This is a genomic window from Sphaerotilus sp. (assembly GCF_031429695.1).
Lineage (GTDB): Bacteria > Pseudomonadota > Gammaproteobacteria > Burkholderiales > Burkholderiaceae_C > Sphaerotilus.
The window spans coordinates 1-57,182 of the sequence record NZ_JANPAB010000107.1; the positions used below are offsets into that span (position 1 = coordinate 1).

49 protein-coding genes, 5 tRNA genes and 1 pseudogene (1 of these 55 running past the window's edge) are annotated in these 57,182 nt (G+C 66.7%); 9 read left to right on the top strand and 46 right to left on the bottom strand.

The annotated features are described in order from the left end of the window. Window positions 1-26: 26 nt before the first annotated feature. From RMP06_RS19835 to cysS, 31 genes and pseudogenes are all read right to left on the bottom strand, one after another. Window positions 27-102, bottom strand: a tRNA-Ala gene (locus RMP06_RS19835). A gap of 6 nt (window positions 103-108) precedes the next feature. Then, window positions 109-185 (bottom strand) — tRNA-Asp (locus tag RMP06_RS19840). A gap of 4 nt (window positions 186-189) precedes the next feature. Further along, window positions 190-265: transfer RNA gene (locus RMP06_RS19845), tRNA-Glu, on the bottom strand. A 35-nt stretch (window positions 266-300) separates the two neighbouring features. After that, window positions 301-376, bottom strand: a tRNA-Ala gene (locus RMP06_RS19850). A 45-nt stretch (window positions 377-421) separates the two neighbouring features. Next, entirely contained in the window at window positions 422-1,816 is a 1,395-nt protein-coding gene (gltX, locus tag RMP06_RS19855; RefSeq protein WP_310463525.1) for a glutamate--tRNA ligase, read from the bottom strand. Beyond that, a complete protein-coding gene (locus RMP06_RS19860) occupies window positions 1,813-3,057 on the bottom strand; it encodes an O-succinylhomoserine sulfhydrylase (protein WP_310463526.1) in 1,245 nt (414 codons plus the stop codon). The genes gltX and RMP06_RS19860 overlap by 4 nt, the downstream gene beginning before the upstream one ends. Window positions 3,058-3,098: 41 nt before the next feature. Then, window positions 3,099-4,619, bottom strand: coding sequence for an amidophosphoribosyltransferase (purF, locus tag RMP06_RS19865; protein WP_310463527.1), 1,521 nt, complete (start codon window positions 4,617-4,619; stop codon window positions 3,099-3,101). Window positions 4,620-4,718: 99 nt separating this feature from the next. Continuing rightward, window positions 4,719-5,231, bottom strand: a complete 513-nt coding sequence (locus tag RMP06_RS19870; RefSeq protein ID WP_310463528.1) for a CvpA family protein — start codon at window positions 5,229-5,231, stop codon at window positions 4,719-4,721. A gap of 9 nt (window positions 5,232-5,240) precedes the next feature. Then, window positions 5,241-6,209 (bottom strand): SPOR domain-containing protein, encoded by a 969-nt coding sequence (locus RMP06_RS19875; protein WP_310463529.1) that lies wholly within the window; start codon window positions 6,207-6,209, stop codon window positions 5,241-5,243. A gap of 59 nt (window positions 6,210-6,268) precedes the next feature. After that, the gene (gene folC, locus RMP06_RS19880) at window positions 6,269-7,594 is read right to left on the bottom strand and encodes a bifunctional tetrahydrofolate synthase/dihydrofolate synthase (protein WP_310463530.1); all 1,326 of its coding nucleotides are present in this window, start codon (window positions 7,592-7,594) and stop codon (window positions 6,269-6,271) included. Between the two features lie 83 nt (window positions 7,595-7,677). Continuing rightward, window positions 7,678-8,550, bottom strand: a complete 873-nt coding sequence (gene accD, locus RMP06_RS19885; protein WP_293995296.1) for an acetyl-CoA carboxylase, carboxyltransferase subunit beta — start codon at window positions 8,548-8,550, stop codon at window positions 7,678-7,680. Continuing rightward, window positions 8,547-9,374: a tryptophan synthase subunit alpha gene (gene trpA, locus RMP06_RS19890; RefSeq protein WP_310463531.1), complete on the bottom strand. Its 828-nt coding sequence runs from the start codon at window positions 9,372-9,374 to the stop codon at window positions 8,547-8,549. The genes accD and trpA overlap by 4 nt, the downstream gene beginning before the upstream one ends. Then, the gene (gene trpB / locus RMP06_RS19895) at window positions 9,371-10,639 is read right to left on the bottom strand and encodes a tryptophan synthase subunit beta (protein WP_310463532.1); all 1,269 of its coding nucleotides are present in this window, start codon (window positions 10,637-10,639) and stop codon (window positions 9,371-9,373) included. The genes trpA and trpB overlap by 4 nt, the downstream gene beginning before the upstream one ends. A gap of 17 nt (window positions 10,640-10,656) precedes the next feature. Then, the gene (locus tag RMP06_RS19900) at window positions 10,657-11,343 is read right to left on the bottom strand and encodes a phosphoribosylanthranilate isomerase (RefSeq protein WP_310463533.1); all 687 of its coding nucleotides are present in this window, start codon (window positions 11,341-11,343) and stop codon (window positions 10,657-10,659) included. A gap of 67 nt (window positions 11,344-11,410) precedes the next feature. Further along, on the bottom strand, window positions 11,411-12,208 hold the full coding sequence (gene truA / locus RMP06_RS19905) for a tRNA pseudouridine(38-40) synthase TruA (protein ID WP_310463534.1): 798 nt from the start codon (window positions 12,206-12,208) through the stop codon (window positions 11,411-11,413). Between the two features lie 37 nt (window positions 12,209-12,245). Then, window positions 12,246-14,942, bottom strand: a complete 2,697-nt coding sequence (locus tag RMP06_RS19910) for a motility hub landmark protein FimV (RefSeq protein ID WP_473964761.1) — start codon at window positions 14,940-14,942, stop codon at window positions 12,246-12,248. Between the two features lie 199 nt (window positions 14,943-15,141). Next, a complete protein-coding gene (asd, locus tag RMP06_RS19915; RefSeq protein ID WP_310463536.1) occupies window positions 15,142-16,269 on the bottom strand; it encodes an aspartate-semialdehyde dehydrogenase in 1,128 nt (375 codons plus the stop codon). Window positions 16,270-16,354: 85 nt separating this feature from the next. Then, a complete protein-coding gene (gene leuB, locus RMP06_RS19920) occupies window positions 16,355-17,461 on the bottom strand; it encodes a 3-isopropylmalate dehydrogenase (protein ID WP_310463636.1) in 1,107 nt (368 codons plus the stop codon). A 46-nt stretch (window positions 17,462-17,507) separates the two neighbouring features. Beyond that, window positions 17,508-18,152, bottom strand: a pseudogene (leuD, locus tag RMP06_RS19925) (3-isopropylmalate dehydratase small subunit); the annotation flags it as partial. A 33-nt stretch (window positions 18,153-18,185) separates the two neighbouring features. Continuing rightward, window positions 18,186-19,610 (bottom strand): 3-isopropylmalate dehydratase large subunit, encoded by a 1,425-nt coding sequence (leuC, locus tag RMP06_RS19930; protein ID WP_310463537.1) that lies wholly within the window; start codon window positions 19,608-19,610, stop codon window positions 18,186-18,188. Next, complete coding sequence (locus tag RMP06_RS19935; protein WP_310463538.1) at window positions 19,607-20,509, bottom strand: LysR substrate-binding domain-containing protein; 903 nt, start codon at window positions 20,507-20,509, stop codon at window positions 19,607-19,609. The genes leuC and RMP06_RS19935 overlap by 4 nt, the downstream gene beginning before the upstream one ends. A 103-nt stretch (window positions 20,510-20,612) precedes the next feature. After that, on the bottom strand, window positions 20,613-21,503 hold the full coding sequence (locus RMP06_RS19940) for a dienelactone hydrolase family protein (protein ID WP_310463539.1): 891 nt from the start codon (window positions 21,501-21,503) through the stop codon (window positions 20,613-20,615). A gap of 126 nt (window positions 21,504-21,629) precedes the next feature. Then, window positions 21,630-21,720, bottom strand: a tRNA-Ser gene (locus tag RMP06_RS19945). A 60-nt stretch (window positions 21,721-21,780) separates the two neighbouring features. Next, window positions 21,781-22,605 (bottom strand): N-acetylmuramidase family protein, encoded by an 825-nt coding sequence (locus RMP06_RS19950; protein ID WP_310463540.1) that lies wholly within the window; start codon window positions 22,603-22,605, stop codon window positions 21,781-21,783. 45 nt (window positions 22,606-22,650) lie between these two features. Continuing rightward, entirely contained in the window at window positions 22,651-25,698 is a 3,048-nt protein-coding gene (locus tag RMP06_RS19955; protein ID WP_310463541.1) for an nSTAND1 domain-containing NTPase, read from the bottom strand. Next, window positions 25,695-28,973 carry a caspase family protein gene (locus tag RMP06_RS19960; RefSeq protein WP_310463542.1) on the bottom strand — a complete coding sequence of 1,093 codons (3,279 nt, stop codon included), beginning with the start codon at window positions 28,971-28,973 and terminating at the stop codon, window positions 25,695-25,697. The genes RMP06_RS19955 and RMP06_RS19960 overlap by 4 nt, the downstream gene beginning before the upstream one ends. Before the next feature lie 181 nt (window positions 28,974-29,154). Continuing rightward, window positions 29,155-30,423 (bottom strand): aspartate kinase, encoded by a 1,269-nt coding sequence (locus tag RMP06_RS19965; protein ID WP_310463543.1) that lies wholly within the window; start codon window positions 30,421-30,423, stop codon window positions 29,155-29,157. A 39-nt stretch (window positions 30,424-30,462) separates the two neighbouring features. Continuing rightward, complete coding sequence (gene tilS, locus RMP06_RS19970) at window positions 30,463-31,806, bottom strand: tRNA lysidine(34) synthetase TilS (RefSeq protein WP_310463544.1); 1,344 nt, start codon at window positions 31,804-31,806, stop codon at window positions 30,463-30,465. A gap of 19 nt (window positions 31,807-31,825) precedes the next feature. Further along, window positions 31,826-32,794, bottom strand: coding sequence for an acetyl-CoA carboxylase carboxyltransferase subunit alpha (locus RMP06_RS19975; RefSeq protein ID WP_310463545.1), 969 nt, complete (start codon window positions 32,792-32,794; stop codon window positions 31,826-31,828). 32 nt (window positions 32,795-32,826) lie between these two features. Beyond that, the gene (locus tag RMP06_RS19980) at window positions 32,827-33,498 is read right to left on the bottom strand and encodes a DNA-3-methyladenine glycosylase family protein (RefSeq protein WP_310463546.1); all 672 of its coding nucleotides are present in this window, start codon (window positions 33,496-33,498) and stop codon (window positions 32,827-32,829) included. Between the two features lie 23 nt (window positions 33,499-33,521). Next, window positions 33,522-34,910: a cysteine--tRNA ligase gene (gene cysS, locus RMP06_RS19985; protein WP_310463547.1), complete on the bottom strand. Its 1,389-nt coding sequence runs from the start codon at window positions 34,908-34,910 to the stop codon at window positions 33,522-33,524. Between the two features lie 129 nt (window positions 34,911-35,039). Here cysS and RMP06_RS19990 point away from each other — a divergent pair, with 129 nt between their 5' ends. Genes RMP06_RS19990 through RMP06_RS20010 form a run of 5 tightly spaced genes read left to right on the top strand, consistent with a single transcriptional unit; the run spans window position 35,040 to window position 39,444 of the window. Then, window positions 35,040-36,779 (top strand): L,D-transpeptidase family protein, encoded by a 1,740-nt coding sequence (locus RMP06_RS19990; protein ID WP_310463548.1) that lies wholly within the window; start codon window positions 35,040-35,042, stop codon window positions 36,777-36,779. After that, window positions 36,776-37,345 carry a peptidylprolyl isomerase gene (locus tag RMP06_RS19995; RefSeq protein ID WP_310463549.1) on the top strand — a complete coding sequence of 190 codons (570 nt, stop codon included), beginning with the start codon at window positions 36,776-36,778 and terminating at the stop codon, window positions 37,343-37,345. Before RMP06_RS19990 ends, RMP06_RS19995 begins: the two co-directional genes overlap by 4 nt. 13 nt (window positions 37,346-37,358) lie before the next feature. Beyond that, window positions 37,359-37,865: a peptidylprolyl isomerase gene (locus RMP06_RS20000; RefSeq protein ID WP_310463550.1), complete on the top strand. Its 507-nt coding sequence runs from the start codon at window positions 37,359-37,361 to the stop codon at window positions 37,863-37,865. A 50-nt stretch (window positions 37,866-37,915) separates the two neighbouring features. Beyond that, on the top strand, window positions 37,916-38,653 hold the full coding sequence (locus RMP06_RS20005) for a UDP-2,3-diacylglucosamine diphosphatase (protein WP_310463551.1): 738 nt from the start codon (window positions 37,916-37,918) through the stop codon (window positions 38,651-38,653). Next, window positions 38,647-39,444 (top strand): M90 family metallopeptidase, encoded by a 798-nt coding sequence (locus RMP06_RS20010; protein WP_310463552.1) that lies wholly within the window; start codon window positions 38,647-38,649, stop codon window positions 39,442-39,444. Before RMP06_RS20005 ends, RMP06_RS20010 begins: the two co-directional genes overlap by 7 nt. Before the next feature lie 45 nt (window positions 39,445-39,489). Here RMP06_RS20010 and clpA read toward each other — a convergent pair whose 3' ends face one another. Together clpA and clpS are read right to left on the bottom strand one after the other, a co-directional pair. Then, entirely contained in the window at window positions 39,490-41,802 is a 2,313-nt protein-coding gene (clpA, locus tag RMP06_RS20015) for an ATP-dependent Clp protease ATP-binding subunit ClpA (RefSeq protein ID WP_310463553.1), read from the bottom strand. Next, complete coding sequence (gene clpS, locus RMP06_RS20020; protein WP_310463554.1) at window positions 41,799-42,146, bottom strand: ATP-dependent Clp protease adapter ClpS; 348 nt, start codon at window positions 42,144-42,146, stop codon at window positions 41,799-41,801. Before clpS ends, clpA begins: the two co-directional genes overlap by 4 nt. 209 nt (window positions 42,147-42,355) lie before the next feature. Here clpS and RMP06_RS20025 point away from each other — a divergent pair, with 209 nt between their 5' ends. Next, complete coding sequence (locus tag RMP06_RS20025; protein ID WP_310463555.1) at window positions 42,356-42,613, top strand: cold-shock protein; 258 nt, start codon at window positions 42,356-42,358, stop codon at window positions 42,611-42,613. Window positions 42,614-42,690: 77 nt separating this feature from the next. Here RMP06_RS20025 and icd read toward each other — a convergent pair whose 3' ends face one another. From icd to hemN, 3 genes are all read right to left on the bottom strand, one after another. Continuing rightward, window positions 42,691-43,944 carry an NADP-dependent isocitrate dehydrogenase gene (gene icd / locus RMP06_RS20030; RefSeq protein WP_310463556.1) on the bottom strand — a complete coding sequence of 418 codons (1,254 nt, stop codon included), beginning with the start codon at window positions 43,942-43,944 and terminating at the stop codon, window positions 42,691-42,693. A 62-nt stretch (window positions 43,945-44,006) separates the two neighbouring features. After that, entirely contained in the window at window positions 44,007-44,729 is a 723-nt protein-coding gene (locus RMP06_RS20035; protein WP_310463557.1) for an urease accessory protein UreH domain-containing protein, read from the bottom strand. Window positions 44,730-44,757: 28 nt separating this feature from the next. Then, window positions 44,758-46,188: an oxygen-independent coproporphyrinogen III oxidase gene (gene hemN / locus RMP06_RS20040; RefSeq protein ID WP_310463558.1), complete on the bottom strand. Its 1,431-nt coding sequence runs from the start codon at window positions 46,186-46,188 to the stop codon at window positions 44,758-44,760. A gap of 106 nt (window positions 46,189-46,294) precedes the next feature. Between hemN and fnr the strand changes: the two genes are divergently transcribed. Next, window positions 46,295-47,032 carry a fumarate/nitrate reduction transcriptional regulator Fnr gene (gene fnr, locus RMP06_RS20045; protein ID WP_310463559.1) on the top strand — a complete coding sequence of 246 codons (738 nt, stop codon included), beginning with the start codon at window positions 46,295-46,297 and terminating at the stop codon, window positions 47,030-47,032. A 21-nt stretch (window positions 47,033-47,053) separates the two neighbouring features. On the opposite strand, the gene RMP06_RS20050 is transcribed toward fnr, so the two are convergent. The 9 genes from RMP06_RS20050 to RMP06_RS20090 are packed head-to-tail and all read right to left on the bottom strand — an operon-like array spanning window position 47,054 to window position 54,853. Then, window positions 47,054-47,398 (bottom strand): hypothetical protein, encoded by a 345-nt coding sequence (locus RMP06_RS20050; RefSeq protein ID WP_310463560.1) that lies wholly within the window; start codon window positions 47,396-47,398, stop codon window positions 47,054-47,056. A 2-nt stretch (window positions 47,399-47,400) separates the two neighbouring features. After that, a complete protein-coding gene (locus RMP06_RS20055; protein ID WP_310463561.1) occupies window positions 47,401-47,637 on the bottom strand; it encodes a hypothetical protein in 237 nt (78 codons plus the stop codon). 43 nt (window positions 47,638-47,680) lie between these two features. After that, a complete protein-coding gene (ccoG, locus tag RMP06_RS20060) occupies window positions 47,681-49,105 on the bottom strand; it encodes a cytochrome c oxidase accessory protein CcoG (RefSeq protein ID WP_310463562.1) in 1,425 nt (474 codons plus the stop codon). Continuing rightward, entirely contained in the window at window positions 49,102-50,010 is a 909-nt protein-coding gene (gene ccoP / locus RMP06_RS20065) for a cytochrome-c oxidase, cbb3-type subunit III (protein ID WP_310463563.1), read from the bottom strand. The genes ccoG and ccoP overlap by 4 nt, the downstream gene beginning before the upstream one ends. Next, a complete protein-coding gene (locus tag RMP06_RS20070; RefSeq protein WP_310463564.1) occupies window positions 50,003-50,176 on the bottom strand; it encodes a cbb3-type cytochrome oxidase subunit 3 in 174 nt (57 codons plus the stop codon). The genes ccoP and RMP06_RS20070 overlap by 8 nt, the downstream gene beginning before the upstream one ends. A gap of 12 nt (window positions 50,177-50,188) precedes the next feature. Next, on the bottom strand, window positions 50,189-50,830 hold the full coding sequence (ccoO, locus tag RMP06_RS20075) for a cytochrome-c oxidase, cbb3-type subunit II (protein ID WP_310463565.1): 642 nt from the start codon (window positions 50,828-50,830) through the stop codon (window positions 50,189-50,191). Between the two features lie 18 nt (window positions 50,831-50,848). Continuing rightward, window positions 50,849-52,294, bottom strand: a complete 1,446-nt coding sequence (gene ccoN / locus RMP06_RS20080) for a cytochrome-c oxidase, cbb3-type subunit I (RefSeq protein WP_310463566.1) — start codon at window positions 52,292-52,294, stop codon at window positions 50,849-50,851. Window positions 52,295-52,303: 9 nt separating this feature from the next. Next, the gene (gene ccoS / locus RMP06_RS20085; protein WP_310463567.1) at window positions 52,304-52,519 is read right to left on the bottom strand and encodes a cbb3-type cytochrome oxidase assembly protein CcoS; all 216 of its coding nucleotides are present in this window, start codon (window positions 52,517-52,519) and stop codon (window positions 52,304-52,306) included. A gap of 3 nt (window positions 52,520-52,522) precedes the next feature. Then, window positions 52,523-54,853 (bottom strand): heavy metal translocating P-type ATPase, encoded by a 2,331-nt coding sequence (locus RMP06_RS20090; protein WP_310463568.1) that lies wholly within the window; start codon window positions 54,851-54,853, stop codon window positions 52,523-52,525. A 38-nt stretch (window positions 54,854-54,891) separates the two neighbouring features. On the opposite strand from RMP06_RS20090, the gene RMP06_RS20095 reads away from it, so the two are divergent. Further along, window positions 54,892-55,377, top strand: a complete 486-nt coding sequence (locus RMP06_RS20095; protein WP_310463569.1) for a DUF192 domain-containing protein — start codon at window positions 54,892-54,894, stop codon at window positions 55,375-55,377. 13 nt (window positions 55,378-55,390) lie between these two features. Continuing rightward, a complete protein-coding gene (locus RMP06_RS20100; protein ID WP_310463570.1) occupies window positions 55,391-56,551 on the top strand; it encodes an MFS transporter in 1,161 nt (386 codons plus the stop codon). Window positions 56,552-56,558: 7 nt separating this feature from the next. Here the strand turns inward: RMP06_RS20100 and RMP06_RS20105 are convergent, their stop codons facing one another. Then, window positions 56,559-57,182, bottom strand: the 3' portion of a protein-coding gene (locus tag RMP06_RS20105) for a patatin-like phospholipase family protein (protein ID WP_310463637.1). Its footprint extends 294 nt past the window's final position; the window shows 624 of its 918 coding nt (coding positions 295-918); the start codon falls outside the window, past its right edge; it ends in the stop codon at window positions 56,559-56,561.

Genomic DNA, 57,182 nt, shown 5'->3' on the forward strand with positions numbered 1-57,182 from the left:
GTCAATCAAACCATCAAAAAGGAATTTGGTGGAGGTAAGCGGGATCGAACCGCTGACCTCTTGCATGCCATGCAAGCGCTCTCCCAGCTGAGCTATACCCCCAAATGGTGGCGGAGTGGACGGGACTCGAACCCGCGACCCCCGGCGTGACAGGCCGGTATTCTAACCAACTGAACTACCACTCCGCAGTGGCGACTCCTAGGGGATTCGAACCCCTGTAACGACCGTGAAAGGGTCGTGTCCTAGGCCTCTAGACGAAGGAGTCTTCAAACTTTTTCGATGAACCACGAAGCGCTTTGATGGTGGAGGTAAGCGGGATCGAACCGCTGACCTCTTGCATGCCATGCAAGCGCTCTCCCAGCTGAGCTATACCCCCTCGGGCGCTTCGTTGTTCAAGCGAGAACGCGATTATGAAAGGAATTCAGATACCTTGCAAGCGTTTGAGCACGGTATTTTTATCGAACAAGGCCAGCACGGCATCGACCGGTGGCGTCTGGGTCCGCGCGCACACCAGCACCCGCAGAGGGATCGCCAGTTGGGGCATCTTCACCTTCAGCTCGCCAATGGTCTGCTTGATGGCCTGGCTGATCGACGGCGCGTCCCAGCTCGGCAGCTCGGCGAGCCGATCGCGCAGCGCGATGAGCGCCGGGCGCGACACGTCGTTGACATGCTGCGCCAGATCCGCGTCGCTCGGCTGCACATCGACGAAGTAAACCGACAGCCAGTCGGCCAGCTCGACTGTCGTGCTGCAGCGGTCCTTGAACAAGGCGCACATCGCCGCCAGCCGTTCGTCGGCCACCACGGTCAGACCCCGGCTGGCGAATTGCGTGGCCACCAGATCCGCCAGCACCACGTTGCCGCAGATCTTCATGTGCTGCGCATTCACCCAGCGCAGTTTGGCCTCGTCGAACTGCGCGGCGCTCCGCCCGAGGTGGTCGAGGTTGAACCACTCGACCAGCTGCTCGCGGCTGAAGATCTCGTCGTCGCCATGGCTCCAGCCCAGCCGGGCAAGGTAGTTCACCACGCCGTCGGCCAGATAACCCTCGTCGCGGTACTGGGTCACCGGCTTGGCCCCGTGGCGCTTGCTCATCTTCTCGCCCTGCTCGTTCAGCACGGTCGGCAAGTGGGCATAGACCGGCGGCTCGACACCCAGGGCGCGGAAGACGTGGATCTGGCGCGGCGTGTTGTTGACGTGGTCGTCACCGCGGATCACGTGGGTGATCTGCATATCGATGTCGTCCACCACGACGCAGAAGTTGTAGGTCGGCGTCCCGTCCGGGCGGGCGATGACCAGATCGTCCAGCTCGTCGTTGCTGATCTCGATGCGGCCCTTGACCTTGTCGTCCCAGACCACCGAACCACCCTGCGGCGTCTTGAAGCGCAGCACTGGCTTCACACCTTCTGGCACCGGCGGCAGCACCTTCCCCGGCTCCGGCCGCCAGGTGCCGTCGTAGCGCGGCTTTTCCTTGTTGGCCATCTGCCGTTCGCGCAATGCGTCCAGCTCCGCCATGGCCATGTAGCAGGGATAGACCCAGCCCTCGGCCACCAGTTGCGCCAGCACCGCCTTGTAGCGGTCCATGCGCTGCATCTGGTAGAACGGCCCTTCGTCGTGGTCCAGGCCCAGCCACTTCATCCCCTCGACGATGACATCGACCGCGGCCTGCGAGGACCGCTCGACATCGGTGTCCTCGATGCGCAGCACGAAGACGCCGCCAGTGGCACGCGCCCAGGCCCACGGATACAGGGCCGAGCGGATATTGCCCAAGTGGATGAAGCCGGTGGGGGACGGCGCGAAACGGGTGCGGACTTGTGTCATATCAGGGCGAGGCCACGTGCGAGGTCGGTCTTCAGGTCTTCGACGTGCTCCAGCCCGACGGCGACGCGGATCATGCCCTGCGTGATGCCGGCGGCCAGGCGCTGCGCTTCGGTGAGGCGCCCGTGCGAGGTGCTCGACGGATGGGTGATGGTGGTCTTGGTGTCGCCGAGGTTGGACGTGATCGAACAGATCCGCGTCGCGTCGATCACCGCGAAGGCGTTGGCACGGGCCTGCTCTGGCGTGTCGCCGCGCGCGACGAAGCTGACCACCGCGCCGCCATTGCCGCTCTGCTGCGCCATGGCCAGGGCGTGTTGCGGGTGCGACGGCAGACCGGGGTAGAACACCCGCGCCACCTGCGGCTGAGCTTCCAGCCACTCCGCCAGTTTCAGCGCCCGCGCGCCCTGCGCCTCCATGCGGATCGACAGCGTTTCCAGCCCCTTCAGCACCACCCAGGCGTTGAATGGCGACAAGCACATCCCCGCCGAGCGCATCACCGCCATGAACGGCCCGTCGATCAGCGCCGCCGGCCCGCAGACCGCACCAGCGATGACGCGGCCCTGCCCGTCCAGGTACTTGGTGCCCGAATGGATGATGAGATCGGCGCCCAGATCGGCCGGCCGCTGCAGCGCCGGCGAGCAGAAGCAGTTGTCCACCGCCAGCAGCGCACCCGCGGCGTGCGCGATGTCGGCCAGCGCGCGGATGTCGCAGACCTCGGTCAGCGGGTTGCTCGGCGTCTCGGCGAAGAGCAGTTTGGTGTTCGGCTGGATCGCCGCCTGCCACTCGGCCGGGTCCGTCTGCGAAACGAACGTGGTCAACACGCCGAACTTGCCGAACTCGCCCTGCAGCAGCTTGATGGTCGAGCCGAACACGCTCTGCGAGCAGATGACGTGGTCGCCCGCCTTCAGCAGCCCCATGACCATCAGCAGGATCGCCGACATGCCGCTCGACGTGGCGATGCAGGCTTCAGTGCCTTCGAGCGCAGCCAGGCGGCGCTCCATCATCATGGTCGTCGGGTTGGTGAAGCGGCTGTAGACGAACGCCTCCTCCTCCTGGGCGAACCGGGCGGCCGCCGTAGCCGCGTCCGGATGCACGAAGCTGCTGGTCAGGAACAGCGCCTCGGAGTTTTCGCCCCAGGGCGTTGTCGGCAAGCCTTCGCGCACGGCCAGCGTGTCCAGCCGCGCATCCAAGGGCAGGTCCACGCGCGGCAGGCGCTTCGGGTCGGTATGGTCACGGCTGCGCATGGCAGGTCTCCAGAAGTCCAGAAGTCCAGAAGTCCAGAAGATCAGGTGCTCGGATTCGGCAGCGCCAGACGGCCACGGTCGCCCGCTTCCTCGTCCTGCGGCTGGGCGGCGCGCTGGGTTTTCATCGCCTCGAAATCGGCCGCGGTCACATCCCCGGTGATGTAGTGCCCGTCGAAGCAGGACGCCTCCAGCCCCGCCAGCGACGGATTCAGCGACGACACCGCGCGCTTCATCGCGTCCACGTCCTGGTAGATCAGCGCATCGCAGCCGATGTAGTCGCGGATCTCGTCCATCGTGCGGCCGTGGGCGATCAGCTCGGCCGAGGTCGGCATGTCGATGCCGTAGACGTTCGGGTAGCGCACCGGCGGCGCGGCCGAGGCCATGTAGACCTTGTTCGCACCGGCCTCGCGGGCCATCTGCACGATTTCGCGCGAGGTGGTGCCGCGCACGATCGAGTCGTCCACCAGCAGCACGTTGCGGCCCTTGAACTCCATGCCGATGGCGTTGAGCTTCTGGCGCACGCTCTTCTTGCGCGTGGCCTGGCCCGGCATGATGAAGGTGCGGCCGACATAGCGATTCTTGACGAAGCCTTCGCGGTAGGGCTTGCCCAGGCGCTGCGCAAGCTGCATCGCCGAGGGACGGCTCGACTCGGGAATCGGGATCACCACGTCGATGTCGGACGGCGGCATCGTGCTGATGACGCGCTGCGCCAGCGTCTCGCCCATGTTCAGGCGGGCGTGGTAGACCGAGATGCCGTCGATCACCGAGTCCGGGCGCGCCAGGTACACGAACTCGAACACGCACGGATGCAGCGACGGCGACACCGCGCACTGCTGGCTGTGCAGCTCGCCTTCGAGCGTGATGAACAGTGCCTCGCCAGGCGCCACGTCGCGCACGAGGTGGTAACCGTTGCCTTCGAGGGCGACGGACTCGCTGGCCACCATCCACTCGGTGCCCTGGCCGGAGGCTTCCGCCGAACCCAGGCACAGCGGGCGGATGCCATTCGGATCGCGAAACGCCACCAGCCCGTAGCCGGCGATCAGCGCCACCACGGCATAAGAGCCCTTGACGCGGCGGTGGACCGCACTGACCGCCTTGAACACTTCCACGGGCGTGAGGGGCAGGTCCTGTGCGGCCGCCTGCAACTCGTGGGCGAGGACATTGATCAGCACCTCGGTGTCGCTCTCGGTGTTGAGGTGGCGGCGGTCGATGTCGATCAGCTCCGTCTTCAGCGCGTGGGCGTTGGTGATGTTGCCGTTGTGGACCAGCACCACGCCGAATGGGGCGTTGACGTAGAAGGGCTGCGCTTCCTCCTCGCTGTAGGCGTTGCCAGCGGTCGGGTAGCGGACCTGGCCGAGGCCGAGCGTGCCGGGCAGCGCGCGCATGTTGCGGGTGCGGAAGACATCGCGCACCATGCCGCGGGCCTTGTGCATGAAGAACTTCGTGCCCACGGCCGTGACGATGCCGGCGGCATCCTGGCCGCGGTGCTGCAGCAGCAGCAGCGCGTCATAGATCAACTGGTTCACTGGTGACTTGGAAATCACACCGACGATGCCACACATCGCTCACTCCATCTGTTCAAGTAATTCCCAACGGACACCGGGCTGGACAGCGCGGTCATCCCCGTTTGTGCTGCGTGTATTGCGTGTATTCGTTGCGGCTCAGCCTGGTGCCGAGGGGCTCGGCAGTGGCCGCCAGTCGCCGGGCAGCCACGGTGCCAGCACGGCCTGCGCGGCCGTCAGCCAGCGCACACCGGCTGACACCTGCCAGGACGGCTGGCGCGCCATCGGCGTCAGGCCCAGCATCATCACGGCCACCAGCAAGATCAGCCCGCCGCGCAGCACGCCGAACGCCGCGCCCAGCAAGCGGTCGAGCGGCGCCAACGGCGTCGCGTGGATCACCTGCTGCAGCAGCCAGGTCAGCACGCGCCACGCGAGCAGCGTCGCGACGAACGTGATCACCAAACCGGACAGGCGGGCGATCTGCCCCCCCGGCTCGCCGATGTGCAGCGCCAGCGCCACATCCAGCGCCCAAGCCTGCGACAGCAGCCACGCCACCACCCAACCCGCCAGCGACATCACTTCGCTGACCAGCCCGCGCAACATCCCGGCGACCACCGACAAGGCCAGCACCGCCAGCATCGTCAGATCGATCCACCCGAGGTCGGCGAGCATGATCCGGCCTCAGAGCGGCAGCACCGCTGCGTTCAGGCCGGCGGCCTTGAGCTTCGCAGCAGCACGCAAGGCTTCTTCCTTGGAGTTGAACGGACCCAGGCGCACCCGCGTCCGGGCCGAACCGGCGGCGGTCTCGACATGCTGTTCATGCGAATCCAGCCCCAGCTTGCCGATGCGGCGACCCAGCTCACGTGCCGCCCCGGCTTCGGCGAAGGAGCCGGCCTGGATGACATAGCGGCGGGGCTTGTCGGCATCGCTGTCCGCCTTGGCGGCTTTGGCGGCCTTCGCCTCCTTGACATCCTTCGCCTTGCGGGCAGCCTCGCGGCGCGCCTCTGCAGCGTCGCGGGCGTCTTGCGCGTCCTTGGCTTCCTTGGCCTTCCTGGCAGCGCGGGCCAAGCGGGTTTTTTCCGCTTCGCGCGCCTGTTCGGCCTCACGCACCTTCTCGGCTTCGCGGGCCTTGTCCGCCTTCAGCCTGTCGGCCTTGATCTTCTCGCGGGCGATCCGGTCGGCACGCGCATCGGCTTCGGCTTTCGGGTCGGATTTCGGCTCGGTGATGATGGCTTCATCCGCGCGGGGTTTCTTGCCAGTGCCGGGCAGCATGCCAATCGCCGCCGTGCCTGCAGCGGTCGCCAGCGAGATGGTCGAACCGGCAGCACCCGACACCGAGGACGACGCCGACGCAGCAGCCACCGACTGCGGCGCCGTGCCAGGCGCAGCCGCCTTGACCGATACGGCCACCGCGCCGTCCGGTGCCGCCATGCGGACCTTGAAGGTCTGATCAGCCGGGCGCGGGGGCTTGTCGAACAGCGTAGGCAAGCCGACGACCGCCCCACCGACCAGCACAGCCGCCCCGATCAGACGCCGACGCGCACGGGTGCGCAGCGCCTCGACGGTGACGGGATCCTGGGGAGGTGGTGTGCGCTTGCGGGTCTCGGGTACCGGCGTTTTCTTGCGCTGGAGAAAGGAAAACAAACCCATCTGGTTCAGCCATCAGGCCGCGTTGGTCGGGGAGGTGAGCGGCGGTCAAGTCGGGCGTGTCAGCCGACGTGCGCGGCGCCCAGACGCGGCAATCCGTGTTGCAAGACACCGCCGACGGTATGGAAGGATCCGAAAACGACGATTCTATCAGTGGGGTCGGCGCCCTTGAGCGCAGCGTTCAGTGCTTGCTGCGGTCCTGTGTTGCAGTGCAACACCGCCGCCGGCAACGGCGCTGAGCCAGCGGGTCGCGACACACGCGCCGATTCGATGGCCACACGCAGCGCGTCGGCCGTGGCCGCACGGGGGGTCGGCAGACCACAGAGGTGCCAGACATCGACCAGCGGCAGCAACGGCCCGACAAGGCCCGCGATGTCCTTGTCCGCCATGGCGCCCAGCACGGCATGCGTGCGCGGAAAGTAGCCCATCTGGTCCAGGTTCTGCGCGAGCACGGCGGACGCATGCGGGTTGTGTGCGACATCGAGCACCAGCGTGGGCTGGCCCGGCACGACCTGGAAACGCCCCGGCAGCTCGACCAGCGCCAGTCCGTTGCGCACCGCCTGCGCCGGCACCGACAGGCGCGGCCGCAGCGCATCCAGTGCGGCGAGCACACCCGCGGCGTTGATCAGCTGGTTCGCACCACGCAGCGCCGGGTAGGCCATCGCGTTGTAGCGCCGCCCTCGCCCGCTCCAGCCCCACTGCTGGCGGTCGCCCGAATAGTTGAAGTCGCGGCCGAACAGCCACAGGTCCGCGCCCAAGGCTTCGGCGTGTTCGATGACACTGCGTGGCGGCACGGGGTCGGACACGACCACAGGCCGGCCGGCCCGCATGATGCCGGCCTTTTCACGGCCGATCGACTCGCGGTCCGGGCCGAGGTAGTCCATGTGGTCGAGGTCGATGCTGGTGATGATGGCGCAGTCGGCGTCGATGATGTTGACGGCGTCCAGCCGCCCGCCCAGACCGACTTCGAGAATCACCACGTCCAGCGGCTGCGCCGCCATGCAATGCAGGATGGCCAGCGTCGTGAACTCGAAATAGGTCAGCGACTCGCCCTGGCGCGCCGCCTCGACCGCAGCGAAATGCGGCAGCAGCACCTCGGCCTGCACCACGTCGCCGTTCAGGCGCAGTCGTTCCTCGAAATGCACCAGATGCGGTGAGCCGTAGACCGCCGTGCGGTAACCGCCCTGCAGCAGGATGGCTTCGAGCATGGCGCAGGTCGAGCCTTTGCCGTTGGTGCCCGCCACGGTGAACACGGGCACGTCGAACTGCAGGCCCATTCGCTCGCGCACGCGCTGCACCCGGTCCAGGCCGAGTTCGATGGTCACGGGGTGCAGACGCTCGCAGTGGGCGAGCCAGTCGGACAGGGTCTGGGGCGTGGCGGTCGGCATGGGGGTCTGCGGAGTGTTCTCGTCGAAAAACCGAAGGGGCGTCTCGCGACGCCCCCGGCAAACATGGCGGCTGGAAAGCGGACTCAGGACACCGCGTCGGCGCTCTGCCGCTGCAGCATGGCCAGCAGGCGGGCCACGGTCTGGCGCAGCTCGCGGCGGTCCACGATCATGTCCAGCGCACCCTTCTCGATCAGGAACTCCGAGCGCTGGAAGCCTTCAGGCAGCTTCTCGCGCACGGTGTTCTCGATCACGCGCGGGCCGGCAAAACCGATCAGCGCCTTGGGTTCGGCAATGACCACATCGCCCACGAAGGCGAACCCGGCCGAGACACCGCCCATGGTCGGGTCGGTCAGCACGCTGATGTAGGGCAGCTTCGCCTTGCCGAGGCGGGTCAGCGACGCATTGGTCTTGGCCATCTGCATCAGCGAGAGCAGCCCTTCCTGCATGCGCGCCCCACCCGTGGCGGTGAAGCAGACGAACGGCACCTTCTGCTCGATCGCCGTCTCGACACCGCGCACGAAACGCTCCCCGACCACCGAGCCCATCGAGCCGCCCATGAAGTCGAACTCGAAGGCCGCGACGACCAGCGGAATGCTCAGCACCGAGCCGCCCATGACCACCAGCGCATCGGTCTCCCCGGTGGACTCCATCGCTTCCTTGAGGCGCTCGGGGTATTTCTTGCTGTCCTTGAACTTCAGCGCATCGACCGGCAGGACTTCCTGCCCGATCTCGTAGCGGCCTTCGTCGTCCAGGAAGCCGTTGAGGCGGGCGCGGGCGTCGATGCGGTGGTGGTGGCCACACTTCGGACAGACATTGAGGTTGCCTTCGAGGTCGGTCTTGTAGAGCACCGTCTCGCAGGATGCACACTTGACCCACAGGCCTTCCGGCACCGTGCGGCGTTCGCTGGGTTTGGTCTGCTGGATCTTGGGGGGCAGCAGCTTGTCGAGCCAACTCATGCGCGTTCTCCTGGGGTTGTTCCTTGGAGCGTGTCCAACGCCGCACGGATCTCGCGGAGGAAACCGGCAGCCACCGGCACCACCCGCTCGCGCGGTTCATGTTCAATCAACTGGATGATACGGGAACCGATCACGACCGCGTCCGATACCCGGGCCACCGCCACGGCCGTCGCCGCGTCGCGGATGCCGAAACCGACACCCACCGGCACGCTCACCTGCGCCCGGATGCGCGGCACCATGCGTGCGACCGCATCGGTGTCGAGGTGGCCAGCGCCGGTCACACCCTTGAGCGAGACGTAGTAGACGTAGCCCGTGGCGATGCGGCCGACTTCGGCCATGCGCGCATCGGTCGAGGTCGGCGCGAGCAGGAAGATCGCGTCCATGTCCGCCGCGCGCAGCCGGGCGGCGAACGCCTCGCACTCCTGCGGCGGGTAGTCCACCACCAGCACGCCATCGACGCCCGCCTTCTTCGCGTCGTCGACGAAGCGGTCCGGACCGTAGCACTCGACCGGATTGGCGTAGCCCATCAGCACGACCGGCGTGGTGGCATCGGTCTCGCGAAAGGCACGCACCATCGCCAGCACGTTCGCCGTGCTGATCTGCTTGAGCAGCGCCCGCTCGCTGGCGCGCTGGATCACGGGACCATCGGCCATCGGGTCCGAGAACGGCACCCCGAGCTCGATCACGTCGGCGCCGGCCTCGACCATGCCGTGCATCAGGTCAACGGTCACATCCGCGTAGGGATCCCCCGCGGTGACATAGGGAATCAGCGCCTTGCGGCCCTGCGCGGCCAGGCGCGCGAAGGTGGTCTGGAGGCGGCTCACAGCGCACCTCCCTTGACGCTCTGCCCGCGGCACGACGGGCGGCAGTAGAAATCGGCGCCCGACAGGTCGGCGACGGTGCCGATGTCCTTGTCGCCGCGGCCGGACAGGTTGACCAGGATGTGCTGGTCGGGGCGCATCGTCTTCGCCAGCTTCATCGCGTAGGCGACCGCGTGGCTCGACTCCAGCGCCGGGATGATGCCCTCGGTGCGGCAGAGGTAGTGGAAGGCCTCCAGCGCCTCCTTGTCGGTGATGCCGACATACTCGGCGCGACCGATGTCCTTCAGGTAGGCGTGTTCCGGGCCCACGCCGGGGTAGTCCAGCCCAGCCGACACGGAGTGCGTCTCGGTGATCTGGCCATTGGCGTCCTGCAGGATGTAGGTGCGGTTGCCGTGCAGCACACCCGGCTTGCCCAGTTGCAGCGAGGCCGAATGCTTGCCCGTGTCCATGCCCTCGCCCGCCGCCTCGACACCGATCAGGCGCGTAGCCTCGAACGGGATGTAGGGGTAGAAGATGCCCATCGCGTTGCTGCCACCGCCCACGCAGGCGACCACCGCGTCCGGCTGCCGGCCGGCCGGCCCGCCCAGCTCCGCGATCATGTCTGGCATCTGCGTCAGGCACTCGGTGCCGATGACGCTCTGGAAGTCGCGCACCATCGCCGGGTACGGATGCGGGCCCGCCACCGTGCCGATGATGTAGAAGGTGTTCTCGACGTTGGTGACCCAGTCGCGCATCGCCTCGTTGAGCGCGTCCTTCAGCGTCCTGCTGCCGGACTCGACCGGCACGACACGGGCGCCGAGCAGGTGCATGCGGTAGACGTTCGGGCTCTGGCGCTTGACGTCCTCCGAGCCCATGTAGACCACGCATTCCATGCCGTAGCGCGCACAGATCGTGGCGGTCGCCACGCCGTGCTGGCCCGCGCCGGTCTCGGCGATCACGCGCGGCTTGCCCATGCGCTTGGCCAGCAGCGCCTGGCCGATGGTGTTGTTGACCTTGTGCGCGCCGGTGTGGTTCAAGTCCTCGCGCTTGAGGTAGATCTGCGCGCCGCCCATCTCGCGGCTCATGCGGTCGGCGTGGTAAACCGGGCTGGGGCGTCCGACAAAATGCTTGAGTTCCCGGCGGAATTCAGCGATGAACTGGGGGTCGTGGCGGTAGTGCTCGTAGGCCCCACGCAATTCGTCGAGCGCATGACTGAGGGTTTCAGCGACGAAGCTGCCGCCGTAGACCCCGAAATGCCCGCGGGCATCGGGTTGGTCGTATGAAAACATGGTGACTCTCGGGAATTTCAGTATCCGCTGTCGGCGTCCGCCCGTCGGGCATCGGCTTCGCGAACGGCTTCGCAGAATTGGCGCATCAGCGCAGCGTCCTTGACGCCCTTGCCGATTTCAACGCCGGAACTCACGTCCACGGCACAGGGCCGCACGCGAAGCACGCCATCGGTCACATTGGCAGCATTCAACCCACCAGACAAAACGACCGGACGGCACACGTCTGACGGGATGAGAGACCAATCGAAAACCTTTCCGCCACCGCCATACCCTTCGACGTGGGCGTCGAGCAGGATGGCCTGGGCGCTGGAGTAAGACTGTGCAAAGTTTAACAAATCGAAGCCAGGTGTCATGCGAGCGGCGCGCAGATAGGGACGGCCAGCAGCTTCACACTGCGCGAGAGTTTCATCTCCGTGGAACTGCAGCAGCAGGGTCGGAATGGCCAAACAGGCTTCGGCGATCTGCGCCGCTTCGGCGTTGACGAAGAGACCGACCGGCGTCACGAACGGCGGCAGGTGCCGCACCAGTTGCACAGCACGGTCCAGCGACACATGCCGAGGACTGCGGGCATAGAACACCAATCCGATGGCATCAGCACCCGACGCCACCGCCGCATCCACATCCTGCTCCCGGGTCAGGCCGCAGATCTTGATGCGGGTGCGGGCAGCACGAGCCGCTGCCGGAAGGTCATTTGAAGCGCTCATCGGACGTCACCAGCGAAAAGGAAAAAAACGGCGGGCAGGAAGCGGGAGGGAATCCAGCGAACCCGGCTCAGCGTTCCCAGCCGCCAGGCAACCAGTCGAAGCTGGCTGTTCGGGTCGGCAAGCCACGGTGCGCATCGTAGCGGGGACCGAGGAAATACAGCCCGTCGGGGGCAAAGGTCGGCGCGGCGCGTTCGCGCTGGCGCGAGGCGAGCACCTCAGCCACCCAGTCACTTGGCCGGGTACCCGTGCCCACGGCGATCAGGCAACCCATGAGGTTGCGGATCATGTGGTGGAGGAAGGCCACCGCCTCGAAGTCGAAGCGCCAATAGGCACCGTGGCGCTCGATGGAGATCTCGCGCATCAGCTTGACTGGCGACAGCGCCTGGCAATCGGCAGAGCGAAACGCAGAGAAATCGTGTTCACCGATCAGGTGAGCCGCAGCCCGCCGCATGGCGTCGACGTCCAGTGGCCGGAAGGTCCACCCGACCGAGCCCTTCTCGATGGACGGTCGCACTGGCGACTCGACCACGATGTAGGCGTAACGCCGCCCACGGGCAAGGTTGCGGGCATGGAAATCGTCACTGACCGGAGCGCACCACTGGACAGCGATGTCATCTGGCAGATAGCGGTTGGTGCCACGCACCCAGGAACGCGGCTCGCGCACTCGGTCCGTGTCGAAATGGACCACCTGATTGAGGCCGTGCACACCGGTATCGGTGCGCCCTGCACACAGGGTCTGGATCGGCACCACCGCAAACTGTGCCAGCGCCTTTTCCAGATGGTCCTGCACCGTGCAGCCGTCCGGCTGGCTTTGCCAGCCGTGGTAGGCGGTGCCGCGGTAGGCGATGCCTAGCGCAAGGCGCAAGGCGATTCACCTGCCCGGACAAGCGCCGACCGGCGCGTCACGCCAGCTTGTCCAGCATGGCCTGCGCCTTGGCACGCAGGTCGCCATCGGACTTCTCGATCACTTCCTGCAGCATGTCGCGTGCAGACTCGGCATCGCCGAAATCGAGGAACTCCTTGGCCAGCTCGATCTTGCGGGCCAGCGGATCACCGTCTTCGCCATCCCCCAGCATCGGGTAGGCATCGACGCCACCCGGTGACGTGGTGGGCTGCAGATCGAAGTCGAGCGACAAGCCGTCCATGTCGATCTTCTGCAGATCACCCGCTTCGGTGATCGGCTCGCTGATCTCGGGCAGATCATGGAGTTCAAAGTCCAGGCTGCTGTGACCGAAGTCGCCGGCATCCTTCGCTGCCGCCGAAGCCGCACCAAACACGGCACCACCGGCCACACCTTGCTTGATCGAGCCGAACGCACCCGAGATCGGCGGCAGTGCATCCATCGGACCCGGTACCGAAATGTCGAGGTCGATGGAGGCCGAGTTGCCCGACGGCGTATCGGCACCCAGGTCAAAGTCGGGGATCGCGCTGTTCTCGAACCGAGACGGCGACGGCACCACCGACTGCGGCATGGTGCTGGCCCCCAGCATCTCGCCACCGCCAGATTCCATCGCATAACCCAAGTTGGGCTGACCACCCTGCTCGTACAGCGGATTCTCCGGATCGATCGAACGGCCCAGTTCCTGCGCACGGACCCAGTCCTCGCCCTGACCACCGGTCAAGCCATACAGCTCACCCGCCAGCAGTTCGTAGCCCTTGGTGTCACGGCGCTTGGCATAGACCTCCAGCAACTTGGTGCGGATGGCGAGACGCTCCGGATTGGCCCGCATCGCCTCCTTGAGGATTTCCTCGGCCTGCAGGTCGCGGCCATACGCCAGGTAGACATCCGCTTCGGCAACGGGATCGACATCGCCAATGGCGTCGATCTGGCTGAGCGAATAGCTCATCGAGGACGGCGTCCCGGCCGCGTCACGGGTATCAACCCGCTGACCACCGCTCGCCCCGAAGAACGAGTCCGGCTGGAGCCGGCTCTCCAGGAACGAGGTAACGCCGGCCTCGTCCTTGTTCTTGCCACGCAGGCGGTGATACCCCAGACCCGCCAGAATGGCCAGAATCAGACCGGCGCCGGGCAGCAGCATCGGGTTTTCGGACAGCGACTCAATCAGCGAGGGCTCTTCGACAGGCGCCGTGTCCATCGGCATCGCCGGACGGGACGCTGCAGCCACAGCAGGCGGCACAGAAACAGCCGGCGCGCTGGCTGCGGCCGGAGCCGATGCCACAACAGGCAGCGGCTCCTTCGCCGAGGCAGGCTTCGCCACCATCGGGGCCGATGCCGGCGCTGCAGGCTTGGCGAGGACCGGCGCCGATGCGATCTCGATCGGCTTGTCGGGCGTCTTTCCGGTCACCACGGCGGATCCGGAAGCCGAAGCCGCCTTGCCCAACCCGGAGGCCGCAGCACCCGACGCTGCCTGCAGCTTTTTCAGCTCATCCAGATTGCGCGCGAGTTCATTGACACGCGAGCTGGCTTCCTTCTCGGCGCGCTGCTTGACCACGGCCTCTTCCGGCGCGGCGGTCTGCCCCTTGCCAGCCGTCTTCGGCTTGTCGATCTGCAGACGGTCCGGCTTGGCCGCACCGGCCGAACCACTGTCGACCACCTCCGTGCGGACTTGACCACCAGACTTGCGAGTCGGCTCGACCGGCTTGGTCTGCTCTGGCACGGCACCCGCCAAGCGCTGCCGGTAGGCATTGAAGTTGGCACTCTGCACATGCACGAGGCGGCGGGCTTCCCGCGCGTCGACGCTGCCGAGCTTCTGCGAAGAAGGCACGTTCAACACGGCGCCAGAACGCAGCCGGTTCATGTTGTTGCCGATGAAGGCCTGGCTGTTGCCCTGGTACAGGCCGACCAGCATCTGATCCAGGGAGAAGCCCTCGACCTGCAGCTTGCTGGCGACCATCGACAAGGTGTCGCCCGACTTGACCCGGTATTCGGCACCAGCGGACGCATTGCTGGCAGGAGTCGATTCCGTTGCAACCGGCGGCGGCGCGACAGAGCGGCGCGCGGGCGGTTTCGCGAGCGGGGCAGGCTCCGCGGACTCGGTGAGTACCGGTGCTGGGGCCGGCCGCTTCGTCGCCTCGGCGCGAGCGACAACTTCGGCCGCTGCAGACGCAGCCAGCTCAGCCTTGCTCGGACGTGCCGGCGCTGCGACGACGGCTGGCGTGGTCGGTGCAGCCGGTGCGCGGGCAACCGACGGCGGATCGAACAACAGCGTGTACTCGCGCAGCAGACGACCACTGGACCAGGACAGCTCCAGGATCACGTCAACAAACGGCTCCTGCACCGAACGATCACTGCTGATGCGAAGATACGGTGAACCATCGGCGCGGCGTTGCAGCGACACCGACGTGGAAGGCAGGACAGCGTTGTAATCCACACCGGCAATCCGGTAGGCATCCGGCGGCGCGACCCGCACCCGGAGATTGGCGGATTCGTCCGGCGTGAGGCTGGTGACGTCGATCTCGGCCCGCAGCGATTCGCCCAAGGCGGATTGAACGCTCAAGCGGCCGAGACTCAAGGACCATGCCGATGGTGCAGCACCCAGTGCTGCAATCACCGCGACCACGGCCGCCACTTCTCTCAGAGCCAAACGCCCCGTGCGCTTCGTCTGGGTATTCAAGGCGTCTCCCAAGCTGCGAATCATGGAACCATTCCGTTTTTTCGCACCAGTCAATATGAGCAACGAATGCTCAGCAAGGACTCAAAATGTCCGAAAAGACAATAGCATCAAGCAGATACAAAGACAAGCTCATGCTCTGCCTGACATTCCGAGCATCTCGCACGATTACCGTCACTGAAAATATGCCCGTTGCCAGTCGGCAACGGGCACCGTGCAATACCGATCAGGCGTCCAGCAGGATGCGCAGCATGCGGCGCAGCGGCTCGGCCGCGCCCCACAGCAACTGGTCCCCGATGGTGAATGCGCCAACATACTCCGGGCCCATCGCCAGCTTGCGGATCCGACCGACCGGAATCGTCATCGTGCCTGTCACTGCTACCGGCGTCAGATCACGGACAGTGGCCTCACGGGTATTGGGCACCACCTTCACCCACTGATTGTCGGCCGCGATCATGGCCTCCAGATCGGCAACGGGCACGTCCTTCTTCAGCTTGAACGTCAGTGCCTGGCTGTGGCAGCGCATCGCACCCACGCGCACGCAGAAACCATCCACCGGGATCGCGTCCGAGCCGAAGCCCTCGCCGAGACCCAGGATCTTGTTGGTCTCGGCCATGCCCTTCCACTCTTCCTTGGACATGCCGTTGCCGAGATCCTTGTCGATCCACGGGATCAGCGAGCCACCCAGCGGCACGCCGAAGTTCGCGGTCTCGGCCGAGGTCAGCGCACGCTGCTTGGCGATGACCTTGCGGTCGATCTCCAGGATCGCGCTCTTCGGGTCGTCCAGCAGCGCGCGCACTTCGGCGTTGAGCGTGCCGTACTGCGTCAGCAGCTCGCGCATGTGCTGCGCGCCACCACCAGAGGCAGCCTGGTAGGTCTGCGTGCTCATCCACTCGACCAGACCGGCCTTGTAGAGCGCGCCGACGCCCATCAGCATGCAGCTCACGGTGCAGTTGCCGCCGACCCAGTTCTTGCCGCCCTTGGCCAGTGCATCCTTGATCACCGGCATGTTGACCGGGTCGAGGATGATGACGGCGTCGGATTCCATGCGCAGCGTCGAGGCCGCATCAATCCAGTGGCCGTTCCAGCCCGCGGCGCGCAGCTTCGGGAACACCTCGGAGGTGTAGTCGCCGCCCTGCGCCGTGATGATGATCTCGCAGCGCTTGAGCGCCTCGATGTCATGCGCGTTCTGGAGTTTCGTCTCGTTCTTCGCCATCGCCGGGGCCGCGCCGCCAGCGTTGGACGTTGAGAAGAACAGCGGCTCGATGAGGCCGAAATCGCCCTCGGCCTGCATGCGGTCCATCAGGACGGAGCCGACCATGCCGCGCCATCCGACCAATCCTACGAGTTTCATGTGATGCCCTCTTTCGAAATTCGACCTTCCCCGCCGACTCGCATCGCCGGGGTTGAGAGGTCTGGGCGAGACGAGGCGGAGCCGATCAGCTCTTGGTAATGCCTTTGATGGCCTTCGTGCCCTGGGTGACGGCGGCCACGACCGCATCACCCATCTCGCGTGTGCCGACGCGCTTCATTCCCTCCGACCAGATGTCAGGCGTGCGGTAGCCAGCGGCGAGCACGGCCTGAACCCCCGACTCGATGCGGTCGGCGGCTTCAGGTTGTTGGAGGGAGTAGCGAAGCATCATGGCAGCGGACAGGATTGTAGCCAGAGGATTGGCCACCCCCTTGCCGGCGATGTCCGGCGCGCTGCCGTGGCTGGGTTCGTACAGCCCCTGCCCCTTCGCATTCAGCGACGCGGAAGGCAGCATCCCGATCGAGCCGGTCAGCATCGCCGCCGCGTCCGAGAGGATGTCGCCGAACATGTTGCCGGTGAACAGCACGTCGAATTTCTTCGGCGCCTTGATCAGTTGCATCGCCGCGTTGTCCACGTACATGTGGTCCAGCGCGATGTCCGGGTAGTCCTTGTGGACCTCGGTGACCACGTCCTTCCACAACTGGAAGGTCTCCAGCACGTTGGCCTTGTCCACGCTGGTCACGCGCTTGCTGCGCTTGGCGGCAGCTTGAAAGGCGACGTGGGCGATGCGCTCGATCTCCGGGCGGCTGTAGCGCATCGTGTCGAAGGCTTCCTCGGCACCGGGGAAATGGCCGTCGGTAGCGATGCGGCGCCCGCGCGGCTGGCCGAAGTAGATGTCGCCCGTCAGCTCGCGGATGATCAGGATGTCCAGCCCGGCGACGAGTTCGGGCTTGAGCGACGAGGCGTGGGTCAGTTGCTCGTAGCAGATGGCGGGGCGGAAGTTGGCGAACAGGCCCAGGTGCTTGCGCAGGCCGAGGATGGCCTGTTCGGGCCGCAGCGAGCGTTCCAGCGTGTCGTACTTCCAGTCGCCCACCGCGCCGAACAGGATCGCGTCGGACGCCTTGGCGAGGTTCAGCGTCGATTCCGGCAGCGGGTGGCCGTGGGCTTCATACGCGGCGCCGCCGACCTTGGCTTCTTCCAGCTCGAAGGGCAGGTCGAGCACGTTCAGGACACGGACGGCTTCGGCGACGATTTCGGTGCCGATGCCATCGCCGGGGAGGACTGCGATTTTCATGGTCATGGGGAAAGTCTTTCGTGTACGGATTCGGTTCGGCACAACCCACCAGACGGTGGTTGACCCACGGCTTGGCAGCCAAGCGCTCGGCCTCGAAGGCGCGGATCTTGTCGGCGTGGCGCAGCGTCAGGCCGATGTCGTCGAAGCCGTTGGTCAGGCAGAACTTGCGGAAGGCCTGCACCTCGAACGGGATCTCCTCGCCGTCGCCCTTGACCACCACCTGCCGCAGCAGGTCGATCGTCAGCCGGTAGCCAGGGAAGGCGTGGACCTCGTCGAACAGCTTCGCGATGACGCTCTCGGGCAGCACGATGGGCAGCAGGCCGTTCTTGAAGCAGTTGTTGAAGAAGATGTCGGCGAAGCTCGGCGCGAGGATGGCGCGGAAGCCGTACTGGTCCAAGGCCCACGGCGCGTGTTCACGGCTCGAACCACAGCCGAAGTTCTTGCGCGCCAGCAGCACCGAAGCGCCCTGGTATCGCGGCTGGTTCAGCACGAAGTCCGGGTTCGGCTTGCGCACGACGTGTTCCTGGCCGGGCTGGCCCACGTCGAGGTAGCGCCACTCGTCGAACAGGTTCGGGCCGAAGCCACTGCGCTTGATCGACTTGAGGAACTGCTTGGGGATGATGGCGTCGGTATCGACGTTGTCGCGGTCCATCGGCGCGACGAGGCCCTGGTGAACGGTGAAGGCTTGCATGGCGAAATTCCTTGAGTCGGGGCGTTCAATGGGTCAGCCGAGGCGGCGGACATCGACGAAGTGGCCTTCCAGCGCGGCAGCGGCGGCCATCGCCGGGCTGACGAGGTGGGTGCGGCCCCCGGCGCCTTGGCGGCCTTCGAAGTTGCGGTTGCTGGTCGAGGCACAGCGTTCGCCCGGCTCCAGCCGGTCCGCGTTCATCGCCAGGCACATCGAGCAACCCGGCTCGCGCCACTCGAAACCGGCCGCCTTGAAGACCTTGTCCAGCCCTTCCCGCTCGGCCTGCGCCTTCACGAGACCCGAGCCGGGCACGACCATCGCCACCTTGATGTTCGCCGCCACCCGCTTGCCGAGCTTGCGCACGACGGCCGCCGCCTCGCGCATGTCCTCGATGCGGCTGTTGGTGCAGGAGCCGATGAAGACCTTGTCCACGTACAGATCCGCCAGCGCCTTGTTCGGCTGCAGGCCCATGTACTTCAGCGCCCGCTCGATCGCGTCGCGCTTGACGGGGTCGCGTTCCTTGTCGGGATCGGGCACGCGCTGGTCGATCGCCAGCACCATCTCGGGCGAGGTGCCCCAGGTGACCTGCGGCAGGATCTGCGCAGCGTCCAGCTCGACCACGGCGTCGAACACCGCGTCCGCGTCCGATTGCAGCGTGGACCAGTAGGCCACTGCCTGCGCCCACTCGACACCGGCTGGCGCGAACGGCCGGCCCTTGACATACTCGATCGTCTTCTCGTCCACGGCGACCAGGCCCGCGCGCGCGCCGGCTTCGATCGCCATGTTGCACACCGTCATGCGGCCTTCCATGCTCAGCGCACGGATCGCCGTGCCGCCGAACTCGATGGTGTAGCCCGTTCCGCCTGCCGTGCCGATCTTGCCGATGACGGCCAGCACGAGATCCTTGGCGCCACAGCCGAAGGGCAGCGTGCCTTCGACCTTGACCAGCAGGTTCTTCGCCTTCCTGGCCAGCAGCGTCTGCGTGGCCAGCACATGCTCGACTTCACTGGTGCCGATGCCGTGGGCCAGCGCACCGAACGCGCCGTGCGTCGAGGTGTGGCTGTCGCCGCAGACGACAGTCATGCCGGGCAGCGTGGCGCCCTGCTCCGGGCCGATGACGTGGACGATGCCCTGGCGGCCGTCCATGAACGGAAAGTAGGCCGCCGCGCCGAACGCCTTGATGTTGGCGTCCAGCGTGGTGATCTGCTGGCGCGAGATCGGGTCGGTGATGCCGTCGTAGCCGAGTTCCCAGCCGGTGGTGGGCGTGTTGTGGTCGGCGGTGGCGACGATGGAACTGGTGCGCCAGACCGGGCGGCCGGCCAGGCGCAAGCCCTCGAACGCCTGCGGGCTGGTGACTTCATGCACCAGGTGGCGGTCGATGTAGAGCACCGAGGTGCCATCTTCTTCGGTGTGGACGACGTGTTCGTCCCAGAGCTTGTCGTAGAGGGTGCGTCCGGTCATGAGGGGTTCTCGATCGTTGGAGGGCAAAGGAATTCGACAAAACGGCGCACGACGGCAGGCAGAACCTCCTGCTCGCGCACGCCGACAAGGTACTCGCGCTGCGCCCAGGGTTCGTCGAGCGCGATGCGGTTCAGCCGGAACAGCCGGGCCAGCCGCTCGGCCACGGCGGACGGCATCAGCGCGACACCGAGGCCAGCCTCGACCAGTTGCGCGATGGCGTCGAAGCCGCGCACCTGCATCCGCATGCGCAGCGGGCGGCCCTGCTCGGTGGCGTGGGCGAGGAGCATCTGCTGCAGCGCCGCGCCCGTGTGCTGCCCGACAAAATCGAAGTCGAGCAGGTCGGCGAAGCGCACCAGCGTCCGATCGGCCAGCGCGTGGCCCTGCGGCGTGATCAGCACCAGCGTGCCTTCGCGGTAGTGCCAGGTCTGCAGCCGCGACTCCAGCCGCGGCGGCACGAAGATGCCCACGTCCGCCCGACCCTCGGCCACCGAACGCTGCAGCTCGGCGCTGGTCTGGTCTTCGAGCGTGATGCGGATGTCGGGGTGCGCACGCGAGAAAGCGGCGAGGTCCGGCGGCAGGCACTCGGCGATGGCGGAGGCGTTGGCGACGATGCGCAGGTGGCCCCGGATGCCACGCGAGTATTCGGCGACCTCGTCCTCCATCGCGTGCAGCGAGGCGTGCAGGCTGCGGACGTGGCGCAGCAGCGCGTGGCCGGCGGCAGTCGGCTCGACGCCCCGGGCGCGGCGCTCGAACAACTGCACGCCGAGGCGGGTTTCGAGGTCGCTCAGCCGCTTGCTCGCCGCCGCAAGCGCCAGATGCTCGCGCTCGGCGCCGCGGGTGATGCTGCGTGTCTCGGCGATCGCCAGGACGAGGTTGAGCGTGACGAGGTCGAAGCGCATGGAAGCGCCATCTTGCCCCAAGCCGGCCGCGCTGACGGTCGGCAATCGACGAGCCAGCCTTCGTTCAGCGCGAAGGCTGCGCCCGAATCACCGACGCTCCGAATCAAGCCGCCAGCGTACGCCTGAAGAACGCCAGCGTGCGCTGCCAGGCCAGCTTGGCTGACGCAGCGTCGTAGCGCGGTGTCGTGTCGTTGTGGAAGCCGTGCTGCACACCCGGGTAGACATGGCCCTCGAACGCGGTGCCGACAGCTTTCAGGGCGGCTTCGTATGCGGGCCAGCCGGCATTGATGCGCTCGTCGTCACCGGCGTAGTGCAGCAGCAGGGGTGAGCGGATGCGCGCTGCCTCAGCCGCCGTCGGCTGTCCGCCATAGAACGGCACCCCGGCCGCCAGCGTCGGCAGGCGGGTCGCCAGGAAATTCACGACCGTGCCCCCGTAGCAGAACCCCACCGCGCCCACCCGCCCGGCACTGCCGGCCAGCGTCACCAGGTGCCCGTGGGCGGCCACGAAATCCTCGCGGGCACGGGCCTGGTCGAGCTTGGGGAACAGCTCGCGCGCCTTGTCCTCGTCGCCTGGGTAGCCGCCGAGCGGAGCCAGTGCGTCGGGTGCAAAGGCGGTGAAACCCTCGACGGCAAATCGACGCGCCACGTCCTCGATGTGGGGATTGAGTCCTCGGTTCTCGTGGACCACCAGCACGGCCTGCACTTTCTCGCGGGCCTGCGCCGGTTGTGCCAGCAGACCCTTGACCATGCCATGTCCCTGCGGTGAAGGCACCTCGATGCGGCTGGTGCGGATGCGGGCGTCCTGCGGGGAAACCTGCTGCGCCTCGGCGAATGTCGGACTCAGGGCGGCGAGCAATCCGGCTGCGGACGTGCCGGCGGTGGCGTAGCGGGCAGCGCCATCCAGGAAACCTCGCCGACTGAGCTGACCATGCACGTACTGGTCGAACAGCTTCAGGACGGCAGGATCGAAATCGCGGGCGGTGGGGCGTTCCATGTCAGCACTCCAGTCAGATCGGGCAAGGACCAAAACAATACCCGACGACTTCCGCTACACAAGCCCACAACGAGAAAAGCCCTGAAATCACAAGTATTCACTTGTTTTTTCAGGGCTTACCCATTCTGGCGGAGACGGAGGGATTCGAACCCTCGATGCACTTTTGGTACATACTCCCTTAGCAGGGGAGCACCTTCGGCCACTCGGTCACGTCTCCGGCGAAGAGATGAGACTATAGCGCAGTTTCGGCCGACCTGTAAACCTGTCAGCCAAACGATCACCCTGCGTACTTGGCATAGGCGGTCGCCATCTTCTGGTCGTACTGGAAGGTCGCATAGTCCCGACCGTTGTAGCCCTCGGCGAAAGCAGCCCAGTTTCTGCTCCGGATGGCCTTGAGCAGCTTGGCGTTGTTGCGGACGAACTGGACAAACGCCTTCAGGTGCTCGGCATCGGAGACTGTCATGGCGCGGACGAAGCTGGCGACCGTCGTGAAGCCGCAGGCCTTGTGGTTTTCGCCCAGGATCTGGAATACCCCCCAGGATGCCGCCTTGAGCGCCGCATCCCGGTCCAGCGGCAAGGCGCGGGCGAGTTTGCCGTACTGCTGATCCCTGGTGCCATAGCCGCCACGCGGATACGGATTGTGCAGACCCGACAGATCGGGATGGGCGGCGTCGAACGTCCCCGGTGGCACCGTGCACCGGGCGAACACGTGGCGTTCATACAGGATGGTCGGCCGCTTGAGAGCGTCAAATCCCGCACCGCGCGACTCGACCTCGGCCACAGCCCGAACCGCGGCCACCTCGCAGCCCAGCACCTGCGCCGCATCGGCCAGGTCTTTTGCAGACAGCATGGCACCGGTGTAGGCGTCGAAAAAACCAGCGGGCATCGCCGGCCCTGCGGCCGCCGCCATGGCAGGCACACCACGCTTGCGCGATGTCGGCACCGGCGCGTCCGGCGTGAGTTTGTCGAGTTGTCCGGCAGGATCCAGGAATCCGTCGACGGCGTTGATCGCATCGACTGACTTGCGACGAACGGAGCGCTTGCGCGCGACCGGCGGCGCCTGCGTCGCCTCGGTAGAGGAAGAGACATGCAGCGTGGTCATCTGGTTCTCCTTGTGACAGCAACGTGGTCCATCAGCGTTCATCGTTCAGCGTTTCGGCGAGCCACCCGGATCCAGCGGAATCGGTTTGCGGCCGTCCGACTCGAAATAATCGAGCGTGAACTGGAAACCGAACGGCACCCCGAGGTCGTTGGCGGCGTAGCGCTGTCCGGGCTGGTACTGGGCTTGCGACCAGCCCAGTCCACCGACCAGCAGGCCGCCGCCCTCGCGCACGAACTGCGCGATCAGCGGCACATGCCGGACCGCAAAGTCTGGCGGTGGCTCCCAGTCGCTCGCGTACCAGAGCACGGCGGCACAGCGCAGATCCGCACCCAGCACGTCGGACCCCGTCTCGACGAAAGACCAGCCGTGGCGCTGGATGACCCCGCGCATCGCCCGGACCGACGTTGCGGGCAGATAGGTACCGGGCCAGAACAGAATGGTGGTCTTGTCCGGGCAACCACTGGGCACCCCGGCAGGCACCAGCCAGCGCAGCGCGTTTTCACCGAAGCGCAGGTTGTCGCTCTCGGGCTTGAGTTCGGCATCGTTCAGCACGCCGTCGTGGGCGTAGGCGAGCACATGGCCACGCCCGTACTCGCGCGCCACCACAAAATCACGCGATACCTCGGCGCCATCGCCGTAGCGCGGCACCACCGCCGGGATGCGGCTGATCGACATCCACGGCGCACCGTCGCCGGCAGTGGCGTCATCCGGCCTGCAACCTGGCGGGACACAGACACTGCCGGGCTTGGCCTCACGCAGATAGAGCTTCATCGACGAGAACAGGCTGCGCACCGACCGTGCCTTCTCGGCTTCGGCTTCCTCGGTCTTGGCCCTGGCCCGCCCAGCTTCGGTTTCGGCGCGCACGGCTTCGGTCTCGGCATGCCCTTTTTCGACCCAGGCCCATCCGGTCAGCCCGAGCAGCGACACGCCCACCACACCCGCGACCGACCAGCCAACCCGGGCGCGGGCCTTCTTGCGGTCCACGCTGCTGCGGATGAACGCAGCCTCCATCGCGTTGAACCAGTGCGTCGGCTGCTTCAGCGCCGGGGCCAGGAGGACCAGGTCCGGGTTGGAATTCCACAGGTAATCGGTGTCCCCGGTCTTGCGGAATTCGAGCGCCGCGGCGTTCATCTTGGCGCCCAGGATCAGCCGGTCCTTGCCGACGGCGTGGATCCATTCGTGCAGGGTCTTCCAGGCGCGGACCAGGGCATCGTGTGCCGGCTCGATGTAGTTCTCGCCCCGCACGATCAGCCGCGCGTCGATCAGCCGCTCCACCACCTGCTGCACGCGCGTGTTTTCGTCGGCCGAGAACACCAGATCCTCCATGGCGACCCGCTTGCTGGCGAGATCACCTTCCACGGACACCATGCGCAGCATGATCTTGCGCATGGTGTCCTGCTGCGCCGGGTCCATGTCGGCCAGCAAGGCATCCGCCTTGGTGCGCAGGGCACCCATGACGCCACCCAGCCGCTGGTAGTCGTCGCGCCGCAACGCACGGTCCACACGGCCACTGCTGCGGTAGGCCTCGTACAGCTCGTTGAGCGCATACGACAGCAGCGGCATCGCCCCCGGCGACTGCACCACCTCGGCCAGCATGTCGTCCACCAGTTGCGGCGGATCGAAGATCAGCACCTCCTGGATCATCGGCAGCTCGATGACCTCCCGCAGCTCCTCCAGGCTGAACGGCGGCACCGTACAGCGCCCCGCCAGCCAGTGCGCCTTCAGCACGCTGGTCGTGAACTGCGGTTCGAAGTCGGCCCGCACGGTCAGGATGAGCGGGTGAATGCGCCCGTCCCCGTCGATCAGCTGGCGCAGCGTCGACAGGAACAGGAGCCGCTCCCGCTCGTCGGTGCAACGGGTGATCAGCTCCTCGAACTGGTCGATGACGAGCACCGCCTTCGTGGGCGCATCCGCAGCACCGACCGTGTTCAACACCTCGTCGAGCACCTTCATCGGATGCACACCCGGCCGGATCACCGGCAGGATCTCGAACCCTGCGGCGCGCAGCACCGGCAGCAACCCTGCCTTCACGACCGACGACTTGCCTGTGCCCGAAGCACCACTGACGACCAGCAGGCGGCTGCCTTCGCACCGAGCGCGCAGATCCTGAATGACGCGGTCCCGGCCGTAGAAGAGCAACCGGTCGTCCTCGTTGAACGACGCCAGCCCCATGTAGGGACTGCGCCGCGGGATGGGCGACAGGTTGAGCCGGTTGTTCGGGTCGAGGAAGATGAATTCACCCTTGTCGTGCCGCTGCAGCGGGAAGAATCCGGGTGTCTGGCGCCGGCCCTGGCCGGACGCGAGGGTCTGGGGTTCGACCCGGTCCCGGACATAGGCATACAGCTCCGTCGCGGTGATGACCCCGTCGCCCTCACGGTCGGTCCGGGCATCGGCCATGCCGGCGAGTCCGTCGAACAGCGCGAGCGCGAAGGGCGAATGCGCCGCCGCGTCACCCGACAGGCCCGCGGTGCCCCGCTCGCCGGTCGCCTGGCCGTTCAGCACGTCCATCGCCTTCTGGTCGTAGGCCGCCGACGTGATCACCTGCCAGGCGGGATCCTGGATGAAGCGGTCGAAACGCTCCTTGTAGATCTTCTTCGGCATCAGCGTGCCGATGGCGCGGTGCAGCGTGGACCAGCGGAAGGCGCCCGAAAAACAGCAGTCCAGGATCAGCAGCAGGTGGCGGCAGGGCAGCTGGTTCAAGGCCCGCTGCAGATCGGCCATCGGGATGAAGGTCGAGAGATCCGCGCCATCGGCATCGACCGGCACCAGATAGCCTTCGGGGCCATCCTCGCCATCGGCGGGGATGCCATGTCCGGCGAAATAGAACAGCACCCGGTCATCGTGGCCCACCTCCCGCGGCAAGGTGGTCTGCAGCAAGGCCAGAATGTCGGCGCGGGTGGCGTCCAGCAAGGGCGGATGCACCCGGAAATGCTGCTGCGTCTTCAGCACCTCCTCCAGCCGACGGGCATCGGCCACCGCGGTGCGCAGCGGCGACAGGTGCTGGTAGTGGTCGATGCCGATGAGGAAGGCGTGGTGCTGGCGAAACGGCAGCGTGTCCGGGGGGTCACGCGGCGCCGGATCGGGCGTGGTCACGGCGCGCCGCCCTGCCAGCGCACGGCCCGCAGTGCCTTCTGCCCCGCAGCAGAGACAAAATAGTTCAGGTGGTGGCAGGCGACGTTGTGGCGAACCGGCGCAAGCGCCCGCTCTGCGCCCACGCCGAGAATGCTCTGGACGCCGACGGCGATGTCATTGGGCTGGTTCGCGAACAGGGCATCGAACAAGGGGCCCTTGCCCGCCTTGTCCAGCATCCGGGCAAAGAACGCATCGGACGGCTCCTGGTAGGCGTCCACATCCCCGGCCAGGATGGTGTAGGGAATGCCGGGGTCGGGACTCGCGTTCAGCGTGCGGATGAAGTCGGAATCCGGGTTCATCTGCTCCAGCGTGGGCGTGACCCGCTTCGAACGGTTCAGCAGCAGCATCACCGCGCTGCTGAACGGCACCAGCACCGGCACATAGTTCAGCGTCAGCCCGGTCAGCACGTTCAGGATCTTGCGTGCGCCGTCGAACTTGCCGAAGGGCGAGCCGTGGTTGGGTGTCCCGCACATCACGAGGTGGTCCACGACCTGGTGCCCCCCCTCGCGTTCGATGAACCAGCGCGACACCAGTCCGCCCATCGAATGCACCAGCAGCGTCAGGCGCTTGCCATCCCCGGCCTGCAAGCCGACCGCAGCGAGTTGGGCCTTGAGCTGCCGCGCGGTGTCCGCGATCGGCGTGCTCAGGTTCTCGTAGTCGTAGGCCAGCACCAGATCGAAGGTCCGGTCCAGCCCGCAGGCCTGCACGCCGGCGCACATGCCTTCGGTGTCACCGATGATGCCGTGGACCAGCAGCAGGATGTTCTCTGCCGCGGCCACCCGCTCTGCCACCCCGGACTTCTCGTAGCGCGAGGTGCCCTGTGCGTCGAACTCGACGCGGCGCAACTGGTTGACGTTGTCCTGCCGCAGCCAGGTCTTGAAGAAGTAGAGCTTGAGCGAGCCACCCAGGCTGCGCCGACGGTCGCCGATGTCCGGCAGGTGGTCGATGGTGACGTGGGTGTGGCCGTCGTCGTCCAGCGACGCATCGCCGCCGAGCAGCACGTGCTGGCCGTCGCAGACCAGCGCCAGCAGGCCCTCACCCGCCTGCAGCGGCACCTTCACCACGATCTCCAGCGGTTCCTCCGCCAGCGACGACGCCTGCTGGATGTCCGTGAGTTCGAGGATGTTCTGCGGGTCGCCGCGGGTGGTGGAAAAGTTGAGCAGTGCCAGGCCCTGGCGCTCGAAGGCCTTGCAGAACGCCGAGGCGTCCCCGGTGCCCCGTGCGGTCGCCTGGACCGTCTTGGCGGACGCCAGGCTCACCTGCGCCTGGACCTTCGGATGCGCCTTCACGACGATCTGCCCACCGGCGATCGCGAGATCCTGCGGACCCACCGCGTCGAGCTGGCGCACGATGCGGATCCGCAGATCCCGGGTGAACCATTCATTCTGGTGCACCAGCTTCTGGCGGGATCGAACGCTGCCGATGCCGCGGGTGCCGTCTCGCTGGGCCTCGCGGGTGGGCGACTCGACATGCCCCAGCACCAGATCGTCCTGACTCAGCAGGAAGTCATCGATCTTCTCCGTGCTGACGATCAGCTTGAAGCGTTCGACCGACTCGTCGAGGCCGTCGTCCAGATAGAAGTAGTCCTTCGGATCGGCGCCCCAGAGCGTCGCCCAGCGCTCGCCCGGCTCCAGCGGGTCGTTGGACAGGATGTGGATGCCGTATTCACGCGAGAAATACACCAGCGCCAGGTGCAGGGTCTGCGCCGTGCGGTTACGCGCACGGACCGCGCCGCGGATCTCCGCCCAGTCGCGGCCGGACTTCACCAGGTCCAGCACGATGTCGTCGCCGGCATGGACATGCTCGGCCGCGCCGGCCAGACGCTCGGCATAGTGGAAGTCCACCAGCGACACGTCCATCGCCGTGCCCGGGTTGCGCAGGCCAAGTCCCCGCTCCCACTGCGCCACCTGCTTGAGCACGGGCAGCAGGAGCCGGGCGGCGGGTTCCAGCCCGCTGCCGAGTCCGGCGCCCTGGACCACCAGATCCGTCTCGCGCTGCAGCAGCAGGAGCCGCCCGGACTCTTCGCGCAGCCCATAGGTGCCCGCGTTCACGGCGTCCGTGAGCGCCACGCCGACGGAGCCGTCCTCGCCGAGCACCTGCTGCAGCGTGTCCCGCTGGATCGCCGGGCCGTCGAACGACACCAGCAGCGGCGGCACCGGCAGGCTGGTGATCTCCGCGCGGTACCGCACCGACGCCGGGCTCGCGAAACCGAGCGTGATCTCGCTCTTCTGCGGCCCGACCTGCACCGTGCTGGCACTGCCCGCGACCCGTGTCGGGTCGTCCTCGGCATACAGGCGCAGCGCAACCGGCCGGTCCGGGTCCGTCGGCACACCCTGGATCGCGCCGGCGTCCATCTTCCAGCGCCCCTGCTCGGCATAGACGCTGTAGCGGCGGGCGGTCTGCGAGGCGTGCCGGCCCAGGAACCCGCTCGCCGCGCTGAAGCTGCCGGCCGTCTCGAACTGTGGATTCTGGTCATCGGCCCGGCTGCGCACGGCCGCACGGCAGCGCATGAACAGATCGGCATAGGTCAGGTCGCCGCCCGATTTGTTCAATACCTCGATCAGCGTGCTGGTGAAGACACCGCTGTTGTCGGGTGACTCCTGCGCCAGTTGCGTGCGTTCGCACGCCGCCAGCAGGATGTGCGAGCTGGCGGGAATCCAGAGCGGCGTGCCCGAGGCGGACAGCCGGGCGTAGTGCCCGTCGAGATAGCTCTCCAGCGGACGCTCCTGGGTGACTTCGTGGGTTACCCGCGCCCGCAGACCCCGGAAGGCATCGACGCCCCGGGTGCCCGAGCCGGAGTGGCAGCAGTCCAGAAGGACCGCCACATGGGCACCGCGGTCGGCGACTTCCGCGACCAGGACCGCGAGTTCCTTGTCCGCCAGGTCATAGCCCCCCGGACCGCGGCTGTCGACGCAGACCAGTCCCTCGTCCTTGCCGTCCGGATAGAAGTCGAGAAATGCCTTGGCCGATGCCCAGCGCGCACCGTGGCCGCAGAAGTGGAAGACCGCCACATCGTCCGGGCCGGCCTGGCCCAGATGGTCGCGAAACGCGCGGATGAGCTTGTCGCGGGTGGCCTCGGCGTCCTTCAGGACCTGGATGCCGAGGCAGGATTTGTCGAAATTCCGGACCAGATAGTCGTGGAAGTGGTCCACATCGTTCACACATCCGGACAGGGCGCCGACTTCGGGCGGATAGGCATTGATGCCAACCAACAGTGCATAGACCTGACGGGACACGGTGACACCTCCTGTCGCACGAAGCACACAGGTTAGGCCTGGATCGGTGCCTCGGAACGAGGAAGTTCCACAACCCTGATGAAGGAATGCAGCCGGAAAAACAAAAACGGAGCGCAGGGGGATGCGCTCCGTGGTCGTGGACGGCCCGGCGGGCCGATGGGTCGGGTCAGGCCGGGTCGGGTCAGGCGTTTTCGCTGTCCAGACCGAAGGCCTTGTGCAGTGCACGCACCGCCAGCTCCATGTACTTCTCGTCGATCACGACCGAGGTCTTGATCTCGCTGGTGGTGATCATCTGGATGTTGATGCTCTCGTCGCTGAGGGCGCGGAACATCGTGCTGGCCACGCCGGCGTGCGAGCGCATGCCGATGCCGACGATCGAGACCTTGCAGATCTTGGTGTCGCCGACCACGGCGGCCGCACCCAGCGCCGGTACCACTTCGGACTTCAGCAGGTCGAAGGCGCGCTGGTAGTCGCTGCGGTGGACGGTGAACGAGAAGTCGGTCTTGCCGTCGTGCGAGACGTTCTGGATGATGACGTCCACGTCGATGTTGGCCTCGGCGACCTTGCCCAGGATGCCATAGGCGATGCCGGGCTTGTCCGGCACGCCCAACACGGTCAGCTTGGCTTCGTCGCGGTTGAACGCGATGCCCGACACAACGGCTTGTTCCATCTTCTCGTCTTCCTCGAAAGTGATCAGGGTGCCCGACTTGGCTTCTTCCTCGATGGCGATGTCCCACGGGGTGAAGCTCGACAGCACACGCAGCGGCACGCGGTACTTGCCGGCAAACTCGACCGAGCGGATCTGCAGGATCTTGGAGCCCAGCGAGGCCATCTCCAGCATCTCCTCGAAGGAGACGGTGGCCAGGCGCCGGGCTTCCGGCACGACACGCGGGTCGGTGGTGTAGACGCCGTCCACATCGGTGTAGATCAGGCACTCGGCGGCCTTCATCGCCGCCGCCACCGCCACCGCCGAGGTGTCCGAACCGCCACGGCCGAGCGTGGTGATGTTCATGTCCTCGTCCACGCCCTGGAAGCCGGTGATCACGACCACGCGGCCGGCGTCCAGATCGGCGCGCACGCGGGCGTCGTCGATGCTCTGGATGCGCGCCTTGGTGTAGGCCGAGTCGGTGCGGATGGGCACCTGCCAGCCGGAGTAGCTGACGGCGTCCATGCCCTCGGCCTGCAGGGCCAGGGACAGCAGACCGACCGAAACCTGCTCGCCAGTGCAGGCGATCATGTCGAGTTCGCGGGTGACGGCCGCTGTCTGGACGGCCGGTGACACTTCGCGGGCCAGGCCGAGCAGGCGGTTGGTCTCGCCGCTCATGGCGGAGGGCACGACCACCATCTGGTGGCCGGCGCGGGCCCACTTGGCCACGCGCTTGGCGACGTTGCGGATGCGCTCGGGCGAGCCCATCGACGTGCCGCCGTACTTGTGAACGATCAAAGCCATGGGGTTGTGGCTCGCTGGGGAGTCGAAAAGCTCACGATTTTAGCCGGTTCCCTGTCCGGTGGCACCCTCAGTGTGGTGCGCACGCCAGCGCAACGCCCTCTGCGGCTGTCCGGCGGGTGCCACAACCCGCGCATCCAGCCCCAGTCCCGGGACGAACACGAGTTGGTCGCCCGAGAACAGCAGCGGCCCGCCACGCTCCAGCGCGGGTACCCCGGCGAGCTGGTACTGCTTCTTGAGCGCACGGGGCGGTGTGCCCGGCGCACGCTGGAACTGTTCGCCACCGGAGCGAGGCCGCGCGGTCAGCCTGCGCAGCAGATCGAGCGACACGCCGCCTTGGGTGACCGGCTCGATGTCCAGCACACCGCCGTAGGTCGGCAGTGCCCAAGTCTGTCGGGCGCGCAGATCCGGCAACGCCAGGGGCTGCGCAGGCAGGATCTCCGGCACCACCGGCACCCAGCGGAGCATCCCCCGCCACAAGCGCAGCTCGCCCGGTCCGGGCATCCGCCAGCGGGCCTCGGAGCGCCCGGGGAGTTCGTGCGACAGCCGATCGAGCCAGCTCGCCCGCGGCGGCTCTCCCGTGGTGCGGTGCAGCCAGAGCCGCAGCAGGTTGCGCAGCCGCGCACCGCCAAGCGCCACGGCCGCTTCGACGTTCAGACCATCCGCCACCGCGACCGCACGCAAATCCATCTCGGCCAGCGCCTGCAGGCACTCGACCGCATCCTGGGCATGGCGGGCGGCGTCGCCCAGTACCTGCGGCGCCTGCGGGAAGGCCGCCGTCAACGCGGGCCAGATCTGCAGGCGCAGGCGGTTGCGGGCATAACGGGGGTCGGCGTTGCTGTCGTCTTCGACGTATTGCAGGCCATGCTGCGCGACATACGCTTCAATGGCGGCACGCGGGTGCTGCAACCAGGGGCGCCGCCAGCAGATGCCATCCCGTTCGATGGCGGCCGGCATCGACGCCAACCCGGCCGCCCCGGCACCGCGCAGCGCCTGCAGCAGAAACGTTTCCGCCTGGTCCTCCCGGTGGTGGGCGAGCAGCACGGTGTCACAGTCGGTGTCACGGGCCATGTCGGCCAGGGCGGCATAGCGGCAGTCCCGGGCCAGCGCCTCAATGCTCTCTCCGGGCTGCGGCACCAGATGCAGGTGGCAGGCATGGAACTGCAGATCGGCGCCCTGCTCCCTCCAGCGCGCGCATTGATCAGCGCAGTGCGTCAACCAGTCGTCGGCGTGGCGGCTCAGCCCGTGGTGGACATGGAAGGCGTGGATCGGGTGCGGCCGGCCGGTGGCGTCGGCCAGTGCCCGGGCTGCACGCCACGCCGCGTGCAGCAGGGCAATCGAATCGCGCCCACCGCTGCAGGCCACAGCCAGCGGGCGGGGCGTCACGGGCAGATCAGGCCAGGGCTCAAGCCTTGGTGTCGGTGTAGCGGCCGTAGCTGCGCAGTCGGTTGTAGCGGTGGTCCAGCAGTTCCTTGGTCGGCAGATCGACGACCTGGCGCAGCGCGTCGTTGAGCGCCCGCTTGAGGTAGGCGGCCATTTGCTTGTGGTCGCGGTGCGCACCACCAACCGGCTCGCTGACGATCTTGTCGATCAGGCCCAGCGCCTTGAGGCGGTGGGCCGTGATGCCCAGCGCGTCGGCAGCATCACTGGCACGCTCGGCCGTCTTCCACAGGATGGACGCACAGCCCTCCGGCGAGATGACTGAATACACCGAAAACTGAAGCATCAGCACCTGATCGGCCACGCTGATGGCCAGCGCGCCACCGGAGCCGCCTTCACCGATGATGGTGGTGATGATCGGCACCTCCAGTTGCGCCATCTCGAAGATGTTGCGGCCGATGGCTTCGGACTGGCCACGCTCTTCGGCGCCAATGCCAGGGTAGGCGCCGGGTGTGTCCACGAAGGTGAACACCGGCAGCCCGAACTTCTCGGCGACCTTCATCAGCCGCAGCGCCTTGCGGTAGCCCTCGGGACGGGCCATGCCGAAGTTGCGTGCAGCACGCTCCTTGGTGTCGCGGCCCTTCTGGTGGCCCAGCACCATGCAGGCGCGGCCATTGAAGCGGGCCAGACCGCCGACGATCGACTGGTCGTCCGCGAACGAGCGGTCGCCGTGCAGTTCCTGGAAGTCGGTGAAGATCTCGTTGACGTAGTCCAGCGTGTAGGGGCGCTGGGCGTGACGGGCGATCTGCGTGACCTGCCACGGCGACAGGCTGGAGTAGATGTCCTTGGCGAGCTGCAGGCTCTTCTTGGACAGGCGGTCGATCTCTTCGGAGATGTCGACGGCCGACTCGTTTTGCACGTAGCGCAGTTCCTCGATCTTGGTTTCGAGTTCGGCGATCGGGTGCTCGAATTCGAGGAAATGTTTCTTGCTCATATGCATTGATCCTTCTGGGTCAGTACTTAAGTTTAGTACGTGACGGGCAATGGGTCGAGACTTCTCCAGACATACCAAGTGGCCACCGACCGGTACGGCGCCCAGGCGTCAGCGACTTCGCGCGCTTCGGCACGTGAGACTGGCTCACCGCTGAAATAGTTCAGGCTGATGCCTTTGAGGAGGCCGACATCGTCCAGCGGCAGCACATTCGGCCGCATCAGGTAGAAGATCAGGAACATCTCGGCAGTCCAGCGGCCGACACCGCGGATCGCCACCAGCTCGTCGATGATGGCCTCGTCGGCCATGGCGTCCCACTGGAACTGCTGCAGGCCACCCTCGGCGAAATGGCGGGCGAGGTCGCACAGGTACTCGACCTTGCGCGCCGACAGCCCGGCACTGCGCAGCACCGGCTCCGGCAGCGCCAGCACCGCCGCCGGCGTGACCAGGTAACGCGACCCCACCCCGAGCCCGACGAAGCGCGTCCACACCGACTGCGCCGCCTTGACCGAAATCTGCTGGCCAACGATCGAACGGGCGAGTGTGGTGAAGGCATCGCCACGGCTTTGCAAGCGCACAGCGCCGAAGCGCTCGACGAGCTTGCTCATCACGCGGTCGCGGCGCGACAGGTGACCGCAAGCCTCATCCCAGTAGGATGGCGTGACCAGCAGCGGCTCGCCGCCCTCGTCCACAGGGGTTTGGCGCATGGCGGGAGACTCGGCGGCGGGCGTCAGGCTTGAACCCACGTCGTGCCCTGGGCGCTGTCCTTCAGGACGATGCCCTGTGCGGCCAGCTCGGCGCGGAGGCGATCGGCCTCGGCGAAGTTGCGGGCGGCCTTGGCAGCGGCACGCGCGGCAATCTGCGCCTGAATGTGGGCTTCATCGACGGCCGGAGTTCCGACACCCGATTGCAGGAACTGCCGTGGCACCTGCTGCAGCACCCCCAGCACACCGCCCAGACGCCACAACAGCGCAGCGGTCTCGGCCGAGCGGCTGCGATTGACCTCGCCCGCCAGGTCGAACAGCACCGATACAGCGATTGGCGTATTGAAGTCGTCGTCCATCGCGGCCTTGAAACGGGCGGCGGCGGGATGGGACCAGTCGATGTCGGCCGGCGCAGTGTCGGGCGCCACGGCGTCGAGCGCGGTGTAGAGCCGGCGCAGCGCACTGCGGGCGTCATCGAGGCCGGCGTCGCTGAAATTGAACGGGCTGCGGTAATGCACCCGCAGCATGAAGAAGCGCAGCGTCTCGCCGTCGTAGGACTTCAGCACGTCGCGGATGGTGAAGAAGTTGCCCAGCGACTTGGACATCTTCTCGTTGTCCACGTTCAGGAAGCCGTTGTGCATCCAGGTCTTCGCGAAGGGCTTGCCGTTGGCCCCTTCGCTCTGGGCGATCTCGTTTTCGTGGTGCGGGAACTGCAGGTCCAGCCCGCCGCCGTGGATGTCGAAGGTCTCGCCGAGCAGCGCGCAACCCATGGCCGAGCACTCGATGTGCCAGCCCGGCCGGCCGGCGCCATAGGCCGAGTCGTATTTGGCGTCCGCCGGCTCTTCCGGCTTGGCGGATTTCCACAGCACGAAGTCGAGCGGATCATCCTTGCCGTCGGCCACCGCCACGCGCTCGCCGGCGCGCAGGTCGTCGAGCGACTTGCCCGAGAGCTTGCCGTAGCCGGGGAAGCGGCGCACGGCATAGTTCACGTCACCATTGCCCGACTGGTAGGCCAGCCCCTTGTCCTGCAGCCTGCGGATCATCGACAGCATCTGCGGCACGTACTCGGTGGCGCGCGGCTCGTGGGTCGGGCGTTCGATGCCGAGTGCGCCGATGTCGGTGTGCATGGCCTCGGTCATCTCGTCGGTGAGCTGGCGGATGGTGATGCCGCGCTCGACCGCCCGGCGAATGATCTTGTCGTCGATGTCCGTGATGTTGCGCACATAGGTGACCTGCCAGCCACTGGCACGCAGCCAGCGTTGCACGACATCGAAGGCCATCATCATGCGCGCGTGGCCGATGTGGCAGAGGTCGTAGATGGTCATGCCGCACACGTACATGCGCACATGACCTGGGTCGAGGGACTGGAAGTCTTCGAGCGAGCGCGTGAGGCTGTTGTGGATACGCAGGGTCATCGATCGGGTCGCTGGGGCGCGAAAGCTCAGGTACGGCGGGGCAGTATAGCCCCGGCTTCCCGTGCCGTCGCCGCCGGTTTTACCGAGTCCCGAGGACTGGCATTCGTTCAAAAAATGCACAATTCGCCCATGACCAAACTCCAGGCGCACCGCATCGGCCGGCTGCTGGCGGCGACCTTGACAGCCGGGCTGCTGCACACGGCCGGCGCAACCGAGCCTGCAGGGCTGACGCTGTTCGAAGAGCGTGTGCAGCGCCAGCCGAACGACCCGAAGGCGCTGATCGACCTGGGCGTGGCGCTGGCCCGGCTGGGGCGACTGGCCGAGGCACGACAGCGCTTCGACCAGGCCTTGCGCACCAGCGCCATCCACGCGCTGGCCCACGACAACCTGCTGCAACTGCAACTCAACATGGCCCGCCACGCCTACGCTGCCGCGCTGCGCACCGGCGAAGTGCTGCCACCCGCCGACGCTGGCCTGCAGTGGAGTCCCGCCCCGTCCACCCCGCAACCGCCGGCCCCCCCGTCCGCACCGCTCGAAGTCGACGCGGTCCTGGCGGCCGCACCGCCCGCGGCGATCGCGGCGATCGCCATGAAACCCGACTGGTCCGCCTGGCTGCGGCCGCTGCTGGCCTCGTTGGTACTGCTGGCCCTGGGGGCGACGGCCTGGGCCGTGAATCGGCGCCCGTTGCCCATCACCCCGGCCGAGCCGTCCGCCTCCACCGTCTCGCCACCCATCACGGTCGTGGTGCCCGAGCACGAGCGCGCCGTACCCGAGGAGCGCCTGATCCAGATCTACCGCCTGATCGGACAGGGCCACTGGGCGCGCGCGCTGGAAGCGGCCGAGTCGCTGGTGACCGACCAACCGCGCTTCACATTGGCACAGCTCGTCTACGGCGACCTGCTGCTCGCCCACAGCGGCGTGCTGCGTGGCTTCGGGCGCGGCTCGGCGCAGGTACCTGGGGCGCAGGAGCGACAGATCGCCCCACTGCAGCTTGAAGCCCGCCAGCGCCTGTCCGCCTGGCAGCAACCGCCCCCGCCGGGCACCGTGCCGCGCCAGATGCTGCTGCTGCCCGCCTCGGTGCGGCAGGTGGTCGTGGTGGACGGGCTGCGCTCGCGGCTGTTCGTGCTGGAGCACCGGGCCGGGCAGCTCGTGCCGACCGCCAGCCTCTACGCCGCCATTGGCCGACTCGGCGTTGGCAAGCAGGACGAAGGCGATCTGCGCACGCCGCTGGGTGTTTACGACATCACCGGCCGGCTCGACAGCCGGCAGGTGGGCGATTTCTACGGCGCGGGTGCCCTGCCGCTGAGCTATCCCAATGAACACGACCGGCGCCTGCGCCGCACCGGCGCCAATATCTGGCTGCACGGCACCCGTGCCGACCGGCACGCCGACGCGCCCTTCTCCAGCAACGGCTGCATCGTCCTGTCCAACGCCGACATGGAACGGCTGCTGCGCGACCTCGTGCCGCGCCGCACACCCGTGATCATCGCGGAGCGGTTGGAGTGGGTACCCCCGAAGTCGCTGGCGGACACTCGGTCTTCCGCGGTGGCGCTGGCCGAATCGTGGCGCCAGGCGCGCATGCAGGCCGACCCGTCCCGGTTGCTCGGGCTGTACGCGCGGTCCTTCGACAACGGGCTGCAGGGCTGGGCCGAGTGGCAGCGCCAGCTCGCGAAAGACACCGCAAGCGGCACCGGCCGGGAGCGCGAGCTGCTAGACCTCACCATCCTGGACAACGCGGACGGCAGCGACGCGCTGTTCATCACCTTCCGCGAAGTGCTGCGCGGCAGTGCCTCCGGAACCCTGCGCCGGCAGTACTGGGCCCGCGAGCGTGGACAATGGAAGATCTTTTCTGAAGGAGTGTTGGAATGAGTTCATCTCAGCTCGTGCGCGCTGCGGCGGCCCTGGCCCTCGGTCTGGCCCTCAGCGGTGGCGCCAGCGCCGAGAAGGTGCGTCTGGCCACGTCGATGGGCGACATCGTCGTGGACCTGGAGGCCGCCAAGGCCCCCAAGTCGGTGGCCAACTTCATCGAGTACGTGAAGGCGGGTCACTACGACGGCACCGTGTTCCACCGCGTGATCAGCAATTTCATGGTCCAGGGTGGTGGCATGGACCCGGCGATGAAGGAAAAGCCGGTCCGCGCCCCGATCCCGCTGGAGAGCCGCAACGGCCTGAGCAACACCCGCGGCACGCTGGCGATGGCCCGCACGATGGTGCCGGACTCCGCCACGTCGCAGTTCTTCATCAACGTGAAGGACAATCCCTTCCTCGACCAGCCCAACTCGCAGGACGGCAACGGATACGCGGTGTTCGGGCGCGTGGTCGAAGGCATGGACATCGTGGACAAGATCCGCGCCGTGCCCACGGGCAACGCCGGACGGCACCAGAACGTCCCCGTCGAGCCGATTCTCATCAAAAAAGCCTCTCTGGAAAAGTAACAGGAACCACGCCATGGCAGCCCCCCAAGTCGATCTGCACACCACCCTCGGCACCATCCGCATCGAACTCGATGACGCGAAGGCCCCCCTGTCGGCCGCCAACTTCCTCAGCTACGTCAACAGCGGCCACTACGACGGCACCGTCTTCCACCGCGTCATCAAGGGCTTCATGGTCCAGGGCGGCGGCATGGAAGCCGGCCTGAAGCAGAAGCCCACGCAAGGCGAGATCAAGAACGAAGCCAACAACGGCGTGAAGAACGAGAAGTACACGCTGGCGATGGCACGCACCAACGCACCGCACTCGGCCACGTCGCAGTTCTTCATCAACGTCGCCAAGAACGACTTCCTGAACTTCACCGCCGAGAACGGTTCGGGCTGGGGCTATGCCGTGTTCGGCCGCGTGGTCGATGGCACCGCCGTGGTGGACCAGATCGAGAAGGTCCGCACCGGCAAGCGTGGCTTCCACGACGACGTGCCGGTCGAGGACGTGTTCATCACCCGCGCCGTGGTCGTGGAGTGAGCCTGACGGTGCCGGTCCGCGTTCTCCACGCAGCACCACATTGGCGCTGCGTGGACATCGTCTCTGACCTGCACCTCAGCCCGGCCACGCCGCGCACCGCCGCGGCGCTGGCCGACTACCTGCAGCACACCCATGCCGACGCGGTCATCGTGCTCGGCGATCTGTTCGAAGTCTGGGTCGGTGACGACGTGCTGGACGATGCGGACAGCGTCGAGGCCGGCGTGCTGCGCCAGTTCGCGGACTGCGCCATCCACCGCACGGTGGCGATGCTGGTCGGCAACCGCGATTTCCTGCTTGGCCAGCGCGCTGCAGCACTGGCTGGTTGGCAGGTGCTCGACGAGGTCTGTCTGCTGGAGGCCTTCGGGCGCCGTACGGTGCTGGTCCATGGCGACGCGCAGTGTCTCGCCGACGTGGACTACCAGCGGTTTCGCCAGCAAGCCCGCGACCCGGCGTGGCAACAACAATTCCTGGCCCAGCCGCTGGAACGCCGCCGTGACTTCGCGCGCGGACTGCGCGACAGCAGCGAACACCGCAAGCGCACGCTAGGCATGGCGGCCTACCCCGATCTGGACCGGGACGCCATGCGCGATCTTCTGCACCAGCATGGCGCCACGACACTGATCCACGGCCACACCCACCGCCCAGGCGACGAAGCGCTGGGCGACGGGCTGCTGCGCCATGTGCTCACCGACTGGGATCTGGACCACGGGTCGGCCGCTCCCCGCGCCGAGGTGCTTCGCCTGACTGCGGGCGGTGTGCAGCGTGTGCCCTTGTCGCAGGCATGCTGAGGCGCTGGCTGGACGCATGGCAACAGCGGCGCACGCAGCGTGTGCTGACACAGCGTGCCATTCCGGATGACCTGTGGCTCGACACGCTGCGGGCGTATCCCTTCCTGACCCGGCGCCCCCTGCCAGACCTGCTGCGGCTGCGCGAACTGGCGACGCTGTTCCTGACACAGAAGGAGTTCAGCACTGCGGAGGGGCTGGGCCTCACGGATGCCATGGCGGTGGCCGTGGCGGCACAAGCCTGCGTGCCCGTGCTGCACTTGGCCGGCGGACTGGACCTGTACGGCGGTTTCATCGGCATCGTGCTGCACCCGCAGGAGGTCGTCGTGCAACGCCAGTGGAGCGACGAAGCCGGCGTGGTCCACAGCGGCAGCGAAGTGCTGGCGGGCGAGGCGATGGAGGGCGGGCCAGTGATGCTGTCGTGGCACGACGTGCAGATGGCAGGCGAACGCGACCGGTCCGAGGACGGCTACAACGTCGTGATCCACGAGTTCGTGCATGTGCTCGACATGCGCAACGGGGGGGTCGATGGCGTGCCGTCCCTGCCTGACCGGGCGATGCGTGCACGCTGGCTCGACGTGATGGCCCGCGCCCTGGCGCAGCACACCACCGAGATCGAAGCCGAGCAGCCCACCTGGCTCGACCCCTACGCCGCGCAGGGGCCGGAGGAGTTCTTCCCTGTCACGGCCGAAGCCTTCTTCGTGGCGCCCGAGGGCTTGCAGGCCGAGTTTCCCGAGGTCTACACGCTGCTGAGCGCGTACTTCGGCCAGGATCCGGTGCGCTTTCGGGCATGAAAAAAGGGCCTTGCGGCCCTTCGGGAGACAACATCCGATCCGGCATCAAGCCGTCGCCGGCTCCGCCTTCGGCTTGTCGCTCTTGTCGCGCGGCTCGATGTCGAGCTGCACTTCACCCGCCTCGTTCACGTCCACCGTCAGGCGACCACCCTCCGTCAGGCTGCCGAACAGCAGTTCGTCGGCCAGTGCGCGGCGGATCGTGTCCTGGATCAGGCGCTGCATCGGGCGGGCGCCCATCAGCGGATCGAAGCCCTTCTTGCCCAGGTGCTTGCGCAGCGCATCGGTGAACGTGACTTCGACCTTCTTCTCGCTGAGCTGGCCTTCGAGCTGCAGCAGGAACTTGTCCACCACGCGCAGGATGATGTCCTCGTCGAGCGAGCGGAAGCTGACGATCGCGTCCAGCCGGTTGCGGAACTCGGGCGTGAACATGCGCTTGAGGTCGCCCATCTCGTCGCCGACCTCGCGCGAGTTCGTGAAGCCGATGGTGGACTTCTGCAGGTTCTCGGCGCCCGCATTGGTCGTCATGATGATGATGACGTTGCGGAAATCGGCCTTGCGCCCGTTGTTGTCGGTCAGCGTGCCGTGGTCCATGACCTGCAGCAGCACGTTGAAGACATCCGGGTGTGCCTTCTCGATCTCGTCGAGCAGCAGCACGCAGTGCGGCTTCTTCGTGACGGCCTCGGTCAGCAGGCCACCCTGGTCGAAACCAACATAGCCCGGCGGCGCGCCGATCAGGCGGCTGACCGCGTGGCGCTCCATGTACTCGGACATGTCGAAGCGCAGCAGGTCGATGCCGAGGATGTAAGCCATCTGCTTGGCCACTTCGGTCTTGCCCACGCCGGTCGGGCCGCTGAACAGGAAAGCACCGATCGGCTTGTCCGGCTTGCCCAGACCCGAGCGCGCCATCTTGATCGCGCCAGCCAGCGCGTCGATCGCGGCGTCCTGGCCGAACACGACGCTCTTCAGGTCGCGGTCGAGCGTGCGCAGCTTGCTGCGGTCGTCGCTGGTGACGCTGGCGGGCGGAATGCGCGCGATCTTGGCAACGATGTCCTCGACCTCGCTGCGGGTGATGCGCTTCTTCTGCTTGTTCTTGGGCAGGATGCGCTGCGCTGCGCCGACCTCATCGATCACGTCGATGGCCTTGTCGGGCAAGTGGCGATCGTTGATGTACTTGGCCGAGAGTTCAGCCGCAGCCTGCAGCGCGCCCACGTCGTACTTGACGCCGTGGTGCTCCTCGAAGCGCGACTTCAGCCCCTTCAGGATCTCCACCGTCTGCTCGACCGTCGGCTCGGCCACGTCCACCTTCTGGAAGCGGCGGGACAGCGCGGCGTCCTTCTCGAAGATGCCGCGGTATTCGGTGAACGTGGTCGCGCCGATGCACTTGATCTGGCCGGAACTCAGCGCCGGCTTGAGCAGGTTGCTGGCGTCGAGCGTGCCACCCGAGGCCGCACCGGCGCCGATCAGCGTGTGGATCTCGTCGATGAAGAGCACCGCGTGCGGGTGCTCCTTGAGCTGCTTCAGCACGCCCTTGAGACGCTGCTCGAAATCGCCGCGGTACTTGGTGCCGGCCAGCAGCGCGCCCATGTCGAGCGAGTAGACCGTCGAATCGGCCAGCACGTCCGGCACTTCGTTCTGGGTGATGCGCCAGGCCAGACCCTCGGCAATCGCCGTCTTGCCCACACCGGCCTCGCCGACCAGCAGCGGGTTGTTCTTGCGGCGGCGGCACAGGATCTGGATGACCCGCTCGACCTCGTGCTCGCGGCCGATCAGCGGATCGATGCGACCGTCGCGGGCGGCCTGGTTCAGGTTCTGGGTGTACTGCTCCAGGGGCGAGCCCTTGCCAGCGTCACCCTCGTCCTTTTCGCCATCCGACGAGGACGGACCGGATTCGCCCGGTGCCTTGGTCGGCTCGGGCGGATCGGACTTGCGGATGCCGTGGGCGATGAAATTCACCACGTCCAGCCGGGTCACGCCCTGCTGGTGCAGGTAGTAGACGGCGTGCGAATCCTTCTCGCCGAAGATCGCCACCAGCACGTTGGCGCCGGTGACTTCCTTCTTGCCGTTGCCGGTGGACTGCACATGCATGATCGCCCGCTGGATCACGCGCTGGAAGCCGAGCGTGGGCTGGGTGTCCACCTCGTCCGCGCCGCCGACCGTGGGCGTGTTTTCCTTGATGAACTGCGTGAGGCTCTTGCGTAGATCGTCCAGATTGGCTGCGCAGGCACGCAGGACTTCGGATGCCGAAGGGTTGTCCAACAGGGCCAGCAGCAGGTGCTCGACCGTGATGAACTCGTGGCGCTGCTGGCGCGCCTCGACAAACGCCATGTGCAGACTGACTTCCAACTCTTGCGCAATCATGCGACCTCCATAATGCACTGCAGCGGGTGTGCCGCCTGCCGTGCAGCTGCCAGAACCAATTCGACCTTTGTCGCTGCGACATCACGGGTATACACCCCGCAGACCGCCCTACCCTCATGATGGATCTTCAACATGATCAATGTGGCGGCGTCGATGCCGTGATGGAAGTGCTCCTGCAGCACCATGACCACGAACTCCATCGGTGTGTAATCGTCGTTGAGCATCACGACTTGATAGGCACGTGGTGGTTCAACCCGCTGTTGCTGGCGTTCTTCGACAACGGCGCCCTGTCCATCGGCAGGCGGGGTGGGAGATTTTGGTGTTTCCGGCGTATTACTGGCCATGGATGCATTCTATCGGTCGCTCGGATTCCCCGCGTCGCCCGGGGCAAGACGGTGCGGATCGAAAGGGTTCCACGTCGCAGCGCGCTCCCCCAACAGCGTCACGACAATGGCCGCGACAAGCTCTCCAGATTCTTGACAGTTTTTCTAACGATCCCCAAAATCTTGACAAAATTATTGGGATTTTCGTTGGGAAACTGGAGAACAAAACGATGGCTATTGGCATGGTCAAATGGTTCAATGATGTGAAGGGTTTTGGCTTCATCGAACCCGAAGGTGGTGGCGAAGATGTGTTTGCACATTTCTCGGCGATTCAGATGGAGGGATTCCGCACCCTCAAGCAAGGCTCGCAGGTGAGCTACGAACTGGTCGACGGCCCCAAAGGCAAGCTCGCACAGAACATCTGCGCACTGCAGCCCGCTTCACCACGGACGGCGCCCCTGGCACAAGCCGATAGCGCCGACGCCTGACACACGCACCCGGACGCCGATGCAAAAAGCCCGCGCAAGCGGGCTTTTTGCTGTGCCGGAGCGGCGTGCCCGGCGCCTCACATGTGGTCGATCATCACCTTCCCGAAGCCCGAACACGACACCTGGGTCGCCCCTTCCATCAGGCGAGCGAAGTCATACGTCACCTTCTTGGATGCGATCGAACGCTCCATCGACGCCAGGATCAAGTCGGCCGCCTCGACCCAGCCCATGTGGCGCAGCATCATCTCGGCCGACAGGATCTCGGAGCCGGGGTTGACGTAGTCCTTGCCGGCGTACTTCGGTGCGGTGCCGTGGGTGGCCTCGAAGCAGGCCACCGAGTCAGACAGGTTCGCACCCGGCGCGATGCCGATGCCGCCGACCTGCGCGGCCAGTGCGTCGGAGATGTAGTCGCCGTTGAGGTTCAGCGTCGCGATGACGGAGTACTCGGACGGGCGCAGCAAGATCTGCTGCAGGAAGGCGTCGGCGATCGAATCCTTGACCGTGATGTCCTTGCCCGTCCTCGGGTTCTTGAACTTGCACCACGGCCCGCCGTCAATCAGCTCCGCGCCGAATTCCTTCTGCGCCAACCCATAGGCCCAGTCACGGAAGCCGCCTTCGGTGTACTTCATGATGTTGCCCTTGTGCACGATGGTCACGCTGGGCTTGTCGTTGTCGACGGCGTACTGCAGTGCCTTGCGCATCAGGCGCTCGGTGCCTTCGCGCGAGACGGGCTTGATGCCGATGCCCGAGGTGTCCGGAAAACGGATCTTCGTGACGCCCATCTCCTCCTGCAGGAACTTGATCAGCTTCTTCGCCTTCTCCGATTCGGCCGCGTACTCGATGCCGGCGTAGATGTCTTCCGAGTTCTCGCGGAAGATGACCATGTCGATCTTGTGCGGCTCCTTGACCGGCGAAGGCACGCCCTTGAAGTACTGCACCGGGCGCAGGCAGACATACAGGTCCAGCTCCTGGCGCAGCGCGACGTTCAGCGAACGGATGCCGCCACCGACCGGCGTGGTCAGCGGGCCCTTGATCGACACCACGTACTCGCGCAGCACCTCCAGCGTCTCGGCCGGCAGCCACACGTCCGGGCCGTAGACGCGGGTGGCCTTCTCGCCCGCGTAGATCTCCATCCAGCGAATCTGGCGCTCACCGCCGTAGGCCTTGGCGACGGCGGCATCCACCACTTTGACCATGACCGGGGTGATGTCGACACCGGTGCCGTCGCCTTCGATGAACGGGATGATCGGATGGTTCGGGACGTTCAGCGAGAAGTCCGCGTTGACGGTGATCTTCTGCCCGTCGGCAGGCACCGTGATGTGCTCGTACATGGTTCCGGCTCCGTGGTGCGGTGGGTGAACTTGTTCTATTCGGGGTCGAAAATGATTCTATGTCAGGCACACCAGGCGGCGAGGGTGTCGGTCCAGAGCGCGTGCCCGAACGACCAGCCCACCAGCGCCACGATGGTCGCCCCGGCCATGCGCAAGGACAAGGACGCGGGAGACACCGCCCCGCGCGCGCCCGCCGCCCGCAGCGCCGCCGGCACCCAGCGCAACCAGAGCAGCGGCCCGGCCAGCAGTCCGAGCGTGCTGGTGAGCGCAAAGACGGCCATCACGGTAGCCCCTTCCAAGGGCGTCGAGGCGACCGCCGCCAGCAAAAGCGCTGCGTGCAGCAGCCCGCAGGGCAAGGCAGGCCACAACAGCCCCCAGGCAGCCGCCCGCATCTCGCCGGGCATGCGGATGCGGGCGGTGCCGTCCGGCAGGACCGGGCGTCCGCGCAGCTCCAGCCAGGCCGACAGGCTCGCCGGCAACTGGCCCTTCAGCAGCATCCACAGCCCCAGCAGCAGCAGAAACACCTGCAGCCCCGTCCAGACCGGCCGCAGCCAACCCGCCGAGCCGGCCAGCCAGCGCAGCCCGCCCACCAGCGACGCCGCCAGTGCCCCCGCAGCGGCATAGGCCACCAGACGCCCGGCCAGCAAGCCGGCCACCGCACTCGCTGGCTGCTCCGGTTTGCACTTCCGGGCGACCGCCGCGCAGCCAGCCCCGCACATCGCCGCGCAATGCGGCGTGCCCGCCAGCCCCATCAATGCCGCTGTCAGCAGCAGTGCGCCTGTCATCCGATCCCCTCGATCCGCTGATCCGGCTTCAGATCACCTTCGAAAACCGCTCCCGGCTGCGGTCGGCGCGCAGGTGGCGGTCAAACACCATCGCCACCGAGCGCACGAAGTACCAGCCCATCGGCGTGACCTCCAGCCCGTCATCGTCCAGGGTCACGAGGCCGTCGCGCTCCAGGTCCTGCAGCGCACCGAGTTCCTGCGCGAAGTACTGGCGCACGTCAATCAGGTGCGCCAGCGCCACCGACTCGACGCTCAGCCGCCCGTGGCACATGATCGACATGATCACCGCCCGCCGCACCAGATCATCGCGTGTCAGCGCCAGGCCGCGCACGACCGGCAGCGCGTTGCCTTTCAGCAGGTCGTAGTACTCGTCGAGGGTCTTGGCGTTCTGGCTGTAGGTGGCGCCCACGCGCGAGATGGCCGACACGCCCAGCCCGATGAGATCGCAGTCCGGTTGCGTGCTGTAGCCCTGGAAGTTGCGGTGCAGCCGGCCCTGGCGCTTGGCCTGGGCAAGGCTGTCTTCCGGCAGCGCGAAGTGGTCCATGCCGATGTACTGGTAACCATGGCTGACAAAACCGGCCAGTGCCTGCGCCAGCATGCCAACCCGGTCCACCCCGGTGGGCAACTCGGCCGACACGATGCGCCGCTGCGGCTTGAAGCGGGTCGGCAGGTGCGCGTAGCCATACAGCGCGATCCGGTCCGGCCGCAGCAGCGCCACCTGGCGCACCGTGCGCGCAAAACTTTCGGGCGTCTGCCGGGGCAGCCCGTAGATCAGGTCGACATTGACCGAGTCGAAGCCCAGTGCACGGGCATCGCGCATCAAGGCCTCGACCTGCGCATGCGGCTGGACACGGTGAACGGCCTGCTGCACCGCCTCGTCGAAGTCCTGCACGCCAAACGAGATGCGGTTGAACCCCAGCGACTTCAGCAGCGCCAGCCGCTCGCGCGACACCGTGCGCGGATCGATCTCGATCGAGTGCTCGCCCTGCGGCAGCAACCGCACCCGGGAGCCGATCACCGCCATCAGGTGGCGCAACTCGTCGTCGTCGAGGAAGGTCGGCGTGCCGCCGCCGAAGTGCAGTTGCGAGACCTCGGGCGCCTCGCCCAGCGCCTGGCAGACGAGGTCCAGCTCGTGCTCCAGCGCCTTCAGGTAGGCGGCGACCCGGCCGTGGTCGCGCGTGACGATCTTGTTGCAGGCGCAGTAGTAGCAGACCGACTCGCAGAAGGGCACATGCACGTAGACCGACATCGGCACCCCCGCGCCGCCCACGCCACCCAGATCGGCGCGCTGCGCGAGTGCCTGCACCAAGTGGCCAGCAGTGAAGGCCTCGACAAACCGGTCGGCGGTCGGGTAGGAGGTATAGCGCGGGCCAGGCACATCCATGCGTGCCAGCAAGGCATTGGTCAACACCGGCGCCAACGTGTCAGCGTGACCAAGGGAGGATGTCGTATGTTCCATGGCACGCACTGTGCCGCCCTTGCGCCTGCCGGCCTTGACGCAGCTCAAGTGTGGTGCGCAGCCAATGCACAAGAATCCGCCTAGCTTGATCAACAGGGTTTCCAACATGCAAGAACCGTCGACCACCCCGCGCCTGGACGCCCTCAAGGTCGCCTGCTCGGCCTGCAATCTGCGCGAGCTGTGTCTGCCCGTCGGCCTGTCGGACGAGGAGCTGGTCTCCCTGGACAACATGATCGGCACCCGGCGCGCCGTGCGCCGCGGCGAGCGCCTGTTCCACGCCGGCGAGGCCTTCACTGCGCTGTACGCGGTGCGCACCGGCTTTTTCAAGACCATCGTTTCGGCCGTGGACGGCCGCGAACAGGTCACCGGCTTCCAGATGGCCGGCGAGCTGCTCGGTCTGGATGGCATCAGCACCGACCGCCACTCCTGCGACGCCATTGCGCTGGAGGATTCGCAGGTCTGCATGATTCCCTACGGCCAGCTGGAGACGCTCTCGCGCGAGTTCACGCTGCTGCAGCACCAGTTCCACAAGATCATGAGCCGCGAGATCGTGCGCGACCACGGCGTGATGCTGCTGCTGGGCAGCATGCGCGCGGAAGAGCGCCTGGCGGCGTTTCTGCTGAACCTGACGCAGCGGCTGCAGGCACGGGGCTTCTCGCCCACGGCGCTGGTGCTGCGCATGACACGCGAGGAGATCGGCAGCTACCTGGGCCTGAAGCTGGAGACCGTCAGCCGCACCTTCTCGAAGTTCCAGGACGACGGTCTGCTCGAAGTCAAGCAGCGCGATATCCGCATCCTCGACCAGGCGGCGCTGCAGCAGGTCGTCAACGCGGCGAACTGCTGACGTGTCCGCCGCCGCCACCGATCAGAGGTGGTTGCGGTAGGGCTTGTTGAGCACGTTGGGCTCGACCAGGATCAACTGCGTCAGCGCGCTGCCCAGCGCAATCACCACCCAGAACGCGAAGAAGGCGACGGTGTAGACCGCCTTGTGGTCCGCCTCGACCGCAGCCCCGCCCAGCCAGTGCAGCTCGCCCGGATCGACCAGCGAGAACACCAGCATCTCCAGCACCCCCGCCATCAGGAACGCCGGCCACATCACCGCCGCCAGGCGCCGCACTGGCGGCGACATCGGCGGGACCACATCGGCCGGCTCACCCGCCTCGAAGTGCTCGACCTCGTCGTCGGACGACGCCAGCTGCGGATCGTCCATGGTCACTTGACGCCTCCGGTGGCCGCGTGGTTGCGGCCCTGCATCGCCGGCAGGTGGGCCGCGTCGGTGACGGCAGCCGTGGTCTCCAGCACCGGGTCCGGGTAATGGATCGCCAGCCCCAGCGTGACGAAACTGGCCACCACCACGGTCAGCGGACCGCCGATGACGAGCCACACCATCTTGTACTTCCACCAGGGCATCGTGTCCTTGTCGGCAGGGGGCGTGTTGCGTGTCGTCATGTTGTAACTCCTGGGCAAATACTCGCAGACAGTCGTGGCAGTCTCATCGCGGCACGATGAAGGTCGACTTCTCGCGCACCACCGCGGGCGCGCCCTTCGCTTCGACCCGCTCGACATCGAAATGGATCTCGTGCGTACCCGGGCCAGCCTGGTTGGCCGCCTCGAAGCCCGCCTGCACCGACACCGTCACCCAGCGCGCCTCGGCGGATCCGATCTCGATGTCCCCGGTCGGGTCCACCTTCAGGTCCGGCAGGCCGCTGGCCGCGATGCGGAAGCGCTGCGGCTGCTCGGTGGCGTTCATGATCTGCAGGCGGTAGACATTTTCGATGCGCCCTTCATCGACGATGCGGGCGAGTGTCGCGCGGTCGCGCACCACATCGACGCGGAACGGCGAACGCAGCCACAGGCTCGCGCCCACGGCACCGACGATCAGCACCAGGATCGCCGTGTAGATCAGCACCCGCGGCCGGAAGGCGCGGCGCCACATCTGGGCACGCGTGAGGTGCTGCTGCAGGCTGTGCTGCGTGGCGTAGCGGATCAGGCCGGGCGCGTAGCCCATCTTGTCCATGATGTTGTCGCAGGCGTCGATGCAGGCCGAGCAGCCGATGCACTCGTACTGCAGGCCGTTGCGGATGTCGATGCCCGTCGGGCAGACCTGCACGCACACGCCGCAATCGACGCAGTCGCCCAGGCCCTTCGACTTCGGATCGACCTTCTTGCCACGGGCGCCGCGCGGATCACCGCGTTCGGCGTCGTAGCTGATGATGAGCGTGTCCTTGTCGAACATGGCGCTCTGGAAGCGCGCGTAGGGGCACATGTACTTGCACACCTGCTCGCGCATGAAACCGGCGTTGCCATAGGTGGCAAGCGCATAGAACAGCACCCAGAACCACTCCCACGGACCCAGGCCCAGCGAGAGCACCGAAGCCGCCAGCGAGCGGATCGGGGTGAAATAGCCGACGAAGGTGAAGCCCGTCCACAGCGAGAACAGGATCCACACCAGCTGCTTGCCGCCCTTGCGCAGGAACTTCTCGCCGGTCCACGGACCCGCGTCGAGCCGCATGCGCTGGGCGCGGTCGCCCTCGAAGCGGTGCTCGAACCACAGGAAGATCTCGGTGTAGACCGTCTGCGGGCAGGCGTAGCCGCACCACAGACGCCCCGCCACCGCCGTGAACAGGAACAGCGCGTACGCCGAGATGATCAGCAAGCCCGTCAGGTAGATGAAGTCCTGCGGGTAGAGCACCAGCCCGCCGATGTAGAACCGGCGGGTCAGCAGGTCGAACAGCACCGCCTGGCGCCCGTTCCACAGCAGCCAGGGCGTGCCGTAGAACACGATCTGGGTGATCCAGACCAGCGCCCAGCGCCAGTTGGCAAAGTAGCCATGGACCGAGCGCGGATAGATCTTCTGGGTCTTCTGGTAGAGCGAGACGGTTTTCACCACCGGCTGGCCGGTGGCCGGGGAGGTCATGGCTTGTCACCCTTGTGGGACAGGCTCCAGACGTAGGCGGCCAGCACCTGGATCTGCTCGGGCGACAGGCGCGAGGCGTGCTGTGGCATGACGTTGGTCTTGCCGCCGTTGATCATCGCGATGATTGCCGCCTCGCCCCAGCCATGCAGCCAGACCCTGTCGGTCAGGTTCGGTGCGCCCAGGGCTTGCGTACCCTTGCCATCCGCACCGTGGCAGGCCGCGCAGGCGCCGAACTTGCTCTTGCCGAGCTGGGCGGCAATCGCGTTGTGGGCGCTGCCCGACAGGCTCAGCACGTAGTTGGCAACGTTCTTGATGTCCTCGGGGGAACCGACCGCTGCGCCCATCGGAGGCATCATCCCCTGCCGTCCCTCGGCGATGGTCTTGGCGATGTAGTCCACGCCGGAGCCGCCGAGCCAGTCCGTGTCCGTCAGGTTCGGGAAACTCTTGCTGCCGCGGGCATCCGAGCCGTGGCAACCGGCGCAGTTGTTGACAAACAGGCGCTCGCCGATGCCCATGGCCTGCTTGTCTTGCGCCAGGGCTTCCGGGGTCATCGCCATGAACCGCGCGTACAGCGGCGCCATGGTCTGACGGGCCTTGGCATGTTCAGCCTGCAGCTGCCCCTCGGAGGTCCAGTTCAGCGTGCCCTTGGCGATGCCCAGGCCCGGGTAGAGGGTCAGGTAGATCGCCGCGAACACGATCGTCAGGATGAACAGCCCCATCCACCAGCGCGGCAGCGGGTTGTTCATCTCGCGCAGGTCGACGTCCCAGGTGTGGCCGGTCGAGTTGTCGTCGGCCATCACGGTGCGCTTGCTCGCCACCGCCAGGATGAAGACGCAGAAGGCGAGCCCGCCCACGGTGATCGCGATCACGTACCACGACCAGAAGCTGGAAGTGAAGTCACTCATGGGTGCCTCCGTTGGATGTCTTGTTGTCCTCGTCCAGGAACGGAAGCGCGGCGGCTTCGTCGAACGCGGAACGATTGCGGCTGGAATAGGCCCAGGCGACGATGCCCAGGAACAGGATGAAAAAGCCCACTGTCACGAAGCTGCGCAGGTCATTGACGATGTCCATGGCACACCTCGCTCACTTGGCCGTTGCGGCCGGGGCCTTGCCTGCGGTGCCCAGCACCTGCAGGTAGGCAATGACGGCGTCGAGTTCGGTCTTGTCCTTGACCTCGTCGCCGGCCTTGGCGATCTCGTCGTCGGTGTAAGGAACACCGACCTTGCGCAGCGCGGTCATGTTGGCGCCGATGCCAGCGTTGGCAGGCGCCTTATCAAGCCACGAATACGCTGGCATGTTCGACTCGGGCACCACGTCGCGCGGGTTGTTCATGTGCACGCGGTGCCACTGGTCGCTGTACTTGCCGCCCACGCGGTGCAGGTCGGGACCGGTGCGCTTCGAGCCCCACTGAAAGGGGTGGTCGTAGACGAACTCGCCGGCCTTGGACGTGTCGCCGTAGCGCAGCGTCTCGGCGCGGAAGGGACGGATCATCTGCGAGTGGCAGTTGTAGCAGCCCTCGCGCAGATAGACGTCCCGTCCGGCGAGTTGCAGCGCGGTGTAGGGCTTGAGGCCTTCGACCGGCTGGGTCGTCGACGTCTGGAAAAACAGCGGGACGATCTCGACCAGACCACCGAAGAGGATGGTGATCAGGGTCAGGACGATCATCAGGAAGTTGCTGGTCTCGATCTTCTCGTGACCGGACACAGGGCGGTTAGCTTGGGCCATGGTGTGGGGTGCTCCGGTTCAGGCGTGGGCGACGAGAGCCGGGATGGCGATGGGTTCGACCTTGCCGGCCTGGACCGTCTTCACCACGTTCCAGGCCATGATGAACATGCCCGACAGGTACATCACGCCGCCGCCGAGGCGGATGACGTAGAACGGATAGGTGGCCTTGACGCTTTCGACGAAGCTGTAGACCAGCGTGCCGTCCGGGTTCGTGGCGCGCCACATCAGGCCCTGCATCACGCCGGCAATCCACATCGCGGCGATGTAGAGCACGATGCCGATGGTGGCGATCCAGAAGTGCAGCTCCATCGCGCGGATGCTGAACATCTGCTTGCGGCCGAACATGCGCGGGATCAGGTGGTACAGCGAGCCGATCGACACCAGACCCACCCAGCCCAGCGCGCCGGAGTGGACGTGGCCGATGGTCCAGTCGGTGTAGTGCGACAGCGCGTTCACCGTCTTGATGGACATCATCGGACCTTCGAAGGTCGACATGCCGTAGAACGACAGCGAAACGATCAGGAATTTCAGGATCGGGTCGTCACGCAGTTTGTGCCACGCGCCCGACAGGGTCATGATGCCGTTGATCATGCCGCCCCAGCTGGGGGCCAGCAGCACCAGCGAGAAGATCATGCCGACCGACTGCGTCCAGTCCGGCAGCGCGGTGTAGTGCAGGTGGTGCGGACCCGCCCACATGTAGGTGAAGATCAGCGCCCAGAAGTGGACGATCGACAGGCGGTACGAGTAGACCGGACGGCCGGCCTGCTTCGGGATGTAGTAATACATCATCCCCAGGAAGCCCGCGGTCAGGAAGAAACCCACCGCGTTGTGGCCGTACCACCACTGCACCATGGCGTCCTGCACCCCGGCGTAGGCCGAGTAGGACTTCATCGGCCAGACCGACACCGGAATGGCGGCACTGTTGACGATGTGCAGCAGCGCGACCGCGAGGATGAAGGCGCCGAAGAACCAGTTGCCCACATAGATGTGGCTGACCTTGCGGATGCCGACCGTGCCGAAGAACACGACGGCGTAGCTCACCCACACCACGGCGATCAGCAGGTCGATCGGCCATTCGAGTTCGGCGTATTCCTTGCCCTGGGTCATGCCCAGCGGCAGCGAGACCACCGCGGACAGGATGACGAGCTGCCAGCCCCAGAAGGTGAACTGGGCCAGTGCCGGCGCGAACAGCCGGGTCTGGCAGGTGCGCTGCACCACGTGGTAGCTGGTCGCGAACAGCGCACAACCGCCGAACGCGAAAATCACCGCATTGGTGTGCAGCGGTCGCAAGCGCCCGTAGCTGAGCCACGGAATGCCGTTTGTCATTTCAGGGAATGCCAGCTGGGCCGCGATCACGACCCCGACCAGCATCCCCACGATGCCCCAGACCACCGCGGCGAGGGCAAATTGCCGCACGGCCGTATCGGTGAAGACGGGGCCAGCCGTCTTTGTGTTGATTGTCATTGCTTGCTCCTAGGAAACTCTCTCGATCCTCGGCCGCGATTCTTCGGCAGCCGAAGGCGCACTGGATTGATCGGCATCAAGCTCGTCGCGGTCGGCGCGCAGGATGCGTTCGCCCTCGCGCTCGATGTCGTCGAACTGGCCGCTCTTCAAGGCCCACGCGAACACCGCGATGATCAGGAAAACGAGGACCACCGACAGGGGGATCAGCAGGAACAGGATGTCCATCGTTCAGGCCTTGCCCAGAGGGCCGGGGAGACGCCGGCGGGTCAGCCGCAGGGCATTGAGAACGACCACCAGCGAGCTGCCCGCCATGCCGATGCCCGCCAGCCAGGGCGGCAACCAGCCCGCCAGCGCCAGCGGCACCGAGGCCGCGTTGTAGAACAGCGCCCAGCGCAGGTTCTGTCGCACGATCGCCACGGTGCGGCGCGCCGTGTCGATCAGGACGGGCAGATCCTCGATGCGGTCCGACAGCACGATCACGTCGGCGCGGGCCTGGGCCAGCGCCGCGGCGGTGCCCAGTGCGATCGAGACGTCCGCGCGCGCCAGCACCGGCGCATCGTTGATGCCGTCGCCCACCATCGCCACGACGCGGCCCGCGGCCTGCAGGGCCTCCACACCGGCGAGCTTGTCCTGCGGCGTGCAGCGGGCGCGGGCGTCGGCGATGCCCAGACGACGGGCCATGGTCTCGACGCTGGCGGTCTGGTCGCCGGAGAACAAGTGCAGCGCCAGCCCCGCCTGGGCCAGACCGGCGGCACCCGAGATGGCGTCGGCGCGCAGCACCTCGTCGAACTCGAAGCACGCCACCGGCTGCAGGAGTCCGTCAAGTTCCATGCCCAGCCAGACGGTCGGCCGATCGGGCAGATCCACCCCCTCGGGTACCCCGCACCAGCCCGGCGCGCCCATGCGCACCCGCAGCGCCCGGTCGTCGAAGCGGGCGGTGGCCTCCAACCCCGACCCGGCCTGCTCGGAAACCGCATCCAGCACCAACTCTGCCCGATCACGCGACGGGTAACTCTCCACCAGCGCACGCGACAACGGATGCCGCGACTGCTGCGCCAGCCCGACCACCAGGCTCTGCAGGATCTCCCCGGCGATGTCCGGCGTCCGGTGCAGCACACGGGTGTTCGCCAGCACCAGCCGGTCCTCGGTGACGGTGCCGGTCTTGTCGAAGACAACGTCCTGCACACGGGTCAGGATCTCCAGCGCATCGAGACGCTGCACGAGGATGCCGCGCCGTGCCAGCTCGCCGGCCGACGCCAGCAAGGCCACCGGCGCCCCCAGCGACAGCGCACACGGACAGGTCACGATCAGCACCGACACGGCCACCCACAGTGCGCGGTCCGGGTCGATGACCATCCAGACACCCCACGCCGCAGCCGCCAGCGCCAGCACCGCCCAGAGGAAGGGCGCGGCGATGCGGTCGGTGGCGAGGACAAACGCCGGCCGCTCGGTCAGGGCCCGCTCGACCAGCGCCACGATGCGCTGGTAGCGGGTCTGTGCGCCGAGCTGCAGCACCTGCATCACCACCGGCGCGCTCAGGTTGATGCACCCTGCAGAAACCTCGTCACCGACCGCCCGGTCGACCGGCCGCGACTCGCCCGACAACATGGCCTCGTCGATCAACGTGCGGCCCTCGACCACGCGACCGTCCGCAGCAAACGCCTGCCCAGCGTGTACACGCACGCGGTCGCCCACGGCCAGCGACGACGCGGGTACCAGCGTGCCCTGCCCCTGTGCGTCCAGCCGCTCGACTGCATCCGGCAGGCGACGCATCACGCCATCCAACGACTGCGCTGCACGCTGCCGGGCACGGGATTCGAGCACCCGCGCACCGAACAGGAAGCTGACGAACATGGTCAGCGAGTCGAAATACACCTCCGAGCCAAACGGCCCGCGGGCGTCGAAGGTCGCTGCCGAGCTGGCGATGAAGGTGACGCCAATGCCCAGCGCCACCGGCAGGTCCATGCTGATGCACCCTTGCCGCAAGCCGCGCCACGCGCCGCTGAAAAACGGCCCGGCCGCGAACACCATCACCGGCAGCGTCAGCACCCAGCTCGCCCAGCGCAGCAGTTGCACCATGTCGGGCGTGATGTCACCGGCAGCGGCCACGTAGGCTGGGGTCGCATACATCATCACCTGCATCATGCAGAACGCCGCCACGAACAGCCGCCAGATCGACTGGCGCGTCTCGCGGGTCGCCAGCGCCACGGCCTGTGCGCCCGTGTCCGGAAACGCGCTGTACCCTGCGCGCCGCACCGCCTCGATCAGCGCAGAAACCTGCGTTCGCCGCGGATCCCAGGTGACCACCGCCCGCTGGGCAGCGCCGCTGACCTCGGCGGCGCGCACACCGTCCACGCCATGCAGCGCGTCCTCGATCACGCCGGCACAGGCCGCGCAATGCAGGCCGCCGAGCAGCAGGCGCGACTGACCCAGCTCGCCGCCCTGACCGTCGTCGAGCCACAGGGTGAAGGTGGACTGCTGCTGGGGATCGTTGACGGCAGCGGCCTGGGTGGGGCTGAGGGCGGCAGTGGGCACGGAGGTGGCAGAGGCAGAAATCATGGCTTGCGCTATTCTTGAAGTTCAACGCCCCACACAACATGATCCACATCAAGTTCTATCGCCTGAACCAACGCATCGCGCAGGCGGCACTGGCCGCACTCGCCATCGTGTCCTTCAGCGCCCACGCCCAGTCCGGCCCGCAGAAGCTCCCCACCACACAGCTCACCGCCGGCATGCACCTGATCCGCGCCGAAGTCGCCGACGACGACAGCGAGCGCCAGATCGGCTTGATGCACCGTCCGAGCATGGGCACGAACGACGGCATGGTCTTCGTGTTCGAGCAGCCCGGCGTGCAGTGTTTCTGGATGCACAACACGCTGATTCCACTGTCGGCCGCGTTCATCGACGACACGGGCACCATCGTCAACATCGAGGACATGAAGCCCCAGTCGGACGACTCGCACTGTTCGAAGAAGCCGGTGCGCTTTGTGCTGGAGATGAACAAGGGCTGGTTCGACAAGCGCGGGCTCAAGGCCGGTAGCGTGATCGGCGGCGCAGTGTTCAAGCCGGCTGCGGCGCGATGAGCCGGGCAGCAGCGTGAACCGCAATCTCTGGCTGCTGGCCGTCGCACAAGGCCTGTTCCTCACCAACAACGTCGCCTTCATCGCGATCAACGGGCTGGTCGGGCTGGCACTCGCGCCGCTGGGCTGGATGGCAACGCTGCCGGTGATGGGCTACGTGCTGGGCGGGGCGATGTCCACCTCGCTGGTGGCCCGCACCCAGGCCCGCTTCGGCCGCAAGACCTCGTTCCAGATGGGCGCAGCGGTCGCGTTGCTGTCGTCGCTGGCGTGCGCGTGGGCGGCGGTGGGCCGACATTTCGAACTGCTGTGCGTGGCCACGGTGGTGGCGGGCTACTTCAACGCCAACGCGCAGCTCTACCGCTTCGCCGCCGCGGAACTGGCGGGCCGCACCGGCACGGAAAAAGCCGTCTCGATGGTGATGGCCGGCGGGTTGATCGGCGCTGTCGCCGGGCCGAACCTGGCAGCGCAGACGCGCGGCCTGTTCGCCGTGCCCTTCGCAGGGGCCTATGTAGCGCTGGCCGGGGTCGCACTGCTGTCGATGCTGGTGCTGGCCGCGATCGACTTTCCGCCACCGCCCGCGAAAAAGTCGGCTTCTGGCGGGCGCCCGCTGGCCGAGATCGTGCGCCAGCCGGTGTTCATCGTCGCGGCACTGTGCAGTTCACTGGGCTACGGCGTGATGAACCTGCTGATGGCCTCCACGCCGATCGCGATGGACCAGTGCGGACTGCCCTTCTCGGACACTGCGCTGGTGCTGGAATGGCACGTCATCGGCATGTTTGCGCCGGGGTTCTTCACGGGGCAGCTCATCAAGCGTTTTGGGGTACTGTGGATCATGGCCGTCGGCGTCGTGCTCAACGCGCTGTGCATCGCTGTCGCGCTGACTGGCGTGGACCTGCACCGATTCCTGATCGCGCTCTTCCTGCTAGGCGTGGGCTGGAACTTCTTGTTCACCGGGGCGACGACGCTGTCGCTGCAGTCCTATGCACCCGAGGAGAAGGACCGTGCGCAGGGGGCGCTGAACTTCTGCGTTTTTGTCACGCTGGCGGTCACTTCGTTTGCGTCGGGGCTGCTGGTGACGACGCAGGGGTGGACGCTCCTCAACGTCGGCTCGCTGGCGCCGGTGGTACTGACCGCCGCCGCGCTGGTCTGGATGGCGCGGCAGCGGCCCCGCGCCTGATTACCGTTCAGCGCGTTTTCGCGGCGATCTTGGCCTTCATCTCCGCCAGCATCGCCAGCCCCATCTCCCGCCCCGCGGCGATCGAGCGTTTGCGGGCGGCAAAGTCGGCGCTGGAGATCCCGGTGAGCTTCGGGCGCAGCACGATGTCGGCCTCCTTCAGCTCGAAGTTATTGATGCTGCGGCCCATGATCGAGAAGGTCTGCAGCAGCATGCGCATCGCGTCGCCCGTCGCGGCACCGTCCGGGGGCGACGAGATATCGACCGCGATGACGAACTCGGCGCCCATCTGCTTGGCATACCGCACCGGCACCGGCGCCACCAGCCCGCCGTCCACGTACTCGCGCTCGCCGATCTTCACCGGCTGAAAGACTGCAGGCACTGAACTCGATGCCCGCACCGCCATGCCGGTGTCGCCGCGCTGGAACAGGATGGGCTGACCATCGGCCAGATCGGTGGCGACGATGCCCAGCGGCATCTTCAATTGCTCGATGTTCTTGCCGCCGGTGTTCTTGCGGATATAGGCGGCCAGCGCCTCGCCGCGGATCGCACCGCGCAGCGGAAAGGCCCAGTCGGTGATGGCGGACTCGTCCATGCCGTCGGCCAGCGTCGCCAATTGCGCGCCGGAGTTGCC

What these genes read in the sequence shown, in the direction of transcription:
- folC (WP_310463530.1), bottom strand. Translation starts at nt 7,594, where the DNA reads ATGCCGACCGCCACGCCCCAGACCCTGTCCGACTGGCTCGCCCACTGC.
- clpS (WP_310463554.1), bottom strand. Translation starts at nt 42,146, where the DNA reads ATGGCCAGTAATACGCCGGAAACACCAAAATCTCCCACCCCGCCTGCC.
- RMP06_RS19875 (WP_310463529.1), bottom strand. Translation starts at nt 6,209, where the DNA reads ATGGGTTTGTTTTCCTTTCTCCAGCGCAAGAAAACGCCGGTACCCGAG.
- RMP06_RS20000 (WP_310463550.1), top strand. Translation starts at nt 37,359, where the DNA reads ATGGCAGCCCCCCAAGTCGATCTGCACACCACCCTCGGCACCATCCGC.
- ccoG (WP_310463562.1), bottom strand. Translation starts at nt 49,105, where the DNA reads ATGACCTCCCCGGCCACCGGCCAGCCGGTGGTGAAAACCGTCTCGCTC.
- fnr (WP_310463559.1), top strand. Translation starts at nt 46,295, where the DNA reads ATGCAAGAACCGTCGACCACCCCGCGCCTGGACGCCCTCAAGGTCGCC.
- RMP06_RS19860 (WP_310463526.1), bottom strand. Translation starts at nt 3,057, where the DNA reads ATGCGCAGCCGTGACCATACCGACCCGAAGCGCCTGCCGCGCGTGGAC.
- icd (WP_310463556.1), bottom strand. Translation starts at nt 43,944, where the DNA reads ATGTACGAGCACATCACGGTGCCTGCCGACGGGCAGAAGATCACCGTC.
- RMP06_RS20050 (WP_310463560.1), bottom strand. Translation starts at nt 47,398, where the DNA reads ATGGACGATCCGCAGCTGGCGTCGTCCGACGACGAGGTCGAGCACTTC.
- RMP06_RS20090 (WP_310463568.1), bottom strand. Translation starts at nt 54,853, where the DNA reads ATGATTTCTGCCTCTGCCACCTCCGTGCCCACTGCCGCCCTCAGCCCC.
- RMP06_RS19940 (WP_310463539.1), bottom strand. Translation starts at nt 21,503, where the DNA reads ATGGAACGCCCCACCGCCCGCGATTTCGATCCTGCCGTCCTGAAGCTG.
- RMP06_RS20025 (WP_310463555.1), top strand. Translation starts at nt 42,356, where the DNA reads ATGGCTATTGGCATGGTCAAATGGTTCAATGATGTGAAGGGTTTTGGC.
- ccoN (WP_310463566.1), bottom strand. Translation starts at nt 52,294, where the DNA reads ATGACAATCAACACAAAGACGGCTGGCCCCGTCTTCACCGATACGGCC.
- gltX (WP_310463525.1), bottom strand. Translation starts at nt 1,816, where the DNA reads ATGACACAAGTCCGCACCCGTTTCGCGCCGTCCCCCACCGGCTTCATC.
- RMP06_RS20010 (WP_310463552.1), top strand. Translation starts at nt 38,647, where the DNA reads ATGCTGAGGCGCTGGCTGGACGCATGGCAACAGCGGCGCACGCAGCGT.
- RMP06_RS19975 (WP_310463545.1), bottom strand. Translation starts at nt 32,794, where the DNA reads ATGAGCAAGAAACATTTCCTCGAATTCGAGCACCCGATCGCCGAACTC.
- RMP06_RS20055 (WP_310463561.1), bottom strand. Translation starts at nt 47,637, where the DNA reads ATGACGACACGCAACACGCCCCCTGCCGACAAGGACACGATGCCCTGG.
- cysS (WP_310463547.1), bottom strand. Translation starts at nt 34,910, where the DNA reads ATGACCCTGCGTATCCACAACAGCCTCACGCGCTCGCTCGAAGACTTC.
- RMP06_RS19935 (WP_310463538.1), bottom strand. Translation starts at nt 20,509, where the DNA reads ATGCGCTTCGACCTCGTCACGCTCAACCTCGTCCTGGCGATCGCCGAG.
- RMP06_RS19870 (WP_310463528.1), bottom strand. Translation starts at nt 5,231, where the DNA reads ATGCTCGCCGACCTCGGGTGGATCGATCTGACGATGCTGGCGGTGCTG.
- leuC (WP_310463537.1), bottom strand. Translation starts at nt 19,610, where the DNA reads ATGACCGGACGCACCCTCTACGACAAGCTCTGGGACGAACACGTCGTC.
- RMP06_RS20095 (WP_310463569.1), top strand. Translation starts at nt 54,892, where the DNA reads ATGATCCACATCAAGTTCTATCGCCTGAACCAACGCATCGCGCAGGCG.
- ccoO (WP_310463565.1), bottom strand. Translation starts at nt 50,830, where the DNA reads ATGGCCCAAGCTAACCGCCCTGTGTCCGGTCACGAGAAGATCGAGACC.
- RMP06_RS19995 (WP_310463549.1), top strand. Translation starts at nt 36,776, where the DNA reads ATGAGTTCATCTCAGCTCGTGCGCGCTGCGGCGGCCCTGGCCCTCGGT.
- clpA (WP_310463553.1), bottom strand. Translation starts at nt 41,802, where the DNA reads ATGATTGCGCAAGAGTTGGAAGTCAGTCTGCACATGGCGTTTGTCGAG.
- accD (WP_293995296.1), bottom strand. Translation starts at nt 8,550, where the DNA reads ATGAGTTGGCTCGACAAGCTGCTGCCCCCCAAGATCCAGCAGACCAAA.
- RMP06_RS20070 (WP_310463564.1), bottom strand. Translation starts at nt 50,176, where the DNA reads ATGGACATCGTCAATGACCTGCGCAGCTTCGTGACAGTGGGCTTTTTC.
- asd (WP_310463536.1), bottom strand. Translation starts at nt 16,269, where the DNA reads ATGAAACTCGTAGGATTGGTCGGATGGCGCGGCATGGTCGGCTCCGTC.
- trpB (WP_310463532.1), bottom strand. Translation starts at nt 10,639, where the DNA reads ATGTTTTCATACGACCAACCCGATGCCCGCGGGCATTTCGGGGTCTAC.
- ccoS (WP_310463567.1), bottom strand. Translation starts at nt 52,519, where the DNA reads ATGGACATCCTGTTCCTGCTGATCCCCCTGTCGGTGGTCCTCGTTTTC.
- RMP06_RS19980 (WP_310463546.1), bottom strand. Translation starts at nt 33,498, where the DNA reads ATGCGCCAAACCCCTGTGGACGAGGGCGGCGAGCCGCTGCTGGTCACG.
- hemN (WP_310463558.1), bottom strand. Translation starts at nt 46,188, where the DNA reads ATGGAACATACGACATCCTCCCTTGGTCACGCTGACACGTTGGCGCCG.
- RMP06_RS19910 (WP_473964761.1), bottom strand. Translation starts at nt 14,942, where the DNA reads ATGATTCGCAGCTTGGGAGACGCCTTGAATACCCAGACGAAGCGCACG.
- RMP06_RS19965 (WP_310463543.1), bottom strand. Translation starts at nt 30,423, where the DNA reads ATGGCTTTGATCGTTCACAAGTACGGCGGCACGTCGATGGGCTCGCCC.
- purF (WP_310463527.1), bottom strand. Translation starts at nt 4,619, where the DNA reads ATGTGTGGCATCGTCGGTGTGATTTCCAAGTCACCAGTGAACCAGTTG.
- RMP06_RS19990 (WP_310463548.1), top strand. Translation starts at nt 35,040, where the DNA reads ATGACCAAACTCCAGGCGCACCGCATCGGCCGGCTGCTGGCGGCGACC.
- RMP06_RS20035 (WP_310463557.1), bottom strand. Translation starts at nt 44,729, where the DNA reads ATGACAGGCGCACTGCTGCTGACAGCGGCATTGATGGGGCTGGCGGGC.
- ccoP (WP_310463563.1), bottom strand. Translation starts at nt 50,010, where the DNA reads ATGAGTGACTTCACTTCCAGCTTCTGGTCGTGGTACGTGATCGCGATC.
- RMP06_RS19900 (WP_310463533.1), bottom strand. Translation starts at nt 11,343, where the DNA reads ATGAGCGCTTCAAATGACCTTCCGGCAGCGGCTCGTGCTGCCCGCACC.
- RMP06_RS19950 (WP_310463540.1), bottom strand. Translation starts at nt 22,605, where the DNA reads ATGACCACGCTGCATGTCTCTTCCTCTACCGAGGCGACGCAGGCGCCG.
- leuB (WP_310463636.1), bottom strand. Translation starts at nt 17,461, where the DNA reads ATGAAAATCGCAGTCCTCCCCGGCGATGGCATCGGCACCGAAATCGTC.